The sequence below is a fragment of the Hymenobacter sp. B1770 genome (assembly GCF_049896385.1).
In the GTDB taxonomy this organism is placed as follows: Bacteria; Bacteroidota; Bacteroidia; order Cytophagales; family Hymenobacteraceae; genus Hymenobacter.
On record NZ_JAFCUF010000003.1, the window covers coordinates 114,939 to 172,609 of the forward strand.

Genomic DNA, 57,671 nt, shown 5'->3' on the forward strand with positions numbered 1-57,671 from the left:
ACATACCGATGTTCACAATAATCGACAGCACGAACGTCAGCGGGATGCTGTAGCGTACCCGGCGAATCCATACCAACTGCGGGGTAATTACGTTGCAGGTCATCATAGCGGCATACGACCACCAGTAAGGGCCTGTAGCACGGTTGATAAATGCATACTGTTCAAATTCAACCTGCGAATACCATGCGATGAAGAACTCCGTGATGTAAGCGACACCCACGATAGAGCCGGTTACCATCATGATTTTATTCATAAGGGCGATGTGCTCCAGAGTGATATAGTCTTCCAGACGGAACACCACCCGGGTTATCAGCATCAGCGTGAGTACCATGGCGAAGCCCGAGAAGATAGCACCGGCCACAAAGTAGGGCGGAAAGATGGTAGTGTGCCAGCCTGGTACAACCGAAGTTGCAAAGTCCATTGATACGATGGTGTGTACGGACAGTACCAGAGGCGTCGAAACACCAGCAAGAATCAAAGACACCGTTTCGTAGCGCGACCAAGCTTTGGCCGAACCTTTCCAGCCAAAGCTCAGCATCGAGTAGCTGAATTTGGCAATGGAACCTTTAGCACGGTCGCGGATGGTAGCAAAGTCTGGAATCAGACCGATGTACCAGAACACCAGTGACACTGTGAAGTAAGTCGAGATGGCGAATACGTCCCAGAGCAGCGGCGAATTGAAATTCACCCACAGCGAACCAAATGTGTTCTGGAAGGGGAATACCCAATAAGCCAACCACGGACGGCCCATGTGAAGCACAGGGAACATCGCGGCACAGATTACGGCGAAAATCGTCATAGCTTCTGCCGCCCGGTTGATGGACGACCGCCACTTCTGACGGAATAGCAGCAGTACCGCTGAAATCAGCGTACCTGCGTGACCAATACCCACCCACCACACGAAGTTGGTGATGTCCCAAGCCCAGTTTACGGTCTTGTTCAGGCCCCACTCTCCGATGCCATACCACACAGTGCGGTATACCGAATAGAAGAAGATGCCTAGGAAAAACAGAGCTACGCTCAAAGCAGCCATCCAACGGATGTTGGGCTTGGCTTCTACCTGGTAGCAGATGTCTTGCGTTACGTCGTGTAGCGTTTTACCCCCGGTTACGAGTGGCTCGCGTACGGCTGATACGTGCTGCATAATCTAATAAGTTAATGATTATTAAGCGTTTTCTTTAGCGAAGAACTCCGACTCTGCATTGCGAATCTTAGTCAAGTAAGTCACGTTTGGCTGCACGTTGATGGATTCCAGGGCGTGGAAAGCACGCTCACCGTCCTCACGGCGCATCAGCTGGCTGATGCGGCTATTGGGGTCACGCATGTCGCCGAAAACGATGGCTTCGGTGGGGCATGACTGGGCGCAGGCCGAAACAATCTCACCATCTATAGGGCGGCGCTTCTGCTTCTTGGCTTCGAGCTTGCCCAACTGAATGCGCTGGATACAGAACGTGCATTTCTCCATCACACCACGAGCACGAACTGTTACGTCCGGATTCAGGACCATGCGGCCCAGGTCGGTGAACATATGGCCGTTAACTGTTTCGAACTTCTCGTTGGAGTAGTAAGAGAACCAGTTGAAGCGGCGCACTTTGTACGGGCAGTTGTTAGCGCAGTAGCGGGTACCAATGCAACGGTTATACGTCATCTGGTTGAGACCTTCCGAGCTGTGCGTGGTTGCCAGTACAGGGCATACCGTTTCGCAGGGAGCATGGTTGCACTGCTGGCACATCATGGGCTGGAAAATGACCTGCGGGTTATCCGATGGGTCTTCCATTGCAGCGTAGGTGCCTACTTTACCTACCGTTTCAAACTCATTCTTGTGGTGGTCCGAGCTATAATAGCGGTCAATGCGCATCCAGTGCATTTCGCGGCGGTTAATAACCTCCTGCTTACCTACTACAGCAATGTTATTCTCAGTCTGGCAACCAATCACGCACGAGCCACAGCCGATGCACGAATTGAGGTCTACCATCATGCCCCAATGGTGGTTGTTGTACTGATAGTCTTGCCACAGAGAAACCTTGTTGGGCTTCTCCAAGCCGTCAGGCGTAGCAACCTTCTCGTACTCGGTTACTTCTTTGGGGTTTTTGATGTACTGAGCCAGGGTGTTCTCTTGAACAACCGGCTTGCGGTCCATTACAGTGTGGTGAGTCTGTGTTTGGGCAATAGTGGAAGTAGCATCCGTCTTTTTCAACGTTACCACGTTGCGGTACATCAGGCCATTTGCGGTCGCCATTGCCAGCGGAGCAGCGTTTGCTCCTACCTGGTCGCCGGCCTTGCCAGACTGCGTCCGGCCGTAGCCAAGGGCAATACTTACGGTACCGTTGGCTTGGCCAGGCTGAATCAGCACGGGCAACTCGACGGTGTAGCCGTTGGCAGTCACCTGAATTACATCACCTTGCTCCCACTCATTTTCAACTGCCATTTTGCGTGGCACTGCAACGTAATTGCCCCAAGTAGCTTTTGAAACCGGGTCAGGCAACTCTTGCAGGAACGGGTTGTTTGCTTCACAACCAGCAGCTCCCAAACCTACTTTTTCATACAAAGCCAATTCAACAGCATTGGCAGCGATTTTAGGAGCGCGACCAATCTGGTCGACTGCAGCAGCAGGGCTTAGTGCAGCACCCATTGCAGGGGCAGCGGCCAATGCCGTACCAGTAGCAACGCCATCATGTACGACCTTGTCCCATGCAGCATCGTTAGGAGTCAGGGCACGCCAAGTGGCACGCAGGTACTGATAATACGTGGTGTTGTTACCAGCCCAACGCAACAAGCTCTCCTGCCCCTGACGGGTTGAGAACAGCGGCGTGATTACAGGCTGAGCCAAGCTCAAGAAGCCACGCTTTGGTTCGTAGTCGTTCCACGATTCCAACCAGTGGCTATCAGGAGCAGCGTATTGGCAAAGGGCACCGGTTTCATCCAACCGGTCATTCATGGAAATAGTCAGGGGCACTTTGGCGATGCCCGACTTTACCTTAGCACCCAGCGGGTGGTTAAATACCGGGTTAGCATTGTAGAAAATGACTGCCCCAACGCTGCCGTTGTTCATGTCATTCACCAGAGCCGTCATGCGAGCGTCGTCGCCTTGGCGCACATAGCTCGGAGCATTTGGGTTGATGGTGGTGCCAACGCTGCCTAGAGCCGCGTTCATAGCTGTTACTAACGCCTGAACAGCTGGGTCGTTTGACCCGGATATCACCAAGCTGGCGCCACGATTGGCGGTCAGGTCCCGGGCAGCTTGTGTAAGCTTGTCGTTTTTGTAAGCAGAAGCACCCCCGGCACCATTTACAGCATTGTATAGAGCTAAGGCAACCTGCCCCAATTCCGAAGGCTTCACCGGCACTCGGATGTCAGCGTTACAGCCGCTGAGGGTCATGGCCGTTTCGAACTGGTAATGACGCGACATTGTGCGCTTATCCCGGTTCACTTTGCGGGTCATAGCGTACTGACGGCCGTACTCAACCGGCGATATCCAAGTACCAAGGAAGTCAGCATCAAGGCTAACGATGATATTGGCGCGGCTAAAATCATAACCGGGAACCGTTCCACCGTTGGCTTGCAGCAGAGCAGATGCCGATTGCGCATCATACATGACGTGCGTGGTATTCGGGTAGCGCGCGGCAAACTCAGCAATAGCCCGCTTGGTGGTAGGGCTGATGATGGTTGGCGAAACGATGGCAATGCGACCGGTTGTAGCAGCCAGCTTGCTGCGCACAGCTTGGTCAAACGTCGCTACTTCCGCTTTCTGGTAGCCATTGCCCGATTTAATGGCAAAATTTTGCAGACGACCACCGTCGTAGAGATTCAACACGGCAGCTTGTGCCCGGGCCGACAAACCACCATTGGTGATGGGCGACTCCGGATTACCTTCTAGCTTAATCGGCCGTCCCTCACGGGTCTTCACCAATACAGCGTTGTAATCGGCGCCAGTGAAGTAGGTCGAAGCGTAGAAGTTGGAGATGGCCGGGTCAATCTCCTCGGGTTTATTCAGGTAAGGGATGGCCTTGCGTACCGGAGATTCGCAAGAAGCCAAGGTGGCTGCGGCCACACCAAAACCCATTAGTTTGAGGAAGTCGCGACGAGGAGCCGCAGTAGCATCTTTGCTCGCGTGGCTTTCCTTGACCGGCATGAATTCGGCAAAAGCCGATTGCATGAACTCCGGTGCGCTTTCCAGTTCCTCAATTCCTTTCCAGTACTTCATTTGGGAGGGTAATCAGTAATCAGTATTGGGTAGTCAGTAGTCAATAGCAGTAGTCTTGATACTGACTACCCAGTACGGACTACTAAGAATCAGTTTATTAGTAGTGGCACTTCGAACACTCAGTGCCGCCGTTTGACGACACAGTGAAGGGAGCACCAGCATTTTTGGTGTCGTGCAGCTTCACGAGGTTATCGTAGTACTTGTTATCCTTGGCGTTCACCGGCATTTCGCGGTGGCAGTTGATGCACCAGCCCATAGTCAGGGCCGAGTATTGGTATACCACTTCCATGTTCTGGATGGGCCCGTGGCAGGTCTGGCACTGTAGGCCAGCGACCTGCGTATGCTGCGAGTGGTTAAAATAGGCAAGGTCGGGCAGGTTGTGAACCCGCACCCACTGAATGGGCTGCTTCCGCTCAATGGCCCGGTATATTTTCTTGATTTCGGGCGACTCCGTCTTAATCTGCGAGTGGCAGTTCATACAGATGTTGGCCGAAGGGATGTTAGCCGACTTGCTCTTATAAACCGAAGTGTGGCAGTAAGCGCAGTTAATCTGATGCTCGCCGGCGTGCAACTTGTGTGAAAAGGCAATGGGCTGGGTGGGCTGATAGCCCTGCGTCAAGCCTACGGCCATTACACTTTGCACACCAGCGTATACCAATACGATTGCAAAAACAGCTCCTACAATGCCGCGCAGCATAGGCGACCGGTACATTTTACCCCAGTCGAAGCGCTGCTCCAGAATTTCAACGTCACGGCCGTCGAGGTCTTTGCGACCACGCAGTACGTCCTTCATTAGGTTACCGATGATAACAAGCGTTACCACCAGAACAATCAGCACCACTACTAAGACAATGAGGAGAATATCAACGTATTTGCCAGCACCGCCAGCACCGCCAGCATCTGCTTGGCCATCAGTACCAGCTACGTTCCCAACAGTTGGGCCACCATCGCTTCCGCCGATTGTAGAAGCTTTGCCTTCCTCGGCATTGACCCATGCCAAAATCGAGTTAACCTCCTGGTCCGAGAGGGCAAAGGAGGGCATTTGCTGCTTGTTGTACTTGTTGTAGATGGCCACGGCGTACTCATCGCCACTTGCTACCACTTTGCTGGAGTTCTTAATCCAGGGAATCAGCCAGGAAACGGGGCGGCGCTTAGTGATGCCAGCCAAGGCGGGGCCAACAACCACTTCATTCACGGCGTGGCACTGCGCGCAGTTGTTTTTGAAAAGCGCGTCACCAGCGGCGATAGCAGCCGCATCGGCACCGCCACCACCATTGCCACCGCTGCCAGCAGCAGCCGGGGCAGTAGCAGAAGCTGCCGTAGCGCCATCGGTTGCGCCAGGAACTACTCCCTCCTTTTTTACATCGGCAGCACCTGTTTGTTGAGCGGCAGCCTGTTGAGAGCCGGCAAACGCAAGGAACAGTGCCAGCAGCAGATGAGGTAACGTACGAAGTCGAATGCTATTCATAAGAAAATAGACGGTAAAACGAAACGCTAGGGCATTTCAAGGCCACAAATGTAGGTCAGGAATCGTAGGCGGCAAAAAGTGAAATGCATTTTCTGGGCATACTTGGCTGAGTGCAACTGGCCCTTTATCCGCTCTTCTCCCGTGCCTACAATCATTTATCTCCTCAGTAGCCTAATTATAAGGATGGCTACTGCCCGCCTCTGTAATATAGGCATTAATTTGTACTTAATATGCTGAATTACAACTCCGGAACATTATATTTTGTTACGCCGCAGGCAAATAACTTGAGAAAATTTTTACTCTGTATTCTTCAGTAAAAAGTATCATGGTATAGTGTTGTAATATATAACTAAGGACAGTTAAGCGGAACTGTTGGCCTCCTCTTACTGATGTTGTACTAAAGTATGGCTAAGACATCCTTGGCAATCTACCGGAAAGTCAGTACCTTTGCGCCCCAATCAAATTTTTTCACCCCCAAATTTTCACCCCGTCGTAATGGAAGTAAGAAATTACGAGACGGTCTTCATCGTAACTCCCGTGTTGAACGAGAGCCAGGTGCAAGAGACGGTCGAGAAGTTCACCCAGGTGCTTAAGGAAAATAGCGCCGCCATTTTGTCCACTGAAGCCTGGGGCCTGCGCAAGCTGGCTTATCCGATTCAGAAGAAAACCACAGGCTACTACTACTGCCTGTCGTACACTGGAGAAGGCAACATTGTTGACGTGCTAGAGCTGGCTTTCCGCCGCGACGAGCGCATCATCCGGTTTTTGACCACCGTGCTCGATAAGCATGCTGTGGACTATAACAACCGTCGCCGCAACGGCGAGATGAACCTGCAAAAGGCTGCAAAAGAAACCGAAGCCGTAGCCCAATAACCCAGTAGTAACATGGCAACTCCCGCATTCAACCGGAACAACGACCGGTCGGCTATGAACAAGCCGCAGGACACCCGCAAGAAATACTGCCGCTTCAAGAAGAACGGCATTAAGTACGTGGACTACAAAGACCCGAACTTCCTGCTGAAGTTCGTGAACGAGCAGGGCCGCGTGCTGCCCCGGCGCCTCACCGGCACCAGCCTGAAGTTTCAGCGCAAAGTGACTCAGGCCATTGCTAAGGCCCGCCACTTGGCTTTGATGCCTTACGTAGCCGACGCTCTGAAATAAATTTTGAATGTTGAGTGCTGAATTTTAAGTGTTGGCGGGGCTTTGGCCACGGAAGCAATCAGAATTCAGGATTCAGAATTTCTCCAAGACATGGAAATCATCCTCAAAGACGACGTTAAGGGCCTCGGCTACAAGAACGATATCGTGACCGTAAAATCGGGCTACGGTCGCAACTTCTTGTTGCCACAGGGTTTGGCTATGCTGGCCGACAAAACCAACAAGAAAATTACGGCTGAGAACGTGCGCCAAGCGGCTCACAAAGCTGACAAAATCAAGGGCGACGCCCAAGCTATTGCTGACCAAATCGGTGACGCATTCTTGGAAATCCGCGCCAAAGTGGGCGAGAGTGGCAAAATCTTCGGCCGCGTTACCACCCTGCAATTGGCTGAAGCGCTGAAGGCAAAAGGTGTTGACGTAGACCGCAAGCGCTTGTCGTTCGACCAGGAGCCTTCGGCTGCTGGCGACTACACTGCTACTGCTAACCTGCACAAAGAAGTTAAACAGACGATTAACTTCCGCGTTGTAGCTGAGTAGTTAGTGCTCAACAACAATTGAAAAAGCCCTGCCTTCTGGCAGGGCTTTTTTATTACCCCTCAGCCTGAAATACAGGTTAAGGGCTATTTTTGCTTCGATGTTTAGAACCGAAATCCCCATTGCTCCGGCTACCGACCAGCTTACCCGCAACGCAAGAGTCCTAACCATGGGCTCGTGCTTTGCCGATAGCATTGGCTCGCGCCTAGCCACTAATAAGGTAGAAGCACTAGTAAACCCATTTGGGACAGTGTTTCAGCCGCTGGCACTGGCCCGGCTGCTGCGCGCGGCGGCGGGCGAGGAAGTGGACTGGCAACAGCACCTAGTGCAAGCGCGGGGGCGCTGGCAGAGCTACGACTTGCATGGCAGCATTGGCGCCGATTCGCCGGTGGACTTACTCCAGCGCATTCAGGAATTGGTGCGCCGCACGGGAGAATTCCTGCGGCAGGCCGATGTGGTGCTCCTCACGCTGGGCACAGCCTGGACTTATCGCCTTCGCGAGACTGGTGAGCTGGTGAACAACTGCCATAAGCAGCCCGCCGACTTGTTTGTAAAAGAGCTGCTGACGCCGGATGAAATCATCAATGGCCTTGCTGAAACGCATGCTTACCTGCGACGCATCAACCCAGGCTTGCGGTTTGTGCTTACAGTGAGCCCGGTGCGACATCTTAAGGACACCTTACCGTTAAATTCGGTGAGCAAGTCGGTGCTTCGGGTGGCTACTCATATAGTGAGCGACTTGCTGCCGGGCGTGGCCTACTTCCCAGCCTATGAGCTGCTGATGGATGACTTGCGGGACTACCGCTTCTACGCTTCGGATATGTTGCATCCGTCGGAAGTGGCGGAAGATTACATCTGGGACAAATTTGCCCGGACGTACTTCGATGCGGATTTCGGCCGCTTCCGCAAGGAGTGGGCAGCGGTGCGGCAGTCGCTGGGACACCGGCCCCTGCACGAGGGCGCGCCCGAGCATCGCCAGTTTTTGGTAAACACCATGGAGAAGCTGGAGCAGCTCAGCTTGCGCAAAGTAGGTGTGGAAGCCGAGTTGAACGAGGTACGTGCTAAAATCATGGCGTTGCCGGTACTAAAGGAACCCGAGCCGGAAGCTATTCCGGAGGATGACGAGGAGCGCATTGACATTGGTGATTACGCGGCAACTGTTGCGGCGGAAGAGGCTATGCCGCCATCGGCGCCGCTTGCTGCTGCTGCCGACGGGCGTCCTCCCCGCTTATCGCCGGAGGAGTTCCGGGCGCAGCGGGCCGCTCGCTCGGGCCGGCCGGAGCATAGCCGTCGCGATGGACGTGGCAAAGGCCAACAGCAGATTCCGGCAGAGAATGAGCAGTTCCAAGCAGCAGGAGCTTCGGCAGATGAGCAAGATGAAGTCACTATGTCGGCTACACCCGTGGTGCTTATTCCAACTGAGTTGGGGGCAGCTGAACTGCTACTGGAGCAAACAGCTTCCACCGCTTCGGGCCAGGGCATTATTGCTGGTGACCAAGAGCCGGTAAAAAAGAAGAAGCGGCGTTCGCGGGGTGGTGCTAAACGCACAGCCCGCAAAAATGCCCTGCGCATGGCCGCTGGAGAGATTAATTCTGAGAATGAGTCAGCTGATTTGCCTGAAGTAATGGACGATGCGGCCGAGGATGACGCGGCCATGCCAAATCAGGACAGCCAATCGGAAGGCAAGAAGTCTTCGGTCATCGCTAAATCTGTCCCAGTGAAGCGGGGAGAACGCCGCAACGAGTCGGGCCGGGTGCCGCGTGTAGCATTGTTTGCGCCGCCTGCTGAAACGCCGCCTGCCGAAGCGGTTTCCAATGTTGATATCCAAGCTCCGGCTTCGGAAATGGCCTCAGCATCCGTAGAAGTATCAGCAGGAAGCGCTGATGCAGCAGTGAATGAGCCGACAGGCATAACCCCGAACCAGCGCAACCAGCGCAACAGGGGCAGAAAAAACAATGCACCTGCCGGCCAACCCGAAGCTGCGCCCCCAGATGCTGCACTGCCCTCTGAGGTTCCTCGAAGCGTTGCGACCGGCAGCGCCGAACAGCGCGCCAGCAACGATGAACCCAATGCCAGGTCCGCCCGCGACCGCAACCGGAGCAGAAATCAACCCGAGTTGGTTTCTGAACCCATAGATACACCAGCGCAACCAGATGCTAACGCGGCAGAAGCCCCTTCTACACAGGCAGAGCCGGTTGCTGCCCCTACTCGACGCTCCAACCGAGCCAAGCGGGCCGTTAGTGGTGCCCGGGCTGAAAAGCCTGCCGTGGATACCCCCGTTATTCCGGTGCCGGATGCGCTCCAACTTCGTACCCAAGTGGCAGCGGGCCGCATGATGGGCTCTTCAGCTACTTTGATTGAGCCCACCGCCGAGCCTGCAGCCCCGGTAAAAGCCCCCTCTGCACGGAAAGCAGCAGCTCCGAAAAAGGCTGCTGCGCCAAAGAAAGCAGCTCCTAGGGCTAACGCGACGCCACCGCCAAAGCCTGAGGCAGCATCCGAGCCGACGCCAGAGCCTGCAGCACCTAAAGCACCTGCCAAGAAAGCGGCTCCCGCCAAAAAGACAACTTCTGCGGCAAAACCAAAGGCTACGGCCAAGCCCAAGGCAGCGGCTCCAAAACCGGCAGCACCTAAACCCAAAGCTCCCCGAAAACCGGCAAAGCCGGCTTAAGTGAAACTGCTCAACTATCTTCCAAACCCGGCCTCTGTTGCCGGGTTTGGTGTTTCGGCACCTCTCCTACACTCCCGCTATGGCCTTAGCTCCGCAATCGACCAACCGCCTCGCCCAGGAAACCAGCCCTTACCTGCAGCAGCACGCGCATAACCCAGTGGACTGGTACCCGTGGGGACCCGAAGCGCTGAACCGCGCTCAGGCCGAGCAAAAACCCATTCTGGTGAGCATTGGGTACGCGGCGTGCCATTGGTGCCACGTGATGGAGCGCGAATCGTTTGAAAATGAAGCTGTGGCCGCGGTGATGAATGCGCACTTCATCTGCATTAAAGTAGACCGGGAGGAGCGGCCCGATGTGGACCATATTTACATGGATGCCCTGCACGCCATGGGCCTGCAAGGCGGCTGGCCGCTCAATGCATTTCTGACGGCAGATGCCAAACCATTTTATGGAGGCACCTATTTCTCGAAGGGAAACTGGGTAAAGCTGCTTGAGAATATTGGCGAGGCCTATGCCGGTGAGCACCGCGCCGAGCTGGAGCAGTCGGCGGAGCGGTTTATGGAGGTGATAGGCACGAGTGAGTTGCAGAAGTATAAAGGACAAAGCAGCGCCTCTTCAAGGGCCACTACTGGCAACCAATCTATTGACATTATTGGCACAAGTCCTGTAGCTGCTGATGCGGCTGAGGTCTCGGACGAAGAATTTAAGCTACTGGCTTATAACCTGAGGGTAAAATTTGACCGGGCGCGGGGCGGCATGAACCGGGAGCCCAAATTCCCAATGCCAAGCATCTGGCGTTTTGCATTGCGGGCGTATGCCATCAGCGGCAGCCAGGTGCTGCTGCACCAAACCGTGTTAACGTTGCGCGGAATGGCCTGGGGCGGTATTTACGACCAGGCGCACGGCGGCTTCGCTCGCTATTCGGTGGATGCTGAATGGCTGGCCCCGCACTTTGAGAAAATGCTGTACGACAACGGGCAACTGATTAGCCTCTACAGCGAAGCCTTTCAGGTGACTCAGGAAGAGCTGTTTCGAGAAGTGGTGTACGACACCGTGGAATTCATCCGCTTGGAGCTGACCAATGCCGAGGGCGGCTTCTATTCCTCGCTCGATGCGGATAGTGAGGGCGAGGAAGGAAAGTTTTACGTCTTTACCAAGGACGAACTGCGTGAGATTATTGGGGAAGAGGAGCCGCTGTTTTCCGACTACTACAATTGCACGGCAGTGGGAAACTGGGAACACGGACGCAACATTCTACACCGCACCCAAACCGACGAGGCCTTTGCTGCTGCCCACGAACTGGCTCCGGGTGTGGTGCCGGAGCTGGTGGCGGGCTGGAAGCAGAAAATAATGGCCGCACGGGCCACCCGCGTCCGCCCCGGACTGGACAACAAAATCCTCACCGGCTGGAATGCCCTTCTGCTACAGGGCCTCACCGATGCCTACCGCGCCTACGCGGAGCCAGAATTTCTGGTGGTCGCGGAACGCAACGCCCGGTTCATTCAAACCAACCTGCGCGACGGCCAGCGCTTGTATCGCACCTGCAAAAAAGGGCGCCCCAGCATTAGCGGCTTTCTGGAAGACTACGCGCTGGTTATCCAGGCCTACATCAGCCTGTACGAGGTGAGCTTTGGGGAAACGTGGCTGCGGGAAGCCGAGCAATTGACGGAATACGTGCTCTGCAATTTCTTTGACCCTGCCGAGGCCCAGTTTTTCTACACCGATAGCAGCGCCGAGCCGCTTATTGCGCGCAAAAAGGAGTTGTTTGACAACGTAATACCCGCGTCAAACTCCGTGATGGCGCACAACCTGCGCCGCTTGGGCCGCCACCTCGAAAATGCCCGCTATGTGGACTTGGCCGCCGATATGCTGGCTCAGGTGCGACCCTTGGTGGTAAAGGAACCGCAGCACCTCACCAATTGGGCTTCGCTGTACGCGGCGCTGCTGCGGCCGGGCGCCGAAATTGCCATCATCGGTCCGGAGGCCGATACTTTCCGGGAAGAACTTAGCCGGCATTTTTTGTTTGATACAGTCATTGCTGGCACCGAAGAACGTTCGGAGTTGCCGCTGCTAAAGCATTTAAAGCCCGACGCTGCTGGGCGCACCGCGGTGCATATCTGCCGAAATAAGGCCTGTTTAGCGCCGGTATATAGCGTTGCTGAAGCGCTGGCCGCCTTGTAGCGCCTAGGCGTAGGCGGGCGCTACCGTCCTGTTATCTTTACTATCCGCCCCCTACCCTATTGCTATTTTGAGTCTCGCTCTTGATTTTATTTCTCCCTCATCGGCCCCGGCGGCCGACCGGGTTACGTTATTTGCCGACGTTATTCTCCCCCTGCCCTTGCCACGGCTCTACACCTATCGGGTGCCGTATGAGCTGAACGACAATGTGGTGATTGGGGGGCGGGTGATTGTTCAATTTGGAGCCAAAAAGACGCTTAGCTGCATTGTGGCGGCCGTGCACGAGAACGCACCCAAAGAATACCAGGCCAAATACATCCTCGAATTCATCGACGATGCACCCGTAGTGACCCAGCCGCAGCTGAAGCTGTTTCGCTGGATGGCCGACTATTACATGTGCACCATCGGCGAGGTGATAAACGCGGCGCTGCCTTCGGCCCTGAAGCTAAGCTCGGAGTCGCGCATACAGCTGCATCCGGCCTTTTCGCGGGAGGATAACGAGTACCCGCTTAGCCCGCAGGAAGAGCAGATTGTGGAGGCGCTGGGCACTACGGAAGAAGGCAAAGCCCTGACTTTTACCGAAGTTGGCGACTTACTGGGCATTACTTCTTTCCATAAGGTGATAAAATCCTTGATGCACAAGGACGTCATCTTTCTTTTTGAGCACACGGCCGACAAGTACTCGCCCAAAGTGGTGAAGAAGGTGCGGCTGGCGCACCATTTCGTTTCGGAGGCGTCGATTGAGCAGTTATTCGGCACTTTGTCCAGCAAGCCTAAGCAGTTGGATGTGCTGATGAAGTACATGCAGCGCGTGCCGGTGTACCAGAATGAGTATTCCAACCAGAACGGAATTGAGAAAGCAGCCCTGACCAGCAGCCCGCATCTGTCGGCATCGGCGGTGAATACGCTTATTAAAAACGGCGTTCTGGAGCAGTTCGATGTCATTGTCTCGCGCTTTCCCTTGGAGGACGAACCCACGGCCAAGCTGCATTTTACGCTCACGGAGGCTCAGACTACGGCGCGTGATGAAATCATGACGCACTTCGCCGAGAAGGACATTGCGCTGCTGCACGGCGTGACGGGCGCCGGCAAAACGGAGATTTACATCGACCTCATCCGCAAGGCGCTCGATGGCGGCGACCAAGTGCTGTACCTGTTGCCCGAAATTGCCCTCACGGCCCAAATTGTGGGCCGGCTGCTGCGCGTATTCGGCTCGCGGCTGGGCGTGTACCACTCCAAGTTTTCGGACAACGAGCGGGTGGAAGTATGGAATGGCGTGCTTTCGGGCCGGTTTCAGGTGGTGGTAGGGGTGCGCTCGGCGGTGTTCTTGCCGTTCGACAACCTCGCGCTGATTATCGTGGACGAGGAGCACGAATCGTCATACAAGCAGTACGAGCCGGCCCCGCGCTACAATGCCCGCGAAGTAGCCCTGATGATGGCCAATTTCCAGGGGGCCAAAACCCTGTTGGGCTCGGCAACGCCGGCCGTGGAAACTTACTACCAGGCCAAGCAGGGGCGCTACGGGCTGGTGTCGCTCACCAAGCGCTTTGGCGAAGCCGGCATGCCCGACATTGAGCTGGTAGATACGCGCAAGGCCCGCGAGAAAAAGACCATGCACAATCACTTCACAGCCGATTTGCTGGGGGAGATTGAACGCAAGCTGGGCGCGCAAGAGCAGGTTATCCTGTTCCAGAACCGGCGGGGCTACGCGCCCGTAGTGGCCTGCCAAGACTGCGGCTGGATTCCTAAGTGCACCAACTGCGCCGTGAGCCTAAGCTACCACAAGCACAGCCACGAGCTGCGCTGCCACTACTGCGGCTACCACGACTCCATGGTGACCAAATGCCCGGCCTGTGGCTCCCGGGCCGTGAAAACCCAGGGCTTCGGCACGGAGAAAATTGAGGATGACCTCAAAATCATGCTTCCCCAGGCCAACATTCAACGGATGGACCTGGACACAACGCGGGCCAAAAACAGCTACCAGCAAATTATTGCCGACTTCGAAAAGCAAAACACCAACGTGCTGGTAGGCACCCAGATGGTGACCAAAGGGCTGGACTTTGCCAACGTGAGCCTAGTAGGCATCATCAACGCCGACAGCATTATCCACTACCCCGACTTCCGGGCCCACGAGCGGGCCTACCAGATGTTTGTGCAGGTGAGCGGACGAGCCGGCCGCAAGGGCAAGAAGGGCAAGGTCATTATCCAGACTTCTGACCCGACGCAGGTGATTTTCGATAAAGTGATTCGCAACGACTATGCGGAGTTCTACAACTACGAAATCATGCAGCGGCACGAGCACGGCTACCCGCCCTTCATGCGTGTTATCAAAATGACGGTGAAGCATATGGAGCAGGGCTTGGGCGAGCAGGCTGCCATTCTGCTGACCCAGGAACTGGTTGACCGGCTGGGCCGGGCAGCAGTGCTGGGCCCCGAGGCTCCTTACATCTTCCGCATCCGCAACTTCTACCTGCAGGAAATCACTATTAAGCTTGACCGGGCACATACAGCCCTGAAATGGGCTAAGGAACAAATTTGCGCAGCCATGGATGTGGTGAAAGACCAGAAGGAGTTCAAGCAGGCACGTTTGGTAGCTGACGTTGACCCGATGTAGCTGCCGAAGGGTCGGAAACAAAAAAGGCCCGCTCGATGTACGAGCGGGCCTTTTTTGGTGCTAAATGCTTCCTACAAAGCATCAAGCAACCACAGTACAATAAATATCAAGCCGATAACTGCAATGATGGTACCGACAATACCGAACAAGCGGCTAACGCCCGAAAGCAGTGTAATCAGCAAGCCAACCAGCAGTAAGATGATACCGGTGCGGAGGTTACCACCGATTTTCTCAGCTTTGGCCGTTTCCATCGAACGCTTGAATTGGCTGATGCCGGCCACTTCGCTCGCGATACGGCCAACACGCGAGGCTGCAAATTTCTGTACCCGGGTTAGCTTGCGCGTGGCCTGGGGCAGCGTTGCAACGGTAGCAGCAGTAGCGGCTTCGTCGGCGCTGGCAGTTGCCGGGGCGGTGGAGGCAGCGGCAACTTTCTTTGCAGCTACAGCAGGAGCGGCCACGGCAACGGACTTAGCAGACTCACGGGGAGCAGCAACCGTTTCTTGAGCCACCGCTTCAACAGAAGCCGAAGCTTCTTGAACAACACTGCGCTGAGCCGGGGCGGGAACTGGCGTGGCAGCGCGGCTTACGCCGTGGTACGACCCGCTCTTGGGTAGCATGGCGTATTCGGCACGATTACAGCTACCTAACGATAAAGCGCAGGCAGCTATAGCAATTAGCTTGGCGAAGGGAGAAAAAGTGTTCTTCATGGGTAATGGGTATATGAGAATGAGTAACTCTTCGTTCTACGAACAAAAAGCAACATGGGTGCCTTCTGTGCACTTTTTGTTTACTTAAGGATGTGTCCATATCACTTTAAGGATGTTTATGAATCCGAAAAAGTTGGGCCAAACATTGGCTGAACGCTCTCTCCGCCATTGCTGTTGGAAGAGCCAAATGTGCTTACTTGCGAACTGTATGAGGTATTGTTTTTCATCTTGGCAACAGCTTTTACTGGTGCTGGCTCCGTGCACCAGCGCGGGCCTTCTGGCTTTTGGCTGCACTCAACTGCCGGCCGAAACTAGGCCTTCAGCCAGTGCTGAACGGCGCCTGCAAGCTCAGGTGGGAGCCGACACCAGCGGCTATGAGATAGCCCCTCCCCGTGACTTAAACGGAATTGGCAAGTACTACATGGGCCGCCAAATAGCCCACGTAATGGGCCACGAGGGCTCGAGCTGGCTCGAGCGCAGCGGCCGCCGGCAAGAAGAGGGCACCGACATTCTAATCAACGCGCTCAAACTGAAACCTACTGATGTGGTGGCAGATATAGGTGCAGGCACCGGGTTCTTCGCATTTCAGCTAGCTAAAAAAGTGCCGCAAGGCCAAGTTCTTGCGGTGGATATTCAGCCGGAAATGATTGCCTCGCTAAAGGCCAACCGGCGCAAATTCAACGTTATGAACGTGCGGCCGGTGCTGGGCAACACTACCAGCCCCGCCCTGCCCGCCGACAGCCTGGACTTGATTCTTATTGTGGATGCCTACCACGAGTTTGACCACCCGCGCGAAATGGGTCGTGCCATTCGGCGGGCGCTTCGTCCCGGCACGGGCCGCTTGGCGCTGGTAGAGTACCGTGCCGAAGACCCGAACGTGCCCATCAAGCGCATACATAAAATGACGGTGGAGCAGGCGCAAAAGGAGATGGCTGCCATAGGCCTGGAGCTGGCCGAAACTATAGAAACGCTGCCGCAGCAGCATTTACTTTTCTTTCGACGGCCGAACTGAAGTTATTTTGGTTAGGCACCGGGACGGTACGGGCTAAAGCTTGCGCTACTTTTCCGACCTTTGTGGGTATGAGTGCCCACCCCCGCCACCTTTCCATCCACGACTTTACTTACCCGCTACCCGCCGAGCGCATCGCCCCCGAACCCTTGCCGGACCGTGCCGCGAGCCGGCTTTTGGTGAGCAGAAACGGCAAGATTACAGACAAACATTTCCGGGACCTGCCCCAGGAACTGCCTCCGGGCGCGTTGCTAGTTTTTAACGATACCCGTGTGGTGCGGGCTCGGCTACTTGCCCGGCGGCCTACCGGCGGGCAGGTGGAGCTGTTTTGTCTGGAGCCCGTGGCCCCGCACCGCACCCTGGAACTGGCCTTGCAGCAAACGGGCCACTGCACGTGGCGCTGCTTGGTGGGCAATGGCCGCCGTTGGAAAGAAGGCCCCGTGACCTTGGAATTTGAGACAGCGGATGGGCAACTAGCCAGCTTATGGGCCGAGCGCCAGACCCAGGAAGCCGGCACTGCCCTCATCAATTTTCGCTGGGAGCCGGCAGCGCTGCCCTTTGCGGAGGTGCTCCGCGCGGGCGGGCACCTACCCCTCCCCCCCTACCTGGGCCGGCTCGATACGCCCACCGATGCCGTCCGCTACCAAACCGTGTATGCGGCGACCGAAGGCGCCGTGGCCGCGCCTACGGCCGGCCTGCACTTCACGCCTGAGCTCTTGGCCGAGCTGCAGCAGAAGGGGTTTTCGACAGGCCATGTGACGCTACACGTCGGGGCTGGCACTTTCCAGCCGGTGAAGGCCGAGCACATGGCTGACCACCCCATGCACACGGAGCCCATTTTGGTTTCGGCGGCATTACTACGTCAGCTCTTGGCCCATCGTCCGCGCCCGGTGCTGGCGGTAGGAACCACCAGCTTGCGCACACTTGAAAGCTTGTATTGGCTGGGCGTGGGGCTCCTTCAGCCGGCTGAGGCCACTGCCAAACCGGAAGCTGGCGAGTTGCGGGTAACGCAGTGGCAACCTTACGACATGGCCGAGCCCGCTGCCAGCATCAGCGCCGAAATGGCCCTCGAGGCGCTGCTTCAGCACCTTGCAGCCACGCAAACAGACACCTTGCAGGCCAGCACCCGCCTGCTTATTGCACCGGGCTACAAGTTTCGGCTGGTCGATGGCTTGATTACCAATTTTCATCAGCCCGAAAGCACCCTGCTGCTACTGGTGGCGGCACTAATGGGACCAGAGTGGCGCACTTTGTACGACCATGCTTTGGCAGAGGGCTATCGGTTCCTGAGCTACGGCGACAGTTCGCTGCTCCTGCCTGGCACGGTAATAGAGTAAGTACCATAAGCTCATACACCGGGTTCAAAACATCTGCCCCAGTGATGCGTACAAGCCCTACTTTCCTTTAATAAATACCCTCCTCATGAAAAAGTCACTTTTGTTGCTCGCTGGCCTGGCTCTCGCCACCACTGCTGCCAACGCTCAAGATATCACGCCTGCCAATCCGAAAACTGAAGTAGAGGTTCGCGATAATGGCACAGTAAAGACCACCACTAAAACCGGTAAAACTAATGTTGGCGCTGCCCTTGATAATACCAAGGATGCCGCTGGCAACGTGGCTGGCAAAACTGGCAGCGCCATAAAGCGCGGTGCAAAAAAAACCGGTAGCGTAGTGAAAAAAGGCGCTAAAAAAACGACGCGCGTCGTGAAGCGTGGCGCTTATAAAACCAGCAACGCTGCCAAGGAAGGCACAAGCAAGCTTGAAGAAAAAACTGAGTAGACAGTGCTCAAATGCCAGAACCAAAAAGGCCCCGACTTTCCAGTTGGGGCTTTTTGGTTCTGGCATTTAATCTCATTCTCTGCACCCTCTTAATGCATTTTGTTGGGTCAGGATAGACGACTCGAATTATTGGCCCGTAGAGAAGAAGCCAATAGCTCGTTCTTATGCCTGCTTCTCGTGAAGCTCGTGCCGCATTCTCTCCAACACGCCGCGCCCGAACAAACTAATGCCGGCATTGAACACGACCAGCGCTCCGGTGCCCGCGGCTACCCATTTTGAGGTGGGAACCTGCTGCTCCTTAAGATTACCAGCCCACTGTATCAGGCAGGCACCCGTACCGATAGTGAGCAAGCCCAGCGGAGCAAACAGCAGCCATTTGTTTTTGTGAGTCATTGGAAAAGTAAATGAAAAGTGAACGTATAAATCATCCGACAAAGCCACAAATAGCGCAGGACCTTATCAACAACCCGTACCTTTCGGCTTATTTGGTTACGCGCCGCTCCACGTCATGTTACGGCCTCCATGTTAGTTCTCCCTCATGACTCCTTACGAACAGCTCCTGCACCTGGCCTTCACTGCTCCCAACGATGTGAAGTATTACCTCACTCCCACTACTCTGCAGGCCTACGACCAATTGCGTATTGCCAAGCCTGCCGAACGGCCTTTCCGCTTCGAACAAGTGCGCCTCGGTGTGGCCATGAGCCTGCTTAAGTTGGTATCGGAGCTTGGCGACCACGACGAAAGCCGCCAAGTGCTCGATGTACTGCACCGTGCCCTGAGCGAAGCTCGCTCGCCGGAAGCCATTGACCGCATTGTGGGCCGCGAAGCCAAGCTATTCGACCGGCTTTATGAAAACCTGTACGTGAACGAACAAGGAGAAGAATTGCTTAACCTTTTCGGCCGTACCCTCGATGCCGACGCACCGGAGTTGCTCGAAGACATAGCTCAGGAAGCCGTTGACGTGGCCCGAACCCTTGATTTCAGCGACAACGAAGAATAACGAATATCAATGTTGTCGCGGTTGGCACGAAGGCATAGTAAGTGCCTACCCGAATAGATAGAGGGAATAGTTGGCCGTGGCGCCGACCAGAAGACACCGCCAAGTCTTTAGCAACAGGTTTTATATAAAAACAAAGGTCCCGGCATTAGCTGGGACCTTTGTTTTAAGACCTTGGAGAACAACTCGTACGGCGTTTATTGATATCCTTCGTTCTGGGTCAGATTCGGGTTGACGTTGATTTCACGTAGGGGTATTGGGAAAATCAGGCGGGGGGAGTTCCAGGGAAGCACCGTGCCCGAGGGGTCGGTTACTGACTCCTTATTGCGCTTAACATCGCTTAGGCGAAAACCTTCGAAGGCCAGCTCCAGCTTACGCTCCCGCAGAATAGCGGGGAGCGTGAGGGTCGTCAACGGAGCCAGCCCTACCCGGGCACGCACCCGGTTCACATCGGCCAAAGGAGTGGCGCCCACCGCTGTGCCGTTGCGGAAATTAGCCTCGGCGCGCGTGAGGTACATTTCAGCTACGCGCATCACCTTGATGTTGCCATAGAGCGCATCGTATTTGTTGCTATATCTATCACCGCTCAGCACCGAGAACAAATCGAGCCGCTCATCATTAGGCTCGTATTGGTTGATGTGCTTATCGTTAACCAAAATCTCAGCGCGGCGGTCAGAAGAGTAGAAGGTATTAAGCTCGTTTTGCCCGCTTTGGGCAGAAACCTGAATGGCAAAAATGTCCTCGCTGGAGTTTGGCAGCAAATCCGCTCCTGAGAAAAACTCGTCGACGTAGCTCGGATTGAGCACATAACGACCGATAGCGCGGGTGGCGGCCGCAGCGGTTTCGGCAAACCGCCCTTGCTGCAAGTATACCCGGGATAACATGCCTGAGGCCGCGTTGGTGTTGGCAAAAAAAGCGCCCGCCGAGGACGTGGTTCTCATTTTGGTTTCTGCCGTGGTTAAGTCGCTGATTACATGAGCGTAGACCTCAGCCACCGTGTTGCGCCGCACCTGGGCAGAAGCATCAAGTGCGAGGGTAGGCGTAAGCACCAGCGGCACGCCGGGGTTAGTCGTTGGAGAGCCATCGCTCCAATCCTTGGCGTACAACCGCACTAATTCGAAGTACATAGCACCTCGAATGAATTTGGCTTCTCCCTCAACCCGGTCCTTTTTAGCTTGGGTATCCAGTTTGTCCAGATTAGCCAGTACGTTGTTTGTGCGGTTAATAACGCTATAAGCGTTGGTCCAGATAACCTGCACAAACGAGTTGTCCCTCTGAATAGCCTTCCGAATTATTTGGTTGGGCTGAACAAAGGTGCCGATGAAGTCGACTTCGCCGTTGTCGGCCAGCAGGTCCGACATGAGTTGAATGTAGCCGCCGTAGGCTTCCACATTCTGCATGCCGGTGTAGGCCCCCACCAAGGCGGCTTCTACGTCGTTTGACGTCTGCAGCGCCTTTTCGGCATCAACGTTATTTATTGGCTCAATATCGAGCTTCTTATCGCAACTAGTGAGGGAGCCTGCCAGAAACAGGGCCGCTGCTAGTGCATACAAAGACTTTTTCATGGTTTGAAGATTTACGAGATAAAGAATTACCAAGGCCGCAGCGCGCTACCCTATAGGCCGATGTTGACCCCAAACGTGAGGGTGCGGGGCTGGGGAGCCGTGTAAAAATCAATTCCTTGGTTGATGTTGCTTTGCGTTGCGCTGCCGGCGAGGTAATCGGTATTCACCTCGGGGTCCCACCCTTGGTATTTGGTAAAGGTTATGAGGTTAAGCCCTTGCACATAAAAACGGGCCGATTGCAGGTAAGCCTTTTTCACCAAAGCCGAAGGCAGGTTGTAACCCAAGGTTAGGGTACGTAGCCGGCCATAGGACCCATCCCGCACAAAGCGCGAGGAGTTGCCGGTGCCGTTGCCACTGAGGTAGCTAGCCTTGGGCACATCCGTGTTGTCGCCGGGCTTTTGCCACCGACGCAACTGGTCCCGGGTCTGGTTATCGGGACCGTTGTTGAAAGCCGCCGAGTAGTACTGCCCGCCGCCGTCGTAAATCTTGTTTCCGAAAACGCCAATAAGCGTGGCACTCAAGTCGATGCCTTTAAAGGTAAAGGTGTTGGTGATGCCGCCCGTCCACTTGGCATTGGGGTCGCCCACTGGCACGAGCTGCGCCAGGTTGATGTCGTCGGTAGTGCCAGTGCTGTGGTCGATGCTGCCAGTACCGGTGTTGTCGTCATTGGCCCTGTTGAGGTGATACAGCGCATTGCCATTGTTGGGGTCAACACCAGCGTATTCGGCGCCAAAGAAGGTTCCGATTGGGAAGCCCTCCTGCGCACGGTTGAGGAAGCTGCCCAAGATGGGCTGGCCCTGCAGAAAAGTAACTTTGTTGTAGTTGCGCGCGGCGTTGAAAGACGTATTCCAGGTGAAATCGCCGACGAAATTTTGCGTGTTCAAGGCAAACTCAATGCCTTTGTTTTCTAGGTTGCCCACGTTTTGGAACTGACTGGTGAAGCCCGAGGTGCCCGGTACCGGTGCGTTCAATGCCAGGTCGGTTGTGCGCTTCAAGTACACGTCTACTTCCCCGCTAATGCGGCCACCGAAAAAGCCAAGCTCCAATCCGGCGTCGGCCTGGGTCGTGGACTCCCATTTCAGGTTGGGGTTGCCGATTTGCAACGGTCTCTGGCCGGGAATACCCACGTAGCCAGAGGTGCCGGTAAAGAGGCTACGAGGGGCAAAATCCGGAAAACCTTGGTTGCCGGTACGCCCAATGCTGACGCGGGGCTTCAGGAATGTCAGCACCTGCTGGTCTTTTAAAAAGCTTTCTTCGGTAACCACCCATCCGAGGGAGGCCGCAGGGAAAAATCCGTAGCGGTTGTTACTACCAAAACGCGAGGAGCCATCAATGCGGCTGCTCAGGCCCAGCAAATAACGCCCTCCAAAGGAATAGTTGAGGCGGGCAAAGTAAGACAGCAAGGAATTGCCGGTGCCGGATGAATTGCCGGACGTGAACGTGGCGGCGTTGACGATGGTGCGGAAAGCATCGCTGGCAAACTGCGTTCCGGTTACGCTGCGGTAGTTGGACTGCCGCTCTTCGTAAGCCGTGCCCAGCGTGGCTTCAATAGAGTGTTGCTCGGCAAGTACTTTGCTGTAGGTGAAGAAGTTGTTAGTAATATAACGGCCGCTGGTGGTGTGGGCGCTGAAGCCAAAGCCGTTGGTCGGCCCTGAGTTGCGCGACGTTACCCGCCCCAGGTACTGGTCTTCGTCCTGATTAAGCAGGTCGAGCCCTAGCTCCGAGCGAAAGGAGAGACCGGGCAAAATGTCAAGCTGCGCAAACACATTGCCCAGCGCACGGTAGTTGATGGCCACGTACGTAGCCCCGTTCGGTTCCAGCCCCAGCAGGGGGTTATAATAGAAGGGAAAGTTGGAGTTAGGGTTGCCCGTAGCCAAGTCCAGCGCTCCGCTAGTTAGGCCGGTGCGCGGGTCAGTTGCGGGGGTGATGGGCGCTAAGGCAACCGCCTGCATGGGATTGCTGAAAGCATTGTCGTTGGGGAGGCGGTCGTTGCGGGTACGTGAGAGCGAAACGTTAACGCCTAGCACCAAACGGTCGGTGGCCCGGTGGTCAACGTTCAAGCGGGAGGCGATGCGCTGGAGCTGATTGCCGCGCAGAATGCCTTCCTGGTTGTTGTATTGCCCAGAGAGAAAGAATTTTGTTTTATCGGTACCGCCACTGGCATTCAGGTCGTACTGGCTGAACTTACCAGTGCGGAAAATCTGGTCCTGCCAGTCGGTATCAACAGCGTAGTTGGCGTCGACGTCCACACCGCCCGCATAATTTCGGAGGCGGGTGGCATTGGCAGCGTCCGAGCGGCCTGAGTTTTTCAACGCTTCCGTTAGCAGCTCCACATATTCCCTGCCATTTAGGAATTCGCGGCGCCGCGTGGCTTCGCTGGTGCCCCGCTGGTAGCCCAGGTTGAAGCGGGTAGCACCGGCTTTGCCGCGCTTGGTGGTAATGAGGACCACGCCATTCGAAGCCCGGGAGCCATAGATTGCCGAAGCAGCCGCATCTTTCAAAATGGTAATGCTCTCAATGTCGTTCGGGTTGATGTCGGCAAGCGGATTGGTTGGGGCGCTGGTCGAAGAGAAGTTATCGGTTTGAACCGGAATGTTATCGATAACATACAGTGGCTGAGTATCTCCACTCACGGAGGAAGTACCGCGCACCCTTACCTTAATGGCTTGGCCGAGTTTGCCGCTTGAGTTTTCAATAACTACCCCTGCAGCTTTGCCCTGAATGGCCTGCTCAAAGGTTTGCACAGGAGCATTGGCAATATCCTTAGTCGATAGGCTCGAAACTGAACCAGTTAGGTCAGCCCGCGACTGGGTACCGTAGCCCACTACCACGGCTTCGGAGAGCGCAGTGGCAGCGGCAACCAGCGTTATATTGATGGTCGACTGGCCGCCCACCGCTACTGTTTGGGCAGTGTAGCCCACCGAACTGATGACCAAAGAGGCATTGGGCTGAACCGTCAGGGTAAAAGCGCCATCCGCATTAGTGCTGGTGCCGTTGGTGGTGCCGCGCTCGAGCACCGTTGCGCCAGGCAGGCCTCCGCCATCGGAGCTTAGAATGCGGCCGTTTACGACTTGCTGAGCCCAGGCAGGAGCCGCGAAAAGGCATAATGCAAGCAGCGAAAACAGCTTGAGGGGAGTAAATAATTTGTGCTTCATGGAAATAGTGAATGGTGAGAAGTTTAAAATGACACGCGCTCTACGCAGAGTTGCTTCACTGCGACTAATAACATCAAGATAACACAAAGGACTTGTCTTTTCATGATGTAGAAGCGAAAGTAATTACATCACTTGTTTTATCTTTTTCTCACATACACGGCTGCCATAATTATTATATAAGTCTATTTAATATAAATCAGAAGTTGCATCCTCTGATAACCCGACCTTATTGCTAATACTTATCAATCTATCGGAGCTTGCTATAGATGCCTACCTTTACCATTGCTAACCACTGCCGCTCCGAGCCGGCTTCTTTGTTTTCCGTCTTAATGCCAACGATACATCACCTCACCACGGCCGAAGCAATTGCCACCGCGGCTGCCCACTTTGCCACCCTGCCGCGCATTGGTATAGACCTGGAATTTGACGACATGCGTTACCGCTACGGCCGTCATTTGGCGCTGATTCAAATATTCGACGGTCAGGAAGCCTACATCATCGACCCCTTGCCACTGCCTGACATGGCGGCGAACCTCGAACCGCTGTTTGCAGTCCTGCGCGACCCCGCTGTGGCCAAGGTGTTTCATTCGTGCAAATCAGACATCCTGCTCCTCGACGAAGTGTTCGGCGTTCACTGCCGCAACATCGTCGACACCAGTGTACAGTTCACCTTATTGGCTGCCGAAGACAACAACATATCATTGGGCCGTCTTATTCAGACCGAACTAGGGTTTGAGGTTGACAAGGGTGAACAAAAGTCTAACTGGCTGAAGCGCCCCCTCACCAATGCGCAAATGGAGTACGCTGCTAATGATGTGCTGTACCTGTTTGAGCTCACTGACCGCCTCAGCCTGCGCTTGGCCGAATTGGGCCGCAGCGAGTGGGCCGCTCAGGAAAACCTGGCCCTGGAAGCCGTGCGCTACGGCCGCGACGACCCGCGGCCGTGGTCGCGCAATGCGGCCAAATACAAGATATCACCCCAGGAAATGCCCGTTTTCCGGGAGCTGTACATGCTGCGCGACACCGTGGCCCGCCAGCTCGACCGCCCCCCCTACCACGTGCTCAGCAACGACCGACTGGCCGAGCTGGCCCGCCAACCCATCGAAACCCCCAACCAGCTGCGCACGGCCAACGGCTTGCATCCCGAGCTGAAACGCTCGCCGTATGCCGAGCAACTGCTGGCCATTGGCACTACCGACCTGGCGCCTGAAGGGCCGCTGCCGCCTGAGCAACGCAAGTTTCCGTTCCGTCGCCGGCTCAATGGTGCTGCCGCAAGCCGCGCCGAAGCCCGCGAAACGCTGCTCAACGCGCTCAAACAGCACCTCGTCACCGACCATGGCGCCACCATGGCCAACATGGTGCTCAGTAATCGGCTGATTGCTGACATTATCGAACAAGGTGCGACTGCGGCCCTGCGGCCCTGGCAACAAGAGTTGCTCCGCGAATCGGCGGCGCGCCACGGGGAGGATTATGACCTGATAGCCGAGCCGTTTGCATGAACCGCAGATTGGTCGAATTGCTCGGATTAGTCGAATTCTGAAGCCAATTATTTAGCTTAGAAAAGGCCGCCCATTTGGGCAGCCTTTTCTTTTTTGAAAACATAGTTTCAGGACTATGTTAAAAAAATCGGGTTCAAATGCCGAGCAATTCTAGCGAACTGCAGTTCAAACTAGAATTGGGACTCTTCGGTGCTGCCCACCAGAGCCGAAGTACTGGTTTGGTTGCTGGTTACCACGTTTTGCACGGCATCGAAGTAGCCAGTGCCTACGAAGGACTGGTGCTTCACGGCCTGATAACCGTCTTTGGTAAGGGCAAATTCCCGCTCCTGCAGCTCAGAGTATCCCGCCATGCCGCGCTGGCGGTAGGCTTGCGCCAACCCAAACGTGCCGGTGTTGAGGGAGTGGAAGCCGGCCAGGGTGATAAACTGAAATTTATAGCCCAATGCGGCTAGCTCTTCGCGGAATGTTTCCATCTGCGCCACGCCCAGTTTGGAGGCCCAGTTAAATAACGGCGAGCAGTTGTAAGGCAGCAATTTGTCCGGGTACTGCGCATGAATGGCTTCGGCAAACTGCCGGGCCTGCTCCAGGTCGGGGTGCGCGAGCACTACTGCCGCCGCTGGGTAAGCCTGCGCCTCATGGACGAGGCCCGTGCCCGATACCGCCGCGGTTCCCGTCACGGTAGCCGGCGCCCAGAAGTCGCACTACTTTGGCACCGATGATAAATACGTATGCTTCACGCTGGCCCGCGCCGGCACGCCCGCCCAGCCGGCCCTGAGCGTAACCGTTGGCCTGCGCTGCGACGACAACCTCCGCACGCAGGTCCGCTTTCTGGCCGACCCGGCCCTGCCTTTTCGCATTGTAAACGAAACCTGCGAGCGCTGCCCCATCGCTGACTGCGAATCGCGAGCGGCGGCCCCTACCGAAGTTGTACGTCAAGCCGAGCGGGAGGCTTTCGAAGCTGCGGTAACTGCCTTGGTGCACGGCGAGCACTAAGGCGGGGCGAACTTTCGTTGTCCAAGCAGTGTGCTAGAGGGTATCATAAGGCTGAAATGCCATGAGGCCGGTCCTTCCGGTCGCGGCTTCATTTTTGTTGCAGAGAAGGACCAATGCCCAAATTACCTCTTGCAGTTACTTTAACTTATGCGTTTAACTCTTATCTGGGGACTTACCTTGTTGCTGTTCCTGATTGCGGGCAGCTATGCAGCGTGGCGGGTGTTTTATCGACCCAATGTCACGGCCCTGCCCGAAGGCCCAGCCTACCTCTACATTCGCACCGGCACGGGGTTCACTGCGGTGCTGGACTCTTTAACAAAACACCAGCTGCTGCAGGAGCCTACTACCTTTGCTTGGGTGGCTGAACAGCAGAACTATCCCGCGCAGGTGAAAGCGGGCCGCTACCGGTTGGAACCCCACCTGAGTAACCTGGACCTCGTCAGACTGCTGGCTGCCGGGTACCAGGATACGGTGCAATTCGAACTCAAGCCCTTTCACTACCTCGACCGCCTCCCGCGCCAGGTATGCCGCCAACTCGAAACCGATTCATTTAAGCTGGAACTGCTGCTGGGCGACAACACCAGCCTGCGCAGCCGCTATCGGCTCGACACCTGCACTATTCGCACGCTTTTTATTCCCGGGCGCTACAAGCTGCTCTGGAACACGGGTGCCGCTGCCTTTCTGGACACCATGGCGGCCAGCCACCACCGTTTCTGGACCGCCAAGCGCCTCGCCCAGGCCGATTCGCTAAAGCTTACGCCGGTGCAAGTGAGCGTGCTGGCCAGCATTGTGCAGCGCGAAACGGCTCAGCCTACCGACAAGCCATTGATAGCGGCCGTGTACCTCAACCGCCTGCGCAATGGCCAGCCCCTGCAGGCCGACCCCACCCTGCTGTGGCCCCTGCACGGCCTGGGCACCCGCAAGCGCGTGCTCAACGTGGACAAAAAAGTGGATTCGCCTTATAACACCTACCGGCACAAGGGCCTGCCGCCGGGCCCCATCACTACGCCCCTGCCCAGTTCCCTCAATGCGGTGCTACGCCCGGCTCACAACAAGAATTTGTTTTTCTGCGCCCGGCCCGATGGCAGTGGCTTTTCGGACTTTGCCGAGACCTACGCCGAGCATAAGCTAAACGCCCGGCGCTACCACCGCCGGCTCGATAGCCTGGGCATAAAGCGCTAGTCTGACATAGTAGGCCACCACTGTCAACAGCCCGCAATTCGGGGCTTGGGTGCTGGCCGAGTTTTAGAACAATGCCCTTACATCGAAGACTCCGTTGCCCTGCGGCCTCCCCAACCCATTACTGACGAAGACTACTAGCTGGCGACCACACTGCCGCGCGTGGGCCAGCCAACGGCCGTCAGCGTAGGCGGCACTAAGCTGATGCCGCCCTACGGCCGCGATGTTCGCAATCCGCTGCGTGATGCCGACGTGCTCGATATAGATGAGCTTAGCCGCACCACAAGCGTGCTAAACAGCTACAACACCGAGCTGGACCGCCTGGCCAGCATTGAATAAGATGCCCGTCATCACGGCGTCCTCGAAGCGAAGCACGCTTGATTGAATGGCTTGCTTTTCAACCATGTAGCCGACGTTATTTCAGTGGCCGGCGTGGTGTATTCGTCGTAGCCGGTTCGGGGCAACTACTTTTCTGTGGATTATTACTCCCTCACGCCCCGCGGCAATAGCCTATTAGCCAATACTTTCATTGCAGCTTTCAACAAAGCCTACCGGGCTAATGTGCCGGCCCTCGATGTGAACAGCCTGCCCACTGCGGCCAGATAATTAGGGAGCGTGATAAGGGCGGGCCCTACCGCAACCGATACAGCCGGAGTGGCAGGCTATCGGCGGCGGCTTCCCGCTGGGCAGCCAGCGTCTCGGTGAAGCCTTTGCCCGTGTACTCCGAATGCTCCAGAAATAGCAGCGGTTGGTGCAGCTGCGGCGCAGGCCAGGCTGCTATGGGAGTTGTATGGCGCAAGGAATCGAACTGGTGCACGCCCGCTACCCGCCAGTAGCCATCAAGCAACACGTACTCGTAGCCTTGCTGGCGCAGGCCAGCGAGTTGCCGCTCTCTATTGACCACGGTCAGGGTCTGATTACCATCAAGGTAAGGTGCTAGCCCCATGCCAACGGTGCTGGCCACTTTTGTTGCGCCGTGGGCCTGTAGCCAGGCAGCCACTCGGGGGTATGGCGTAGGCAGGGACGAGTATAACTCTTGTTGAATTCGGAATACATTCAGTCCCACAGCAACCAGTACTATGCCTAACAGCGCCCAACTGGGCAGCACCCGCCGGCCGCTGAGCACAGCCAGAGCCGCCAGCGGTAAGTACGCGAATACAATCTCACGCGGTGCTTTTACAACTATCGACATGCCTGCCAAAAGGCAGCCCGCCCACACCAGCAGGTAAGGAAGAACCGGCAATGCCTGCCCTCTCCGGAACATTTCGCTACGCCAGCCGCGCCACACCAGCCAAGCGGAAACCGCCAATCCGACGAGTAGCAATGGCGACTCATAGCCAGCCAAGTAGCGGACGTAATACAGCAAGTCGATGTGAACCGTGCCTTGATGGCCGGACTGGTTTGGTCCGGCTACTATCACTTGGCGGATATAGAAACCCAGCCAACGATACCACGGCAGGCCCACAATTACTGAGAATACCCCGAATATTAAGTAAGGCGCTGCCAGAATGACCAGCACCCGGGCCCACAGAGTCCGTTGTCGCCACAGGCCATCGGCCTGCCATGCTTCCAACACAATCAGAATGGGGATTGTAAACAGGAATTTGAAGTTGAAGCACATGGCTACTGCCAGCCAGCCCACGACGCGCAAAACGGCAGCGGCACCAGGCTTGTGCAGCCGTGCGAAATGGCTACGCAGCAGCATGGAAAACAGCAGCACGCTGATTGCGTTGGGATTCAAATCCCGCCCCGAAAACGTGAGCAACAAAGAAGTACCGCCCAGCAAGGTGAGGCCCGCAGCTTCGGGGCCAGTCAGCTTAGCGTATTTAGCAACCCAGGCGCAGAAAAAACCAACTCCTGTAATTCCCAACAGGGCATTGAGGGTTTGGAATACCAGAAAATTCCGCGTGAAGACCGCCACGCCGGCGTAAAAAAGCAGAAACGCGGGGCTGCCAAGGGCAAATAGCCGCGAGAAGTTTCCCTGCGCCATTTCCTGAGCCACCTGCCAGTTGCGTACTGAGTCGTAGTCGGGCAACCCGGCTTCGGGCAGTCGCCACAGCCGGATTATGGCCACTCCCAGCAACGCCGCCAGCAGCCAAAGAGTACGCCCTGCTGTTTGGTGGCTTTTATTTGTACTGGTGGCTGAAAACATGGACAGAGGTGGCAGTAGCCGCTGCGAAGGTCGATAAAGTTCATCAAACCTCGGCTGTTCCGCTATTTTTGATGGTTGCACCGGGTGCCTTGGCCATTTGCTCAGGCGAAATGGCGAGCCAAGCGACCCAAACCGCCTGCTTACCACCGGCCCCCTCTTCCCCTACAAATCCCTTTTTTATGCGTCTCGTCATTCAGCGCGTCAGCGAAGCTCAGGTCACCGTCGAAGGCCAAGTTTCCGGGCGCATTGGCCCGGGCTTATTGGCCCTGGCTGGGTTCGCACCTACCGACAACACTGCCTCACTTACCTGGATGTGCCGCAAGCTGGTGCAACTGCGCATTTTTGGCGATGAGAACGGCCAGATGAACCGTAGCGTCGTCGATACCGACGGAGAAATTCTGGTAGTTAGTCAGTTTACTCTCCTGGCCGATGCGCGCAAAGGCAACCGGCCCAGCTACATTGGAGCAGCCCCGCTTCCCATTGCTGAGCCGCTCTACCAGCAATTCGTGGCCATGGTCGCCAAGGAATTAGGCAAGCCCGTTCCCACTGGCATTTTTGGCGCCGACATGAAGGTCAGCCTGCTCAATGATGGTCCGGTGACCATCGTGCTTGATACTCCCGCCTAAAGTTGGCTTTGACCTCAGCTACTAATCCCGCACTCATGACTCTCGAAGAAGCCCAAAAAACCGTCGACACTTGGATAACCACCACGGGCGTCCGCTATTTCAATGAGCTCACCAACATGGCCATTCTCACCGAAGAAGTGGGCGAAGTAGCCCGGCTCATTTCCCGGCAATACGGTGAGCAGTCGTTTAAAGAATCTGACAAAGGCCGCGAACTAGGCGATGAACTGGCCGACGTACTATTCGTCGTTATCTGCCTGGCCAACCAAACCGGTGTCGATTTGACGGAAGCCCTGACGCGGAACTTGGCCAAGAAAACCCAGCGCGACAGCCAGCGGCATCATGACAACGAGAAGCTGAAGTAGGTCGCAGGATTTGGCAAGCACTGTTTGTCCTAAAAAGAGCTGTGTGCGTCCGCGCAAGTCAGCACGATATAGAGACGCATACTTGCGTCTCGTCGTTGAACTATGTCTGAAAGATAGCCTTGTTACGTTTCCCAAACAGCGCTGCCGACGAGACGCAAATATGCGTCTCTACATCGTGCTGACGCCAAAAAAACCAACTAAAACAGCATCTTAATTCAAAACCAGTCGGTCGTTTTTCCAGATGGGCAACACGTCGGCGTAAGCATCTATCCGCAGGCAGAACTCAAAGTCTTGGCTGGCTTCTAAGGAATTAAGGCGGCGCACGTGCGCCGATTGCAGCAGATACCCCGATAAGTCAGCTTTGCCCTGCTGCCACAGGTGTAGCGCGGCCAAAGTAGCGTCGGAGTTGCGCACATCGAACTCATCGGCTAATAATTCAGCCAGGACCCCGCCAAACACAGTGTCCTCCAGGCAGAACCGGCCCTTCCAGCCGGCACAAACGACTAACACATCGCGGCCCTGCTGGCGGGCAAACGCTGCTACGGCGCTTAGGTTCAAAAAAGACCCAACGACCACATTTTCTGCCGATAGAGAGCGGCGCAGGGCAGCAGTGCCATTGGTAGTGCTGATGGTGAGGGCGCGGCCTCGCACCGGGTAAGCAGCATCTAGAAAACCAAAGGGCGAGTTGCCCAGGTCAAACCCAGCAGCGGGAACGCCATCGCGCTCGGCAGCAGTCAGGCACCCATTCTGCTGGCCATACGCAGTGCACTCTTCCAGCGACGCTACGGGAAAGACGTGCGTCACTCCTTCCCCTAAAGCGGTTACGATGGTGCTGGAAGCCCGCAAAATGTCAACAATGACTGCCACCTGACCGGTAAGGTCATATAGCGGCAGCAACTCGGGAGAATAGCAAATATCTAGTTTGGGCACGGAATAGGGTAAGGAGTAAAAAGTTGGGAGTTATGAGTTGATAACTGGAGATACGAGGCCCTTTTTTATCAACTCATAACTCCTAATTCTTAACTCTACTCCGCGCCCTTGGTCAGCGGCAATTTACTCACCGTGGCGGGCAGGTTTTTGCCCCGGATTTGCACAAAAATCTGGGTACCGGGAGTCGCAAACTCCGACTTCACATAGCCCATGCCAATGCCTTTGCTCAGCGAAGGGGACTGGGTGCCGCTGGTTACGTCGCCAATTTTCTGGCCCTCGCCGTCCACCAACTCGTAGTGGCCGCGCGGGATGCCGGGACCGTCCATGATGAAGGCCACCAGCTTTTTGTTGACACCGGTTTCCTTCTGTTTCTTCAGGTTTTCGGCGTTGGTGAAGTCCTTGGTGAATTTGGTAATCCAGCCCAGGCCGGCTTCAAGGGGCGAAGTGGTGTCGTCGATGTCATTGCCGTAGAGGGCAAACCCCATTTCAAGGCGCAGCGTGTCGCGGGCACCAAGGCCGATGGGCTTGATGCCGTGGGCTTGGCCGGCTATCATGATTTTATCCCAAATCTCCGCAGCGTGCTCGTTGGGAATGTACAGCTCAAAGCCGCCCGCGCCGGTGTAGCCGGTGGCCGAAATGATAACATCGGGCGCACCGGCGAATGTGCCTTGAACAAAGGAGTAGTATGGGATGCTGGAGAGGTCCACATCGGTCAGCGTTTGCAGGGCGGCGCTGGCTTTGGGGCCTTGCACGGCAAACAGGCTGGTGCGGTCCGAGATATCCTCCATTTCCACGCCCTGATTGTTAAACTGCTGAATCCAGCTCCAGTCTTTTTCGATATTGGAAGCATTCACCACCAATAAGTAATCCTCATCGGCCAGCTTGTACACAAGAAGGTCATCCACGATGCCGCCGTCGCGGTTGGGCAGACACGAATACTGGGCTTTGCCCGGGGTGAGCTTGCTGGCGTCGTTGCTGGTCACGCGCTGAATCAGGTCGAGGGCCTGGGGACCACGCAGGCGGAACTCGCCCATGTGCGACACATCAAAAATGCCTACTGCCCGGCGCACCGTGTGGTGCTCGTCCAAGTCAGAAGAGTAGCGCACCGGCATGTTGTAGCCAGCGAAGGGCACCATTTTAGCGCCCAGCTTTTGGTGCGTGTCGTTGAGGGTAACGGTTTTCAGAGAAACGGTCATGTGAGGGACTGAGTGGCGGAATAACTGAGTGGGAATGCACTTGGTGCTGCAAAGGTGGGGCAAAAAAGAAAAGCCGCTTCGGAGCGAAGCGGCTTTTCCACTAAAATGTCATGCAGAGGGCAGCGAAGCATCTTGCTCAACGAAGCAGTAAAGATGCTCCACTGCCCTCTGCATGACGTTCAATTGAGCTACACCCGCACCATCCAGTTGTGCACATCGGCTCCTTCGCCGGTGCGGATGGCGTCGAGGGCCGCGCCCACGCGCTTAGAGAAGGCGTTGGGGCTCACTTTGGGCAGGTCGTAGTCGTGGCCCTGGTAGCCGATGGTGGCAATGGGCGCGATGGTAGCGGCCGTGCCCGCGCCGAAAGCTTCTTCGAGTTTGCCCGCTTCCAGTGCTTCCACAATTTCGCGGCTGCTCACTTTGCGCTCTTCTACCGGAATGCCCATGTCGCGGGCCAGCTGCAGCACGCTGCGGCGCGTCACTCCGTCGAGAATAGACGTGCTCAGTGAAGGCGTAACCACGCGGCCATCAATGACAAAAATGGCGTTCATCGTGCCCGATTCCTCCACGTACTGGTGCTCGGTGGCATCGGTCCAGATGAGCTGGTTGTAGCCTTCCTTCTGGGCCAGCTTGGTGGGGTACATAGCGCCGCCGTAGTTGCCGGCCGCCTTGGCATAGCCCGCGCCGCCCTCGGCCGAGCGCACGTACTTCTGCTCGAAGCGCACGCGCAGGGGCTTGTTGTAGTACAAGCCCACGGGGCTAGTGAAAATCATGAAGCGGTAAGACTCCGAAGGCCGCACGCCAATGAAGCCATCGGTAGCGAACATAAAGGGCCGGATGTAGAGCGAACTGCCGCCACCGGTAGGAACCCAAGCCGAATCGATGCGAATCAACTCGCTCAGACCCTGCATAAATAACTCTTCGGAGATATTGGGCATGCACATGCGGTCGGCCGAGGCATTGAGCCGCGCCCAATTGTCGAGCGGACGGAACAGAGCCACGCCGCCATCGTTCTGGTGGTAGGCCTTCATGCCCTCAAAAATTGACTGGCCATAGTGCAATGCCGAATTGGCGGGGCTCACGGCCATGTCGCCGTAGGGCACAATTTGAGCTTCCTGCCACTCGCCATTGTGGTAGTCCACGGCAAACATGTGGTCCGAATACACCTTGCCGAACTCCAGGTTGGCTGGGTCGAGTTCGGTGAGGCGCGAAGCCGTGGTGCGTTGCGTGCGAATGGGGAGAATGTCAATCATAGAATGAAATTTGCTGGATACTAGTGGGCGGGATTTTCCGAGTACGGAGGATGGAGGCAGGGTGGCTGTAATTAAAAAGGCAAAGAAATAATAACCGCGGTATTTACATGGTTTAACCCTTTTTCAGGTTTCAACCATATCAACCTATCAACTGAAATTTAACTAAAGTCGTGCCTTCCACGTCACTTCTTCAACGCCCAGCTCGTGGGCCATGTACCGACTAATCACAAACAGGTAGTCCGACAAGCGGTTCAAATAAACCACCACCAGCTCGGCCACAAACGACTCTTCGCTAAGCAGAATGACCATGCGCTCGGCGCGGCGGCATACGCAGCGGGCCACGTGCGCGTGGCTCACGGCGGGGTGCCCACCCGGCAGAATGAAGGCCCGTAGCTCCGGCAATTCGGCATTCATGCGGTCCATCTCGTCCTCCAGCAGCGTCACGTCGGCTTCGTGCAGGTCGGGCAGCTTCATTTTTGATTTATCTGGGTCGGCCGCCAGCGCCGAGCCCATAGTGAATAACCGGTCCTGAATTTCCTTGAGCAGCGGCCGGCGGGTGGCATTCACGTCCTGGTCGCGCACCAAGCCGATGTGAGAGTTCAGTTCATCAACCGTACCATAGCACTCGATGCGCAGGCTGCTTTTGGGCACCCGGGTGCCGCCAATGAGGGAAGTGAGGCCTTTGTCGCCGGTTTTGGTGTAAATTTTCATAGGCTGGAAAAAGAACAGCACACTCCCCTCCTTTTCAAAAAGGGGAGTGTGCTGTTCAATGGCTAGTTAGTGCGTGCGTCGTAACATCCTTGTTTACCTCGTCTGACTCCACCAACCCATCGCGCAGGCGCACAATGCGGTGCGCGTACCGGGCAATATCTTCTTCGTGCGTCACCATGATGATGGTGTTGCCTTTAGAGTACAGCGCCTCGAAAAGGTCCATGATTTCGTGGCTGGTCTTGGAGTCGAGGGCCCCGGTGGGTTCGTCGGCCAGCAGCACGCTCGGATTGTTGACGAGGGCACGGGCAATGGCCACGCGCTGGCGCTGGCCACCGCTGAGCTCGTTGGGCCGGTGGGAAGCCCGGTCGGCAAGGCCCACGGAGCGCAAAGACTCAAGGGCTCGCTCGTTGCGTTCCTTCTTATTCAAGCCGGCGTAGATGAGCGGCAGCGCTACATTGTCGAGGGCGCTGGCGCGGGGCAGCAGGTTAAAGCTTTGGAAGACGAAGCCAATCTCCTTGTTCCGCACCTCGGCCAGCTGGTTGTCGCTCATGCGGCTTACATCCTGGCCGTTGAGAATATACTGGCCTTTGGAAGGGGTATCGAGGCACCCTATAATGTTCATCAGCGTGGACTTACCTGACCCCGACGGCCCCATGAAGGCCACGTATTCGCCACGCGGAATCTGAATGCTTACCGAGCGCAGAGCGTGGATGACTTCCGCTCCCATCACGTAGTTTTTTGCGATGTCCGTCGTCTCAATTACGTTTGAATTCATGGCACTTTGAGGCTTATTGCAGAGGTGAGGGAGCCGGAGCCCCAGAGAAAGACGCTGCCGCCGCTGCACGGGCTGCTTGGCGAGCAGCGTATTCGGCAGCTAAAGCAGCATAAGCAGCAGGTGGAAGCTGCTGGCGCAGCTCGGCCAGCGCGTCGGCGGCATAGTCGCTCAGGCCAGCGTCGGCCGCGGCTAGTGCATAGCTCCTCAACAGCGGGAGGGAGCGAGGGTTTTCGTCGAGCCCAGCACGCAAGGCCTCGTAAGCCGCCAGGTAGTTGCGGCGACGGGTGTAGAAACTCGCTGCGGCCAGCACCGCGCCCTCATTAAAAGGTGCCTCCCGCACAATACGTCGATAGTTCTTGATTGCCTCCGCTGGCTTGCCCTGCTGCTCGGCTCGTTGCGCTTGCGCCAGCCAATTGCTACCAACCCGGCCAGCCGTATTCTCTGCCGGAACAATGCTGCCAGCAGATAGATGCTGCTGCACTTGTCGCCCCTGCTGCCGCTGCACCGAATCAGAAGACGCCGCTAGGCGTGCGGCCACTACTAGGGCCGAATCGGCACGGCCGCTCAGTGCCAGCGCATACACGCGGGCTTGCAAGGCAGATGTGGCGCCGTGCGTAGCCGCAAACGCCAACTGATTGGCGGCAGTGGCGTATTGGCCCTGCTGTAGCTGCCACAGCCCCAGCAACTGTTGGTAGTAAGCGGAGCTGGCGCTGGTGCCAGCGGCCAACGGCGCCAGCAGCTGTCGGGCCGACTGTTCCTCCCCTCTTGCGTGGCGCGCCAGCGCCTGCAGAAATAGCAGTTGCTCGTAGTAGTTCGCATTGGCCGGTTCGTTGGCAAGCGTCGATAAGCGCACCAACAGCGCAGGCGTGAGTTGGTCTTTGCGCTTGGCCACGTTGAACAGCACCAAATGATAGAGCTGAGCAAAGCTGGCATCATCCAGCATGCTGATGCTGGCGGGTAGTCCGGCGGGCTCCTGACCTGAGGCTGGGGCCTGCAACTGCAGCAGCGTGTAGTTACTGGCCAAGCCCGGCTCATCGGCTGGCACCTTCATGGCATCGCCCAGCTTGCGCGCCTCTTCCAGTAGGTTCTGGCTCAATAAAAAGCCGAGCTGGTTGGTGCGGCTAGAGTAGCTGCCGGGTGCCAACTGCTCGGCTTTATCCAGATAATAGGCAACCGAATCGGTAAGGGAAGTTCTGGTGAAAAGCTGTGCTAAATCGCCAGCCAGGGCGGCGCTTCTGGGTTCGGCTTTCAGGCCACGCCGCAGCACTTCCAAGCCCTCAAACAAGTCAGCCGGGTCGTGGAACAGCGCGGCGAGGCGGAGCGAAATTTTCTCGTTTGGGCCGCGCAGAAGGGCCCGCCGCAGCGCGTTGATTTCGTTTCGGCGCTGCTGGCGGAAGCGGTACAGGGCTGCCCGCCCCATTTGGGCGTGCAGGTCGCCGCGGTAAAGCACATCGCCCGTTTCGGCGTAGTACCGCTCGGCCAAGAGGGCCAAGCTGAGGTTGCTGGGGTCGGCTTCGCTTTGCTGCCGGGTCAGGTCGCCGAGGTGGTTGTATTCGCCGGCCGCAACCTGGTCGGTCAGGGGGCGGTTATTGCGCACCTGCACCATAATGAGCCCTCCTACCGCCAGAATATAGATTGGATAAAAAGGCAGGCGACGGGGTTCAAAGACCACCTTGTACACCCGGAGCCGCTTACGAATAAGCGGCCCGAAATTCAGGAGCACATAAATCAGAAAAGCTCCGCCCAAGAACAGCAGCGCCTGAGAGGTAAAGTCGCGCGCTGCCCGTAGCAAAGGCGTATTGTCCGTCGCAAACGCGTAGCCCAAAGCGCCAGCTGCGCCCATGAGCAGCAGCGGATACAGTTGGGCCGCCCGAGTGTACGGAAACCAATCGGCGTAGGAAGGCGCCCGCAAGCGCAGGCCCAGGCCGGCGGCCACCACGGCGGGCAACAACAGCACCAGCGGGTCAAGCTGCACGCTCGGGAAAAGCTCGAGCCTGCCCTTGTTCCAAACCAACCAGGAAAGCGCGCCCAGATACAGCCCACTGGCCAGCACAAACGGCACGAGGCCAAACCGGCTGCCCGGCTGCTCGGCCTGGGTATTAAACCAGAGCAGGGCCCGGATATTTTCAAACCCAACCCAAAGCACCAGCAGCGCCACCATCACGGCGCCTCCCATTGTAGCGTAGGCCGCCAGCTGCAACGCCGTTTCGGCTGGCGACAAGTCGCTTTTTACAAATAGCAGCACACTTAGCCCTGTCGTTAGGGCCCCGAAAATCAGCCACCGCCAGCCCAGGCGCAGTCCCTCAGCAAATGCGTGGAGCCCAAAGGCCCCGCCCACCAGCAACCCCAGCGCCAGGTACAGAAAGTACCGTTGCCCGACCTCGAATACGCCCACCACATCCAGGTTGAGCGACATCAGCAAAAAGATGACCGGCACCATGCCGGCTACAAAACCCGCCCGGGGCAAGGTGCTGGCCACCGCCAGCCAGCCGGCCAACGCAAATGCCAGCAGCAGCAAAAACAAGCTGGCAGCCACCGGCTGCGTAAAGGGCCCGGCCACGTCGTGTGTCAGGCTCACCACAAAGCCGCTCACGTGCACCGGCAGGCTAATGGCGCCCAGCACCACTTGCTCCACCGTGAGGGGCACGCCCTCCAGGTGGGGCACTACCGTTAGGGGTAGCGTGGCAGTACTGCCCGTAAAGTAGTAAAACACCGCCAGCCCAACGGCCAGCGCAGCCAATACAGCTAGCCAGGTGGGCAGCCCAAACCGCTGAGAAGTTGGTTGCGCCACCCTTATTCCAGCACTTTGGGCACCCGGAAATAATCCGAGTCTTTGCGCGGGGCGTTGCGCAGGCCATCTTGGTGGCTCACGGTGTTGCGGGCCTCGTCGTCGCGCAACACGTTTATCTCCTGCGAGAGGTGCACCAGCGGCTCTACCCCGGTCGTGTCTAGGCCTTCGAGCTGGGCTACAAAGTCGAGGATGTTGTTGAGGTCGCCGAGCATCTGCTTCTCGCGGGTTTCGTCAAATTCGAGGCGGGCCAAGTGGGCCAGGCCGCGAAGGGTGCCAAGGTCGGTACTCAAGGAAGTAATGCGTTAAAAGGTACTACGAATTAAGAATTGACAGACTGTGGCTGCTCCTGCGAAACAGCCGGCGCCCGCCAGGTACTTGGGCCTGGTTTCACTGCCCCTTCGGGCAGAAAGTCGCCGGCCAGCTGGGCAGCTACGCGCTGCTTCAGGGCAGGAATGTCGGCCAGGGTAAGCCCGTCTGTAGAAATGGGCGGATGAAAAACGATTTTCAGGCGGTGGTAGCGCACGCGCAGGTCTTTCTGGACATCGGGCATGAACATGTGGTTCAACGGCATGCCTACAGGCACCAGTGGCACCCCCATCTCAATGGCCAATTGAAACGCACCATCCAGTAGGGGCAGCAGCTCTTTGCCAGGTGTGGGAGAGATACGCCCCTCAGCAAAAATGGCAATGCTCTTGCCTGCCGCCAGCCCGCGCCGGGCCGCTACCATGGCGCGCCCCCGGCTCACGGCGCTGGTGCGGTCTACGGTGATGTAGACGTTGCCAAAAATGGGCCCCCACACCGGCACTTTCGCCAGCGAGGCTTTGCCCATCATGTTCAGAAACCCAGGAATGTACTTGAACAGCATCATGATATCGACATACGAGCCGTGGTTGGCCACGTACACGCAAGGCTGCGAAACAGGCTCTTTACTTTCGCGCACAACCTCAATGGGCACCGCCCACATGGTAATTGAAAACCACGACCAAAAGCGGTTCAGGGCGTGCACCACGCCATGGCCATCGGGCCGGCGGCTGAAGTACCACTGAAGCGGAAACGTGAGCACAAACGGCACCAGAAACCAGAACGTAGCCCAGGTGGTGTAGAGACGCTGGCCGATGTAACGAAGCAGGTGGCGCATATCGGCAAAGTTAGCGGATGAAGTTAGGAGGTGAGGCTGGGGAAAACAACGCGCCAGCCAGAGCCGCCCTAAACGGTTCTCGCCGCTAATACTTTTTCAGCCTTCAATAGGCCCGCCACGCTGATGCCGTCGGTGATGCGGTCGTCCATTGCCATGCGCACGGCTTCGGCCAGCGGGAGCTTCCACAGGCGCAGGTCCTCGGTTTCTTCGGGCTCTAGGTCGCTTTGGGTTAGGTCTTCGGCCAGGTACACAAAGCCTTCTTCATCGGTTACGGAGTTGGAGGTGTGCAGGCGGGCAATGCGCGTCCAACGGGCGGCAAGCAGGCCGGTTTCTTCCTTCAGCTCGCGCTGCGCCGACTCCAGCACGTCGCGCTCAATTAAGCCGCCGCCCATTGGTATCTCCCAGCTGTATTCATTCAGCGGATACCGGTATTGGCCCACCAGCCAAGTGTTGCCTTCCGCATCGACTGGGATGATGCCTAGCGCCTTGTTTTTCATGCTCACCACGCCGTAAATACCGCGGCCCCCGCCCGGGTTCACCACTTGGTCTTCGCGCACCGAAATCCAGGGATTTTGATATTTAACCTCGGTGCTCAGAGTTTGCCAAGGGTTGTGGTTTTTGTCAACTTCGGGCGCAGTAGTGTGTGGCATATCTATTAAATAAAGCAGAACTTGGTTGTAAAATTACACTTTTTGCCGCAACAGCTCAGCGGTTGCAAAACATGTTATCGTTCCATTCACCGTGCTTAATCAGCCATTGGGCGCCTATTGTTGACGTTTAGTCCGAAAATTATTGCATGTCGCCCGGCCCTTGGCGTACCTTTGAGTCATAAGTACCCCCGCACGGGCTGGAAATGTGGAAAGGAAGGACCTCTCGTGCGGCGGCGCTCTGGCTGAAAAGGTGGGGTAGACACCTTCAAGCCAGACCCGCCACTTTAAGGCCATCGCACTTGTGCGATGGCCTTTTTTTGTACCCAAACCGTGGCAAAAAGTGAGCCCTGCAGTTTAACTAACTGTTTATAAAAGGCCTGCTCTTGAGCTTTCAACCTTGGCTAGCGCGGCTCCGTACCACTGAGCAACGGCCGCCCACATTCCGGCCGTTACTCTTCAAATGGCTCAGTCCAAGTCGAAACCCAACCAAAACGCCACGCAAGACGAACACGACCCGCTCTTTAACCTGAAACATGCCCAAGCTGAGGCTGACTTGGCCGCCAAAACCGGCGGTCTGGGCCCTGTGACCAACGAATACGTGAGCACGGACGAAGACAGCGAAATCGATGAAGGCCCCCGCGACAGCCAAGGCTTCCGCCGTGGCGAAAGCGAAGACAATGTCATCGGTAGCAACGCCGGCGACCGGAAGTAAGCGAGATTTTATTGCCTTCAACGCCCGTTTGGCCGCCTCTATTGCGGCCAGACGGGCGTTGCTTTTAGTGGTTAGTTTGGAGTGCTAAGACATTATTTTTGCGAGCTTATGTTCCTTCTCTCCTCCCTTACTGGCCACGTGCTCGAAGCTGGCCTCGATGAAGCTGGCCGAGGTTGCCTAGCGGGCCCCGTATTTGCCGCGGCCGTTATTCTGCCCATCGATTTCAATCACCGCTTTCTAAACGACTCCAAGCAACTCACGGCCAAGCGGCGCGAAGCGCTGCGCCCTATAATATGTGCCGAGGCGGTGGCGTGGGCCGTTGGCCAAGCCACGGTAGCCGAAATTAGCACCCTTAACATTGCACAAGCCAGCTATTTGGCTATGCACCGAGCTGTGCAGGCCTTGGCAATAGCCCCGGCTCATTTACTGGTCGACGGCAACCGATTTAGGCCCATGCCAGGCTATGAGCACACCTGCGTGATTGGAGGCGATGGCCTTTACCGCAACATTGCCGCAGCTTCTATTCTGGCCAAAACCTTTCGGGATGAGCACATGCATGCTTTGGCAGCAGAATTCCCCGAGTATGGCTGGGAGCAGAACGCAGGCTACCCCACACAAAGCCATCGCGCCGCCATCCGGACGCACGGGCCTTGCGCCCACCACCGCATGGGGTTTAGGCTGCTATCATAAACGCATAATCAATAAAATCGGAGCACATGCACGCCGCGCCGACTTATAATTTATTGCTTCAGCTTGAGCAAGTCCAGGAAAAGGCTGAACCCATCCACGCTAGTGCCGCCTTCGCCAAACTTGTCGAAGCTTAGCGGCTTAATGATATAACCACTCACCGCCAAGTGCTTGGCCTTCAGCCGTTCCGACTCTAGGTCAGAAGTCGTCATGATAAACACGTTCAGGCTCACAAACTCGGGGTCGGAACGAAGCACCTCAAGCAGCTCCAAACCGTTCATACGTGGCATGTTAATGTCGAGCATTACGACATCGGGCCTGGCGATTTTGGGCTCATCACCCTCGCCGCGCAACATTTTGAGGGCGTCGCGGCCATTTCGCGCGTGCACAAGGGGCACGTCAATGTTTTGGCGGCGCAGCTCCCGCTGCACGTTCATGACGTCCATCTGGTCGTCTTCCACGAGCAGGATGCTGGGCGTGGGATGGTCGGAGGACATAGGCGTAATAAGTTTTCAGAAGCGGAATATGCCCGCAAAAACCAGCACAAATCTGGGATTAGGTAATGCTTGGTACGGCAGAATGGGGTACGGCGTCTATAGTCTTTGTCGAAATTCTAGCTTTAGGAGGCTGTTTGGGCCACGTGAACACGAACTTAGCACCCTGTCCTTCCGCCGATTTGACCCCAATACGACCGCCTTGGCGCTCCACAATTTTTTTCACTATGGCCAAGCCTACGCCGGTGCTTTCCAGGGTGTCGCGCTCGGTCAGGGTTTGAAAAATGACAAAAATTCGGTCGTGATATTCCGGGTCGATTCCGGGCCCGTCGTCGGCCACCGAAAAAAGATAAAAATCGCCCGCATCTTCGCAACTAATGTGCACTGTTCCCGACTCGGGATGGTCGTGATACTTCAGGGCATTGCTGATGAGGTTGGTGAATACCTGCTGCAGCTGTACCACGTTGGTAGTAAGGGTAGGCAGAAAAAACGGCAGCTCGACGCGAAAGCCGGGTGGCGGGTTAAGGCTATCTATCACTTCGCGCAGTAGCGTACGCACAAACACGGTTTCATCGGCCTGGGCCGTGCGTCCCACGCGGGCAAGGTCCAAGATTCCGGTAATGAGTTTTTCCATGCGGTGCACCCGCTGACGCATCATGCTCAGGAACTCCCGGATGGATTCGGGCAGTTGCTCCTGGCCCATGTCTTCCTCTATCCAGCGAGAGGCGCTTTCAATCCCACGCAGTGGGGCCTTAAGGTCGTGCGATACCACGTAGGCAAACTGGTCGAGTTCCTGGTTGCGGCTTTCCAATTGTCTGATGTTGGCCCCCACGGTGCGAGCCATTACGTTCAGGGCTGAAATGAGCTCGCTTACCTCGTCCTGGGCAGTATCCACAATTTGGGTGTTGTAATCGCCATCGGCCATGCGTCGTGCCAGGTCCAGCATGCTGCGCAAACGCCTGGAAAACAACCGCACGATGTAGATAGCCCACAATAGCCCCAACACCAGCGCTGCTACCGCCAAGGCGACCGACAGCCACTGCGCCCGCTCAATACTGTCCTCCAGCTGCTTGCGCAACAGCTGCCGCTTTTGCGCCTCGTTACGCTCAAAGGCTTCCAGTCGCAGCCGGATGTTATCCATTACCTGCTGGCCAGATAGTCCCTCGGCTATGCGACGGTGCGGCATGCCTTCCAAACCGCTTTGTCGGGGGTTGCGGCGGCGGGCTTCCCGCTTTTCGGATACCAACAAGTGGCTATACCCGGCCCATTGCTGAAACAGGCGCTGCGTTTTCTCTATTAGCGCTACTTGGTCGGGCGAATCGGTAACAAGATTTCTAATCTGCGTAAACCGGCCTACCAGCTGCCGCTCGCCATCATAATAAGGCGCTAAGGTCTGCTCATTGCCAATAAGCAGAAAGCCCCGAAAGCCCGTTTCCATGTCGACGATGTTACGGAGCAAGGTTGAGGCATTGTTGGAAATCCGCTGCGAATCCTCCACTTTGGCTGAGTTGCGCAATACCTGCCGGGCCAACTGGGAGTAGAACAATACCACAACCGCGAACAGGGCCAGCAACAACACAAATCCGGCAAAAAGCTTTGTAGTAAGTGTGATTTTCATGCAATTGCACTCTAGTGCATTAATTAGGCTCCCGTACGCATCCTAGCTTCCATGGTTTGGAGCAGAGCCGTCATCTTGTCAGCAATGGTCTGGAGCTGCGGAAACCCAGCAAGTGCCTCTTCCAGTTGGCCTGCCTTATACATATCCATCAAACGGTTGGCTACTTGATGGATGAGCCTAAGCGCTCGGTCAAATTCGCAGGCCTCGGGTAGATGCGCATAAACGCCCCCATTGCGCAACCGATTCGCAACCCAAATGCCCAAGCTGCATTGCTCTGGGTCGCGGGTGGGGCCTTCTGCTCCGCTACTCCCATATAAAAGCGTGCGCAGCTTGCCTTTAAAATGAACATGCCTAATGCGCGCCGAGTCAAAATCCTGCTTTAGCTCTTCCTGGGTCATACTAATTTTAATCACTGCCTTATGAGGCAGGGGCTCTCCGCAGCTTTTTAATTGTTTGGCTACAGCCTTCTACGGCGAGCAGCATAAAGGGAAGGTGCCTTGCCATAATTTGATATCGCTGAGCAGTAGCAACCCAATGAGAAGGCGGCTCCCGCGCTAGAATTCGGTACTTTCGTGCCCAGGTAGCTCCACCTCAGGCACGGCAATACGCCGATACTGACGTGTTGGCTGCCCTCTCATCTTTTCCCCCACCCATGACCCAAGACCAGATTAAGGACTTGAAGGGCCGCGTTGAGGCCCTGAGGAGGTATCTTTGACTACGATACCCGCAAAGCTCAAATAGCCGCCGCTGAGGCGCAAACCACTGCTCCCGGCTTCTGGGACGATTCAAAAGCGGCCGAGACTACGCTTCGCGAAATCAAGGCCATTAAAACCTGGACCGACGACTTCGAAGCTGTACAACAGGCCCTGGCTGATACGGAGGTGCTGTTCGACTTCCACAGGGAGGGCGAGGTGCCCGAGTATGAAATGCAGGCCGATTACGAAGCCACTCTCAAGAAAGTGGAAGGCTTGGAATTCAAGCGCATGCTTTCCGATGAGGAGGACCAGCTCTCGGCCATCATCGATATCAACCCCGGGGCTGGCGGCACCGAAAGCCAGGACTGGGCCGAGATGCTCATGCGCATGTACATCATGTGGGCCGAAAGCCACGGCTTTGGCGTGCGCCAAATCAGCTACCAACCCGGCGAAGGGGCGGGCATCAAGTCAGCGTCGCTGGAAATCGATGGCGACTTCGCTTACGGTTACCTAAAAAGCGAAATCGGGGTGCACCGGCTGGTGCGCATGTCGCCGTTCGACAGCAGTGGACGGCGCCACACGTCGTTTGCATCCGTGTTTGCCTACCCGGTGATTGATGACACCATCAACATCGAAATAAACCCGGCCGACATCTCCTGGGATACGTTCCGGGCCGGTGGCGCCGGTGGCCAGAACGTGAACAAGGTAGAAACTGCCGTGCGGCTCACCCACGCTCCTTCCGGCATCATCATCGCGGTGCAGATTGAGCGCAGCCAGCTCATGAACAAGGAGCACGCCCTGCGCATGCTCAAGTCGCGCCTCTACCAGATAGAGATGGACAAGCGCCACGCCGAGCGCGACAAAGTAGAAGCCACTAAGAAACGAATCGACTTCGGCTCCCAGATTCGCAACTATGTGCTGCATCCCTACAAGCTCATCAAGGACCTCCGCACCGGCATTGAGCGCACCGACGTACAGAACGTACTCGACGGCGACCTGGACGAGTACATCAAGGGATTTCTAATGCAGAGCTAAGCCCGTTGACCCAATAAAAAAGCCCCGCACAGTTTGTGCGGGGCTTTTTTATTGGGTCAACGGGCCTTACTTGTTGGCTTCGTCCCACTGCTTCTCGGCAGCAGGCCGCTCCAAGCGGTCAAACAGGCGGTACGGGGCCGTTGCGTAGGCCAGGGTCTGGTTCGGGGCCGGCGTGGGGTTCAGGCGGTTCAGGCGACGCAGGTCTATCCAGCGGTGGCCTTCGTAAAACAGCGAGTACCGGCGCTGACGCAGGATTTCATTGATGTAGGCCGCGGGGCTGGCCAGCGAGGCAAGGGCGGGCAGCCCCCCGGCACGGGTCCGAATGGCGTTGATATCGGCCAAGGCACCCATCAAGTCGCCGGTGCCCACGCGGGCTTCTGCAGCAATCAGAATCAACTCCTCGTTACGGATAATGTCGAGCGGGGCACTCTGCGAGGTGAACACGCGGGCCTCGTAGGCACCCGTGATGCCGCCCAGCGAGCGGGGGGCGGTGCGCAGCGCCACTTTGCTCAGGCGCAGGTCGCCCGCTTCAGCTTCCGTCACGAAATTATCCGGCACGGACACCAGCGTCGAAGGTTCGCCGTTGGGCACCTGGAAGTAGGGGTTGCCTACGTCGCTGGCCGTGGTGGGGCTGAACGTGATTTTCGGCCCCAGCGTGAGGCTAGCCGTGCGGTCGTAGAACGAGGCGCTCAGGGCGGTGAGGGCACCCGCGTGGTCGCCTTGGTACAGGGCCACGCGGGCCGCCAAAGCGCGGTTGAAGCGGCGGAAAGTAGCGGGCGTGTTGAAGCCCGCGTAGCCGCTCGACAGGGGGAAGGCAAAAGTGGCGCCGGCAGAAGCCAAATCAGCAGCGCCCTGGTCGAGCAGCTGGCGGATGTTGGCAAAGCCTTCGGCCTGGCTGACGAACTTGCCGGGCTTCTCGATGTTGTCCAAATCGATGCGGATGCCGTTTTCGCCCTGCAGATTGAGCAGGTGCAGCTTGCTAAGCGCCTCGTAGGTGCGGGTGAAGCCGGCAATGCCCAGCTTCTGCTCAGCGTTTATCACGGGGCTGCCTTCGGCCGAAAGCCGGAAGATGCGGGCGGCGCGGCCCACGCGGGCGAAGTCGGTGTACTGCCCGTTATAAAAGGCGGCGTCGTCGAGGGCGTTGACGGTGGCGGAGCCCCGGCGGCCCTGCAGCTCATCGTACCAACGACCTTCGGTCAAAGGCAGTACGGTTACTTCGCGGCCCAGGGTGCCCACTATCTGGTTGTAGGAGCTGTTGTTAGCGTGACCGAGGCGCAGCGAAGCCTCTACGCCCACCGCCAAGGCGTTGAGCTGAGCTTGGGTGGCGTTGGTGAGGACGCTTTCGATGCTGGCGTTGTTGGGGTCGGTTACGGGCTCAATTTTCATGAGGTCGCAGCCGGTGGTTCCCAGCAGCGCGGCCAGAGCACCTGCCAGGACCATGGGCCGGAATTTTAACATAGTATGCATAAGGGGAATCTCTAGAGCAGGTGAGAATTAAAAGTCGAGGCCAAGGTGAAAGAACATGCGGCGGGTGTTGGGGTAACCGGCCACGTCGACTTGAGCGAAGTTGGTAGTGGCGCCGAAGTTCGATACCTCTGGGTCGTAGCCTACGTAATCAGTCCAAGTCAGCAAATTGTTCCCCGACACGCCCACGCGAATGTTGCGCACGTAGTCTTTGAACAGGCTGGTTCGCAGGCTGGCCGGCAGCGAGTAGTAGATGCTGGCCTCGCGCAGGCGCACATAGCCGCTGTTCTGAATGTATTCGCGGGCCGAGGCGCTCTGGCGCTGCAGGCCGTTTACTTGGCCGTTGCCGTCGCTGTCCTGGCTCCAGTCCTCGGTGGTGCCGCCTGAGTCCTTAAGCAGCCGGCTCAGGTTGCTGGTGTAGGAGTCTTTGCGCCAAGCCAACAGAAACGAGATATCGAAGCTCTTGAACACAGTGAAGTTGTTCAGGAACGACATCTGGAATCTCGGCTGGGCGTCTTCGTATCGGGTCAGGAAGCTCGGGTTGTTGGGGTTGTCAGTGGCACTGATGGGCGAGCCGTACCAGCGCGAGGGCGACTGCCCCAGGCTGAACACGTTGCGGCCATACGAGGAGCCAAAGCCCAGGCCCGTGTTGAAGGCAGGCACATTTATCTTCGTCACCTCCGAGCGGTTAAACCAGTACTGCGTGGTCGAGGTCCAGGTGAAGTTGGTGGCGCGTACGGGCGTTACGCCCAGCGAAAGCTCCAAGCCACGGTTGCGCAGGTCGCCCACGGCAAATCCCTGCAGCTGCGTAACGCCCGTGCCAGGCGCCAGCCCGAAGTTGCCCACCAAGTCAATTACCTTCTTGTTATACACAGTGGCCTCCAAGGTCACGCGGCTGTCGAGGAAAGCCAGGTCTACGCCAGCTTCCAACTCGGTGGCCCGCTCGGGGCCAGTCCCCGGGTTGCCCACCAGGGTTGAGGGCAGGAAGCCCACCCGCCCGCCGGTACTGGTGTTTACCAGCGGTGAAAACGTGCTGCCAAAAACTGCCGGGTTGCCGGTTTCGCCGTAGGCGGCCCGCAACTTCAACAGGTTCATCGAGGGCAGGTCGAAAAAGCCGAACTTGGCCACGTTCACAGCCAGCGAGGCTTTCGGGAAGGCGTAGTACTTATTGGGGTCGCCGTTGCGGCTCGACTTGTCGAAGCGCACGCCGGCGGTGGCAATTACCATGTCGCGGAAGTTTACTTCCTGCTGGGCCACCTGGCCGATGTCCTGCTCCGAGCCAAATTCTACTTGCTGCGTCACCAGTGAGCTGCGGTTGGGCGAGAGGGGCGTACCGGGAGCCAAGTTCTGGCCCTGGCTGTAGCTCAGGTCGCGGCGCAAGCTCAGGCGCACGGTGCCCACCTGCGAGGTGAGGCTGATGCCTTCGCCCAGGGTCCAGTCGTAGATAAGGAAAGCCTGCATGTTGGAGTTGAAAAAATCATTTTTCGCCACGCGCACTGCACCGGGGTTGGGCAGGTTGCGCTGCGACTGCAGGTCGGCGGGCAAAGCCAGCAGGGCGTTGCTGTGCGAAAAGTCGATGCCACCCTGCACAGCCAGGCGCAGCGACGAGCGTTCGCCTTCCAGAATGCGCAGGGTGGCGTTGCCGGCCTGCACGGTACGGTTGGTTTTTTCCTCGTTTACCGAGCGCTCCACAATGGCCAGCGGGTTGTCGCCGCCGTAGGGGTTATCGGGGAAAATGCCGGCCGCGTTGGGCCGGAGCTGGGCGTAGCTGGGCACATAAGCCAGGGTATAGCCCAGGCTCACACCGCGGTTGTCGTTGCCGGTGAAGCCGCGGCGGTTTTCCGAGTTGATATAGCTCGACGTAACGCCGATATCGAGGCGCTTGCCAATCTTCTGGTCCACGTTCGCGCGGATGGAGTGACGCTGGAAGCCGGTGCGATTTACAATGCCTTCTTCATTGGTGGTGGTGCCGGCCACGTAGAACTTGGTCTGCTCCGAGCCGCCCGATACGCTGAGCGAAGTGTTGCGCAAGAAAGCGGTATTGCCGAATATCTCCTTTTCGTAATCGATGATGTTGCCGCCGGCCTGGGCCGCTGCCAGCGCCGCCTTTTCGTTGTTGCGGCGGGTGGTCACGTTGGCCATCTGGGCCGGGGTGGCGTTGTTCGGAAAGGCGTAGAACCGGTCGATTTTCTCGGGCGTCCAGTCTTCTTTGCCCAGCAGGCGCCAGGCGCGGGCCACGCCCAGGTCCTGGCTAAAGCTTACGCGGGTCTGACCGGCCACGCCGCGCTTGGTGCGGATGATAATAACGCCGGCGTTGGCGCGCTGCCCGTAGATGGCGGCTGCACTCGAGCCCTTCAGCACCTCAATGCTCTCGATGTCGTTCGGGTTCAGGTCGGAAATGCGGTTAAGGGGGTTGTCCTGGGTGCTGCGGCCCTGGATGGTAGAGGCTGCGGCCGAAAACGCGGCGGCGCCGGCGCCGTTGCCGGTTTCCGAATTCACGGCGTACACGCCGTCGATGATGTACAGGGGCTGAGAGTTGCCGCCAAGCGTGGAAATACCGCGCAGCTGAATGGCCACGCCGCCGCCGGGTGCGCCGGAGGTCTGGGCAATGTTGGCGCCTACTACTTTGCCGTTTAGGGCAGCGTCTACTGTCACGGGGCGTGTGCTACCCACCAGCTCCTGTGCAGAGATGGTTGTAACGGCATTGGCCAGGTTAGAACGTTTGATGGTGGTGGCTAGGCCAGTTACCACTACTTCGTCCAAGTTGCGGGTTTCAACGGCCATGGTAACATCAACCGTTGAAGCATTCGTAATGTCGCGCTCTACCTGCTTGAAGCCAATAGAAGTAAACTGCAATGCGGTGGTGCCAGCGGGAACACCAATGGAAAAAGAGCCGTCAGCATTGGTTGCAGTACCAATTTTAGTGCCTTTGGCTAGCACGGTCACCCCAGGCAGTCCCTGGCCACTCGACCCGTCTAAGACGCGGCCAGTGATGGTTCTGTCCTGTGCAACTGCCTGCTGCAACAGACAGGTCATAAGGAATATGACCACACATAAAATTTTCTTCATTGGGTTGGTGAGTGAGAGAAAAGTGAAAAAAGAGTGACAAATGAAAAAGCAATAATACAGTAATTTTAAAATGCATTGCTTTTTATACTACATAACTGAAGATTATGCAGACATATTTTCAATTTTCATTAATGTTAGCACAAAAACTAATCCCTCAACAACGCAATACTCCATATAATATAATTTTCAAATATATTACTGGGGTTCCCGGAAAAGCAAACAAGAATAGGTCAAGGGAAATGAGGCCTGTAAACTAAAAGGGGGTCGTAGTACTAATTCCTCATAAGGCTCCGCTAGCTAAAATAGCTGCAAACAACAAGTAAGTCAACTAAGGCATGCTTTAGCATAGGATTACCTAGAGCCAACGACTGACTCTTAGGAGCAGAATTGCCCCTGGCCACAGACCTGCGCCTCTGGCTCCATCAAGCTTACCTGTACCCTCCTTTTAACGCTTTTCTCAACTGGTGCTTACCAGGAAAAATACTTAAATCAACTTATGTAAATCACTCTTTCAAGTGCTTTACCTCGACAGCCTAGACCTCAACCATCAAATTAATGACAGGATTAATGCATAAGCCTAATTGCATTTAACCCACTCTGGCAGTGATATTAACTTAGCCTTTAATTAGTGAAGAGAGGAGGCAACGGCATATTTATGCTATACTTGCCGGTAACTTTAATTATTTAAAAGCTTCTTTTCACTTTCTTTTCTCTTCACTCACCAAACTTTTTACCGCATGAAAAAATCATTATTGATGGTTTTTGCGCTCTTTGTGGCTCTGTTGCAGCAGGCCCAAGCGCAAGACCGCACCATTTCGGGTAAGGTGACCGACCGGTCTACTAACCAAGGCATACCGGGGGTTACGGTGCTTGCTAAGGGGACTACGGTAGGCACAGGTACCAATGCCGATGGCAGCTTCTCGCTGTCAGTCCCCAGTACTGCAACCACACTGGTATTCAGCTTTGTTGGTTATGCTAGTCAGGAGCAGCCTATTGGAGCTTCCAACACCATTGACGTTGCTCTGGTAACCGATACCAAGCAATTGAACGAAGTGGTGGTAACCGCCCTGGGCGTGGAGCGGACCCGCAACTCGCTAGCCTACTCGGCCACGCAAATTGAAGGGAGCGACATTACGGTGGCCCGTAACCCCAACGCGGTGAACTCGCTGTCGGGCAAAGTTGCCGGTCTGAACATTCAGCAGAACAACACCATGGGTGGCTCGACTAACGTCGTAATCCGTGGCACTAAGTCGATTGGTGGCAACAACCAAGCCCTTTTCGTAGTGGACGGTGTTCCCATCAGCAACTCGACTTCCAACTCTGCCGACCAGGCCACTGGCCGCGGTGGTTATGACTACGGTAACGCCGCAGCCGACATCAACCCTGACGACATTGCTACTACTACCGTGCTGAAAGGCGCGGCTGCCACAGCGCTCTACGGCGAGCGGGCTGCCAACGGGGTTATCCTCATCACCACCAAAAAAGGCCGCAGCGGCCGGGTAGGTGTTAACCTCAACTCGGGTGTCACCTTTGGTCGCATCGACAAAAGCACTTTCGTAAAGTACCAGAAAGAGTACGGCGCTGGCTACGGTCTGTACTACGGCCCTAAAGAGGATGCTTACTTCAGCCAGTTAGCCGATGGCACGCTGGTGGTTCCAACATCGGAAGATGCTTCCTATGGTGCTCGGTTTGACCCAAATTTGCGGGTGCGTCAGTGGGCTTCGTTTGTTCCTGGCATGCCCACCTTCGGCCAAACCACTCCCTGGGTTGCGGCTGAAAACGACCCCAGCAGCTTCTTTAAAACTGCTGTTTCGACGCTGAACAGCGTTACTGTTGACGGCGGCAGCGATGTAGCTACTTTCAAGCTCGGCTATGCCCACAACGACGAGCGGGGCGTATTGCCCAACAGCCGCATCACCAAGAACATTGTCAACCTGTCGGGCTCGTTCAATGTGACGCCAAAGCTGACCACCAGCGCTACCGTTAACTACTCGCGCGTAGATGGCCTGGGCCGCTTTGGCACTGGCTATAATGAAGAGAACTTAATGGGCAACTTCCGTCAGTGGTGGCAAACCAACGTTGACATTAAGGAGTTGGAGCAAGCTTATAACCTCAATCAGCAGAACAACACCTGGAACTTTGCTGATGCAGCGGCTGGCAACCTCTCGCCTATCTACTGGAACAACCCCTACTTTACCCGTTTCCAGAACTTCTCAAACGACAACCGTAACCGCACGTTCGGCAACGTTTCGGCGACCTACAAATTCTCTAACTGGTTCAACATCCTGGGTCGCGTTTCGGCCGACACCTACGATGAGCGGCAGGAAGAGCGTGCCAACACCGGCAGCGTGGGTCTTTCGGCCTACCGGCGCACAAACCGCGAATCGCGCGAATACAACTACGACCTGATTGGTAACTTCAGCGCCAACATCAACGAGAGCTTCTCGTTCCGCGGCCTGATTGGCACCAACATCAACCGCATCAACACCACTTCCATTTTTGCCAGCACCAACGGTGGCCTCGTGGTTCCTTCCCTGTACTCGTTGAGCAATTCGAAGGACCCAGTATCTCCTCCTTTCGAGCAGGACATCAGCATCGGGCGTGACGGCATATTTGCCAGCACCACCTTCGGTTTCCGCGAGCGGGTATTCCTCGACCTGACCGTTCGTCGTGACAAGTCGACCACCCTGCCTACCGGCAACAACACCTACGTTTACCCCTCGGCCGCCCTCGGCTACGTGTTCTCGGAAGACCTTAATGCAACCCTTCCTTGGCTTTCCTACGGCAAAGCCCGCGTTAACTATGCCCAGGTAGGCTCGGGTGCTCAGCCCCAGTCGGTGTTTGACATCTACACCAAGCCTACGGCTTTCGGCTCGGTTCCCCTGTTTGCTCTGCCAACGCGCAAAAACAACCCCGACCTGAAGCCCGAGCTGACTCGCAGCGCAGAAGCTGGTATTGAGGCAGCTTTTCTGAACAGCCGTTTCGGCTTCGACTTTACGGTTTACCAGCAGAACACCACTAACCAGATTATTCCGGTTGACATTTCAACCGCCAGCGGCTACCGCACCCGCGTCATCAACGCCGGTGAGGTCCGTAACCGTGGTATCGAAATTTCGGTTTTTGCTACGCCGGTTCAGACCAGCGACTTCACCTACCGCATCAATGCCAACTGGACGCACAACGATAACCGCGTGCTGTCGCTCATCGAAGGCACTGACGTCATCCAGTTGGGCACTTATCAGGGCGGTATCTCGTCGAATGCCATTGTAGGCCGTCCTTTCGGCATCCTGCGCGGCTCCGACTTTGTTTACCTCAACGGTCAGCGAGTGGTAGGCTCCAATGGTTACTACCTGCAGAACCCTGCCCAAGACATTGCCAACCCCAACGCCCGGTGGCGTGGTGGTGTGACGAACACCTTCACCTACAAGAATATTTCGCTAAGCGCCCTGCTCGATATCAAATCGGGTGGTCAGGTTTTCTCGCTCGACCGCTACTACGGCTTGGCTACGGGCATGTATGAGGAGACTGCTGGCCTCAACGACTTGGGCAACCCTTCACGTTTGCCCATCGCTGAAGGTGGTGGAGTGATTGTGCCCGGCGTAATGGCCGACGGTACGCCCAACACGACCCGTGTAGGCAATCAGTTTTTCGGGGTGTACGGCTATCGCCGGAACCCTGCGGCTGGTTTCGTATATGATGCCAGCTTCGTGAAGCTTCGCGAAGTTGCTCTGACGTTCGGCTTGCCCAAGGCCATGCTTACAAAAGTTACACTAATTAGAGGGGCTGACTTCTCCATTGTGGGCCGGAACTTGTGGATTATCCACAAGAACACCCCTGGCCTAGACCCTGAAGATGGACTCGGCGCTGGCAACCTTGCCCAAGGTTACCAGTCTGGTTCTTATCCTTCGGTTCGTACGCTTGGTGCCAACCTGCGTCTCAGCTTCTAATACAATTAAGCATATGAAAAAGACCCTTATTTTTTGCTCTGCGCTGCTTATGCTCTCGGGTACGTCGTGCGTCGACAGCCTGAAGGAGTACAACGTAGACCCCAAGAGTGCAACACTAGTGCCCGGCAGCACGCTGATTTCCGGCGCTGAGCGTAGCCTGGTTCGGCTGGTTACCAGCACAAGCGTGAACAACAACCCGTTCCGCTTGTATGTGCAGTACTGGGCAGAAACCACCTACTTCGACGAGGACATTTACGACATCGAAACCCGTACCATCAACCGCAACTTCTGGGACCAGATGTACACCGGGGTACTGGTTAACTTAAAGGAGGCTACCCGCCTCATCGATGCCGATGTCCTTCTGGATGCCAAAGTGAAGGCCAACCAAAAGGCGGCCGCCGAAATCCTGACGGTGTATACCTACGCAACGTTGGTTAACACCTTTGGCAACGTGCCTTACACGGAAGCATTAGATACCTCCAAGCCTCAGCCCAAGTATGATGACGCAGCGACCATTTACACGGATTTGTTCCGTCGTCTGGATGCTGCTATCGCCGCGCTTGACCCAAGTGCGCAAGGTCTTCGCGATGCCGACCTAATCTACAATGGCGACGTGGCCAAATGGATTAAGTTTGCCAACTCGCTCAAGCTACGTATGGCCATAACCATTGCCGATGTGGACGCCGCCCGGTCGAAGACGCTAGCAGAGCAGACCGTGGGTAAAACTTTTACCTCCAATGCAGACAACGCCTCCGTGACCTTTACCGGTGCTTCGCCGAACACCAACCCGCTGTATGAGCAGCTGGTGCAGAGTGGTCGCAATGACTTTGTTGGTGCAGCAACCTTCGTTAATCGCCTGAACACGTTGAACGACCCCCGTATCTCGTACTTCTTCAAGTTTGTAGGCGAAGGCACTAGCGCTCCCCAGCCTGGTGTATTCAAGGGCGGTACTACCGGCGTTGGCAACTCCTACAGCATCAACTCTGCTCCCGGCTCAGCCCTGGAAGACCCCACCCTGCCCGGCGTACTCCTTTCGTACTCCGAGGTTGAGTTCCTGCTGGCCGAGGGCAAAGAGCGCGGCTACGCGGCCATCCCCGGCACGGCTGAATCGCACTACAACGCCGCCGTAACGGCATCCATTCTCTCCTTTAACGGTACGGCCGCCGAGGCGGCTGCTTACCTGGCTCAGCCTTCGGTAGCGTACGCTACTGCCGGCGCCACTTACAAGGAGAAAATTGGTGTTCAGAAGTGGATTGCTTTGTACGACCAGCCAGTTGAAGCCTGGAAGGAAGTACGTCGTCTGGATTCGCCCCGGATTATAGCTCCGGCTGGTGCGCTGTCGGTGTACCCAGTGCGTTTCCCCTACCCCACGACTGAAAAGAGCCTCAACAAAGCCAACAATTCTGCCGCAGCAGGAGCTATTGGTGGAGATGACGTAGGTACTAAGATTTTCTGGGATAAGTTCTAAAGAACATATTCAACCAGAAGAAAAGGGGCTGCCAATTGTGGCAGCCCCTTTTTTGTGTTGTACACTAAGGTCGTGCTGCACACAGGCACTGCTGGGCTGGCGGGGTCCTTAAACCAGGGTGCTTATTGTAATTTTAGCTCTTGGCTAACTCCTTGTTATTCTTGCCTTTTTAATGGGCTGGATGTATTGGAAATCTTCGGCAAAATCAGTGATTTAAACTGTGGATAAAACTACCGCTTTACATTGTCTGCTTCTGTTTTTGGTGGGCCAGGGCTGGGCCCAAAGCCGACCCGTATCGGGCCGCGTGCTTGACAAGGCCACCAACGAAGGTCTGCCCGGGGTAAGTGTTATCGTGCATGGCACTACCGTGGGCACTGCCACCGACCTCGAGGGCCGCTTTGCGCTCAATATCTCGGGCCCCGAAGCTACCCTGCAGTTTAAGCTGTTTTGCTTGTCCAAATTCCCTTAAAGTGCCCTTTAATAGCACAGTTCCGCTGTTTAAAGCATTGAATTACTGAAGTAATTTGTCCTACTAAAGGCTATTAATAATTATATAATTAATTAGTCCTCTGGCAGTAAGCTGCTCTAATAATAGGCATTTAAGGTACCGCAGGCATTTTTATGCTATACTTGCCAATATTAACAGCGATTTATCCTTTTCTTTTTCACCCCTTTTCTCTTCACTCACCAAACTTTTTACCGCATGAAAAAATCATTATTGATGGTTTTTGCGCTCTTTGTGGCTCTGTTGCAGCAGGCCCAAGCGCAAGACCGCACCATTTCGGGTAAGGTGACCGACCGGTCTACCAGCCAGGGTCTCCCGGGAGTAACGGTACTAGCTAAAGGTACCACTGTCGGCACCAGCACGAATGCTGATGGCGGCTTCTCCCTGTCCGTTCCTGCTAGTGCTACCACGCTGGTATTCAGCTTTGTGGGATATGCTACACAAGAGCAGGCAATTGGCAGCGCTAGCACCATTGACGTTACTTTGGCAACGGATGCCAAGCAACTGAGCGAAGTAGTAGTGACAGCACTAGGCCTCACGGCCAACCGCGATGAGCTGGGTACGGCCCAAGCCACGGTACAAGGTGTGGCACTAGTACGCTCGGGTGAAACCAACGTCATCACGGCTTTGTCGGGCAAAACGCCAGGTGTACTTATCACCCGTACTTCGGGTGACCCAGGCGCCAGCGCAAACATTCAGATTCGGGGCGCCAGCACCATCACTGGCAACCTGCAGCCACTGATTGTGGTGGATGGTATTCCCGTGTTCAACTCGTCGGTAGGCGATGAAGGCATCCTGGTGAGCAATGGCGGTGCCGGCTCTAACCAGGTAAACGGTGTTGTGCAGCAGTCGCGTCTGGGCGACATCAACCCTGATGACATTGCGAGCATGGAAGTTCTGAAAGGAGCTGCTGCCAGCGCAGTATGGGGCACCCGCGCTGCCAACGGTGTAATCGTAATTACCACCAAAAAGGGCCGTGGTAACGCTAATGGCAAGCTCAACCTGAGCTATCGCACTAGCTACGGCATCGACCAGATTAACCGAGTGCCGGGCTTGCAGCGCACGTTTGGTCAGGGCACCAATGGCATCTACAACGGTACCACCGGCAACTCCTGGGGTGACAAGATAGCCGACCGCACGGGCGGCCCCGACAACGAAATCACTAACCCCTCAGCTCCGGGTTATAACGGTTTCATCACGTTTCCTGATGGCACGCGCCGCTACGCTGTGGCCAACGGCACGGCGTCCAACCCCCACGGCGGCAAAAACAGCCGCGAAACCTACGACCAGGCCCGTGCTCCTTTTACTACCGGCTCTACCTGGGATAACATCGCTACCCTTAGCGGTGGCGATAACGGGGGCAATTTCTACGTGAGCTTGGGCAATACCTACCAGAAGGGCATTGCTCGCTTCAACTCCGATTACGACCGCACTACGGCCCGTGTGAACGTTGACCGCCAGTTGAGCGACAAACTTCGCGCTTCCGTTAACACCTCTTACATCCGCACCCGTTCGAAGCGCGCCCAGCAGGGCTCCAACGTCAGCGGCATCTATTTGGGAGGTTTGCGCACCTCGCCTGACTTTGACAACAGCCGTTTTGTGGGCGACTACACTGACCGCAACGGCAACGTGTTTCTGGACCGTCAGGTGGGCTACCGCAACAAGATTGGCACTGTTTCAGGAGA

Annotated in this window: 46 protein-coding genes and 1 pseudogene (2 of these 47 cut by a window edge); 24 read left to right on the forward strand and 23 right to left on the reverse strand. The window is 56.4% G+C overall.

Annotated features, from left to right (window positions below; genetic code table 11):
- From nrfD to ACP7AJ_RS07390, 3 genes are all read right to left on the reverse strand, one after another.
- Positions 1-1,144 carry the 5' portion of an NrfD/PsrC family molybdoenzyme membrane anchor subunit gene (gene nrfD, locus ACP7AJ_RS07380; protein WP_234795171.1) on the reverse strand. The gene continues 317 nt to the left of window position 1, outside the view, so only the first 1,144 of its 1,461 coding nucleotides appear in the window; the start codon lies at positions 1,142-1,144; the stop codon falls past the left edge of the window.
- Between the two features lie 21 nt (positions 1,145-1,165).
- The gene (locus tag ACP7AJ_RS07385; protein ID WP_426059551.1) at positions 1,166-4,204 is read right to left on the reverse strand and encodes a TAT-variant-translocated molybdopterin oxidoreductase; all 3,039 of its coding nucleotides are present in this window, start codon (positions 4,202-4,204) and stop codon (positions 1,166-1,168) included.
- 97 nt (positions 4,205-4,301) lie between these two features.
- Entirely contained in the window at positions 4,302-5,672 is a 1,371-nt protein-coding gene (locus tag ACP7AJ_RS07390) for a cytochrome c3 family protein (RefSeq protein ID WP_426059552.1), read from the reverse strand.
- 495 nt (positions 5,673-6,167) lie between these two features.
- Between ACP7AJ_RS07390 and rpsF the strand changes: the two genes are divergently transcribed.
- The 6 genes from rpsF to priA all read left to right on the forward strand — a co-directional run bounded on the left by rpsF (position 6,168) and on the right by priA (position 14,825).
- Complete coding sequence (gene rpsF, locus ACP7AJ_RS07395; protein ID WP_092677480.1) at positions 6,168-6,545, forward strand: 30S ribosomal protein S6; 378 nt, start codon at positions 6,168-6,170, stop codon at positions 6,543-6,545.
- A gap of 54 nt (positions 6,546-6,599) precedes the next feature.
- Positions 6,600-6,833 (forward strand): 30S ribosomal protein S18, encoded by a 234-nt coding sequence (rpsR, locus tag ACP7AJ_RS07400; RefSeq protein ID WP_035561439.1) that lies wholly within the window; start codon positions 6,600-6,602, stop codon positions 6,831-6,833.
- A 90-nt stretch (positions 6,834-6,923) separates the two neighbouring features.
- A complete protein-coding gene (gene rplI, locus ACP7AJ_RS07405; RefSeq protein ID WP_092677482.1) occupies positions 6,924-7,367 on the forward strand; it encodes a 50S ribosomal protein L9 in 444 nt (147 codons plus the stop codon).
- Positions 7,368-7,464: 97 nt separating this feature from the next.
- On the forward strand, positions 7,465-10,032 hold the full coding sequence (locus ACP7AJ_RS07410) for a GSCFA domain-containing protein (RefSeq protein ID WP_426059553.1): 2,568 nt from the start codon (positions 7,465-7,467) through the stop codon (positions 10,030-10,032).
- 79 nt (positions 10,033-10,111) lie between these two features.
- Complete coding sequence (locus ACP7AJ_RS07415) at positions 10,112-12,214, forward strand: thioredoxin domain-containing protein (RefSeq protein ID WP_426059554.1); 2,103 nt, start codon at positions 10,112-10,114, stop codon at positions 12,212-12,214.
- Between the two features lie 67 nt (positions 12,215-12,281).
- Entirely contained in the window at positions 12,282-14,825 is a 2,544-nt protein-coding gene (gene priA, locus ACP7AJ_RS07420; protein ID WP_426059555.1) for a replication restart helicase PriA, read from the forward strand.
- Between the two features lie 71 nt (positions 14,826-14,896).
- Here the strand turns inward: priA and ACP7AJ_RS07425 are convergent, their stop codons facing one another.
- Positions 14,897-15,442, reverse strand: a complete 546-nt coding sequence (locus tag ACP7AJ_RS07425) for a hypothetical protein (RefSeq protein ID WP_426059556.1) — start codon at positions 15,440-15,442, stop codon at positions 14,897-14,899.
- A gap of 298 nt (positions 15,443-15,740) precedes the next feature.
- Here ACP7AJ_RS07425 and ACP7AJ_RS07430 point away from each other — a divergent pair, with 298 nt between their 5' ends.
- The 3 genes from ACP7AJ_RS07430 (at position 15,741) to ACP7AJ_RS07440 (ending at position 18,320) form a co-directional block, all read left to right on the forward strand.
- Entirely contained in the window at positions 15,741-16,544 is an 804-nt protein-coding gene (locus ACP7AJ_RS07430) for a class I SAM-dependent methyltransferase (RefSeq protein WP_426059557.1), read from the forward strand.
- A gap of 68 nt (positions 16,545-16,612) precedes the next feature.
- On the forward strand, positions 16,613-17,878 hold the full coding sequence (locus tag ACP7AJ_RS07435) for an S-adenosylmethionine:tRNA ribosyltransferase-isomerase (protein ID WP_426059558.1): 1,266 nt from the start codon (positions 16,613-16,615) through the stop codon (positions 17,876-17,878).
- 85 nt (positions 17,879-17,963) lie between these two features.
- Positions 17,964-18,320: a hypothetical protein gene (locus ACP7AJ_RS07440; RefSeq protein ID WP_426059559.1), complete on the forward strand. Its 357-nt coding sequence runs from the start codon at positions 17,964-17,966 to the stop codon at positions 18,318-18,320.
- 162 nt (positions 18,321-18,482) lie between these two features.
- Here the strand turns inward: ACP7AJ_RS07440 and ACP7AJ_RS07445 are convergent, their stop codons facing one another.
- Entirely contained in the window at positions 18,483-18,713 is a 231-nt protein-coding gene (locus ACP7AJ_RS07445; protein WP_426059560.1) for a hypothetical protein, read from the reverse strand.
- Between the two features lie 145 nt (positions 18,714-18,858).
- On the opposite strand from ACP7AJ_RS07445, the gene ACP7AJ_RS07450 reads away from it, so the two are divergent.
- Positions 18,859-19,320, forward strand: a complete 462-nt coding sequence (locus ACP7AJ_RS07450; protein ID WP_426059561.1) for a hypothetical protein — start codon at positions 18,859-18,861, stop codon at positions 19,318-19,320.
- 194 nt (positions 19,321-19,514) lie between these two features.
- Here the strand turns inward: ACP7AJ_RS07450 and ACP7AJ_RS07455 are convergent, their stop codons facing one another.
- Positions 19,515-20,882: a RagB/SusD family nutrient uptake outer membrane protein gene (locus tag ACP7AJ_RS07455; RefSeq protein ID WP_426059562.1), complete on the reverse strand. Its 1,368-nt coding sequence runs from the start codon at positions 20,880-20,882 to the stop codon at positions 19,515-19,517.
- 50 nt (positions 20,883-20,932) lie between these two features.
- On the reverse strand, positions 20,933-24,037 hold the full coding sequence (locus tag ACP7AJ_RS07460) for a SusC/RagA family TonB-linked outer membrane protein (protein WP_426059563.1): 3,105 nt from the start codon (positions 24,035-24,037) through the stop codon (positions 20,933-20,935).
- A gap of 329 nt (positions 24,038-24,366) precedes the next feature.
- Here ACP7AJ_RS07460 and ACP7AJ_RS07465 point away from each other — a divergent pair, with 329 nt between their 5' ends.
- Positions 24,367-25,536: a ribonuclease D gene (locus tag ACP7AJ_RS07465; protein ID WP_426059564.1), complete on the forward strand. Its 1,170-nt coding sequence runs from the start codon at positions 24,367-24,369 to the stop codon at positions 25,534-25,536.
- Positions 25,537-25,706: 170 nt separating this feature from the next.
- On the opposite strand, the pseudogene ACP7AJ_RS07470 reads toward ACP7AJ_RS07465, so the two are convergent.
- A pseudogene (locus tag ACP7AJ_RS07470) lies at positions 25,707-26,135 on the reverse strand (isocitrate lyase); the annotation flags it as partial.
- A gap of 49 nt (positions 26,136-26,184) precedes the next feature.
- Here ACP7AJ_RS07470 and ACP7AJ_RS07475 point away from each other — a divergent pair.
- The 4 genes from ACP7AJ_RS07475 (at position 26,185) to ACP7AJ_RS07490 (ending at position 28,314) form a co-directional block, all read left to right on the forward strand.
- Positions 26,185-26,529, forward strand: coding sequence for a hypothetical protein (locus ACP7AJ_RS07475; RefSeq protein WP_426059565.1), 345 nt, complete (start codon positions 26,185-26,187; stop codon positions 26,527-26,529).
- 147 nt (positions 26,530-26,676) lie between these two features.
- Positions 26,677-27,711, forward strand: coding sequence for an endolytic transglycosylase MltG (gene mltG / locus ACP7AJ_RS07480; protein ID WP_426059566.1), 1,035 nt, complete (start codon positions 26,677-26,679; stop codon positions 27,709-27,711).
- A gap of 159 nt (positions 27,712-27,870) precedes the next feature.
- The gene (locus ACP7AJ_RS07485) at positions 27,871-28,047 is read left to right on the forward strand and encodes a hypothetical protein (protein WP_426059567.1); all 177 of its coding nucleotides are present in this window, start codon (positions 27,871-27,873) and stop codon (positions 28,045-28,047) included.
- Between the two features lie 135 nt (positions 28,048-28,182).
- Complete coding sequence (locus ACP7AJ_RS07490; protein ID WP_426059568.1) at positions 28,183-28,314, forward strand: hypothetical protein; 132 nt, start codon at positions 28,183-28,185, stop codon at positions 28,312-28,314.
- 25 nt (positions 28,315-28,339) lie between these two features.
- Here ACP7AJ_RS07490 and ACP7AJ_RS07495 read toward each other — a convergent pair whose 3' ends face one another.
- Positions 28,340-29,860, reverse strand: a complete 1,521-nt coding sequence (locus ACP7AJ_RS07495) for a hypothetical protein (protein ID WP_426059569.1) — start codon at positions 29,858-29,860, stop codon at positions 28,340-28,342.
- Between the two features lie 179 nt (positions 29,861-30,039).
- Between ACP7AJ_RS07495 and dtd the strand changes: the two genes are divergently transcribed.
- Positions 30,040-30,486, forward strand: a complete 447-nt coding sequence (gene dtd, locus ACP7AJ_RS07500; RefSeq protein WP_426059570.1) for a D-aminoacyl-tRNA deacylase — start codon at positions 30,040-30,042, stop codon at positions 30,484-30,486.
- Positions 30,487-30,521: 35 nt separating this feature from the next.
- Complete coding sequence (locus tag ACP7AJ_RS07505) at positions 30,522-30,848, forward strand: nucleotide pyrophosphohydrolase (protein ID WP_092677522.1); 327 nt, start codon at positions 30,522-30,524, stop codon at positions 30,846-30,848.
- A gap of 210 nt (positions 30,849-31,058) precedes the next feature.
- Here ACP7AJ_RS07505 and ACP7AJ_RS07510 read toward each other — a convergent pair whose 3' ends face one another.
- From ACP7AJ_RS07510 to ACP7AJ_RS07550, 9 genes are all read right to left on the reverse strand, one after another.
- Positions 31,059-31,778 carry a 2-phosphosulfolactate phosphatase gene (locus ACP7AJ_RS07510; protein ID WP_426059571.1) on the reverse strand — a complete coding sequence of 240 codons (720 nt, stop codon included), beginning with the start codon at positions 31,776-31,778 and terminating at the stop codon, positions 31,059-31,061.
- A gap of 95 nt (positions 31,779-31,873) precedes the next feature.
- Positions 31,874-32,974 carry a glycine cleavage system aminomethyltransferase GcvT gene (gcvT, locus tag ACP7AJ_RS07515; RefSeq protein WP_426059572.1) on the reverse strand — a complete coding sequence of 367 codons (1,101 nt, stop codon included), beginning with the start codon at positions 32,972-32,974 and terminating at the stop codon, positions 31,874-31,876.
- A 188-nt stretch (positions 32,975-33,162) separates the two neighbouring features.
- The gene (locus ACP7AJ_RS07520) at positions 33,163-34,227 is read right to left on the reverse strand and encodes a branched-chain amino acid aminotransferase (RefSeq protein WP_426059573.1); all 1,065 of its coding nucleotides are present in this window, start codon (positions 34,225-34,227) and stop codon (positions 33,163-33,165) included.
- A 162-nt stretch (positions 34,228-34,389) separates the two neighbouring features.
- On the reverse strand, positions 34,390-34,938 hold the full coding sequence (locus ACP7AJ_RS07525; RefSeq protein ID WP_426059574.1) for a cob(I)yrinic acid a,c-diamide adenosyltransferase: 549 nt from the start codon (positions 34,936-34,938) through the stop codon (positions 34,390-34,392).
- A gap of 55 nt (positions 34,939-34,993) precedes the next feature.
- Positions 34,994-35,713, reverse strand: coding sequence for an ABC transporter ATP-binding protein (locus ACP7AJ_RS07530; RefSeq protein WP_426059575.1), 720 nt, complete (start codon positions 35,711-35,713; stop codon positions 34,994-34,996).
- Positions 35,714-35,726: 13 nt separating this feature from the next.
- On the reverse strand, positions 35,727-38,453 hold the full coding sequence (locus ACP7AJ_RS07535; protein WP_426059576.1) for a tetratricopeptide repeat protein: 2,727 nt from the start codon (positions 38,451-38,453) through the stop codon (positions 35,727-35,729).
- Between the two features lie 53 nt (positions 38,454-38,506).
- Complete coding sequence (gene gatC / locus ACP7AJ_RS07540) at positions 38,507-38,794, reverse strand: Asp-tRNA(Asn)/Glu-tRNA(Gln) amidotransferase subunit GatC (protein WP_092677536.1); 288 nt, start codon at positions 38,792-38,794, stop codon at positions 38,507-38,509.
- Between the two features lie 29 nt (positions 38,795-38,823).
- On the reverse strand, positions 38,824-39,642 hold the full coding sequence (locus ACP7AJ_RS07545) for a lysophospholipid acyltransferase family protein (protein WP_426059577.1): 819 nt from the start codon (positions 39,640-39,642) through the stop codon (positions 38,824-38,826).
- A 68-nt stretch (positions 39,643-39,710) separates the two neighbouring features.
- Complete coding sequence (locus ACP7AJ_RS07550) at positions 39,711-40,292, reverse strand: NUDIX domain-containing protein (RefSeq protein WP_426059578.1); 582 nt, start codon at positions 40,290-40,292, stop codon at positions 39,711-39,713.
- A gap of 460 nt (positions 40,293-40,752) precedes the next feature.
- On the opposite strand from ACP7AJ_RS07550, the gene ACP7AJ_RS07555 reads away from it, so the two are divergent.
- Both ACP7AJ_RS07555 and ACP7AJ_RS07560 read left to right on the forward strand, forming a co-directional pair.
- Entirely contained in the window at positions 40,753-41,004 is a 252-nt protein-coding gene (locus tag ACP7AJ_RS07555) for a hypothetical protein (protein ID WP_426059579.1), read from the forward strand.
- 108 nt (positions 41,005-41,112) lie between these two features.
- On the forward strand, positions 41,113-41,694 hold the full coding sequence (locus ACP7AJ_RS07560) for a ribonuclease HII (RefSeq protein ID WP_426059580.1): 582 nt from the start codon (positions 41,113-41,115) through the stop codon (positions 41,692-41,694).
- Positions 41,695-41,744: 50 nt separating this feature from the next.
- Here the strand turns inward: ACP7AJ_RS07560 and ACP7AJ_RS07565 are convergent, their stop codons facing one another.
- From ACP7AJ_RS07565 to ACP7AJ_RS07575, 3 genes are read right to left on the reverse strand one after another with little or no spacing between them, the layout of a single operon-like run.
- Entirely contained in the window at positions 41,745-42,188 is a 444-nt protein-coding gene (locus tag ACP7AJ_RS07565; RefSeq protein WP_426059581.1) for a response regulator, read from the reverse strand.
- A 58-nt stretch (positions 42,189-42,246) separates the two neighbouring features.
- On the reverse strand, positions 42,247-43,803 hold the full coding sequence (locus ACP7AJ_RS07570; protein WP_426059582.1) for a sensor histidine kinase: 1,557 nt from the start codon (positions 43,801-43,803) through the stop codon (positions 42,247-42,249).
- 23 nt (positions 43,804-43,826) lie between these two features.
- On the reverse strand, positions 43,827-44,216 hold the full coding sequence (locus ACP7AJ_RS07575; RefSeq protein ID WP_426059583.1) for a CZB domain-containing protein: 390 nt from the start codon (positions 44,214-44,216) through the stop codon (positions 43,827-43,829).
- A 239-nt stretch (positions 44,217-44,455) separates the two neighbouring features.
- Between ACP7AJ_RS07575 and prfB the strand changes: the two genes are divergently transcribed.
- Positions 44,456-45,533, forward strand: a protein-coding gene (gene prfB / locus ACP7AJ_RS07580; protein WP_426059585.1) for a peptide chain release factor 2 whose coding sequence is annotated in 2 segments (ribosomal slippage) — positions 44,456-44,515 and positions 44,517-45,533 — 1,077 coding nt in all. Because the reading frame shifts where the segments join, the coding sequence is not laid out codon by codon here.
- Positions 45,534-45,599: 66 nt separating this feature from the next.
- Here prfB and ACP7AJ_RS07585 read toward each other — a convergent pair.
- Both ACP7AJ_RS07585 and ACP7AJ_RS07590 read right to left on the reverse strand, forming a co-directional pair.
- Entirely contained in the window at positions 45,600-46,991 is a 1,392-nt protein-coding gene (locus ACP7AJ_RS07585; RefSeq protein WP_426059586.1) for a RagB/SusD family nutrient uptake outer membrane protein, read from the reverse strand.
- 36 nt (positions 46,992-47,027) lie between these two features.
- Entirely contained in the window at positions 47,028-50,033 is a 3,006-nt protein-coding gene (locus ACP7AJ_RS07590; protein WP_426059587.1) for a SusC/RagA family TonB-linked outer membrane protein, read from the reverse strand.
- A gap of 770 nt (positions 50,034-50,803) precedes the next feature.
- On the opposite strand from ACP7AJ_RS07590, the gene ACP7AJ_RS07595 reads away from it, so the two are divergent.
- The 4 genes from ACP7AJ_RS07595 to ACP7AJ_RS07610 all read left to right on the forward strand — a co-directional run.
- Entirely contained in the window at positions 50,804-54,013 is a 3,210-nt protein-coding gene (locus ACP7AJ_RS07595) for a SusC/RagA family TonB-linked outer membrane protein (RefSeq protein ID WP_426059588.1), read from the forward strand.
- A 13-nt stretch (positions 54,014-54,026) separates the two neighbouring features.
- Positions 54,027-55,481 carry a SusD/RagB family nutrient-binding outer membrane lipoprotein gene (locus ACP7AJ_RS07600; protein WP_426059589.1) on the forward strand — a complete coding sequence of 485 codons (1,455 nt, stop codon included), beginning with the start codon at positions 54,027-54,029 and terminating at the stop codon, positions 55,479-55,481.
- Positions 55,482-55,701: 220 nt separating this feature from the next.
- The gene (locus ACP7AJ_RS07605) at positions 55,702-55,950 is read left to right on the forward strand and encodes a carboxypeptidase-like regulatory domain-containing protein (protein ID WP_426059590.1); all 249 of its coding nucleotides are present in this window, start codon (positions 55,702-55,704) and stop codon (positions 55,948-55,950) included.
- 234 nt (positions 55,951-56,184) lie between these two features.
- Positions 56,185-57,671: the 5' portion of a SusC/RagA family TonB-linked outer membrane protein gene (locus ACP7AJ_RS07610; protein WP_426059591.1), read on the forward strand. The gene runs 1,891 nt beyond the window's last position; the window shows 1,487 of its 3,378 coding nt (coding positions 1-1,487); it begins with the start codon at positions 56,185-56,187; its stop codon lies beyond the right edge, outside the window.

Bases quoted from the DNA above. Each gene is read 5' to 3' on its own strand.
- ACP7AJ_RS07520 (WP_426059573.1), bottom strand. From the start codon at position 34,227: ATGATTGACATTCTCCCCATTCGCACGCAACGCACCACGGCTTCGCGC.
- ACP7AJ_RS07570 (WP_426059582.1), bottom strand. From the start codon at position 43,803: ATGAAAATCACACTTACTACAAAGCTTTTTGCCGGATTTGTGTTGTTG.
- ACP7AJ_RS07430 (WP_426059557.1), top strand. From the start codon at position 15,741: ATGAGGTATTGTTTTTCATCTTGGCAACAGCTTTTACTGGTGCTGGCT.
- ACP7AJ_RS07410 (WP_426059553.1), top strand. From the start codon at position 7,465: ATGTTTAGAACCGAAATCCCCATTGCTCCGGCTACCGACCAGCTTACC.
- ACP7AJ_RS07465 (WP_426059564.1), top strand. From the start codon at position 24,367: ATGCCAACGATACATCACCTCACCACGGCCGAAGCAATTGCCACCGCG.
- ACP7AJ_RS07560 (WP_426059580.1), top strand. From the start codon at position 41,113: ATGTTCCTTCTCTCCTCCCTTACTGGCCACGTGCTCGAAGCTGGCCTC.
- rpsR (WP_035561439.1), top strand. From the start codon at position 6,600: ATGAACAAGCCGCAGGACACCCGCAAGAAATACTGCCGCTTCAAGAAG.
- ACP7AJ_RS07550 (WP_426059578.1), bottom strand. From the start codon at position 40,292: ATGCCACACACTACTGCGCCCGAAGTTGACAAAAACCACAACCCTTGG.
- ACP7AJ_RS07505 (WP_092677522.1), top strand. From the start codon at position 30,522: ATGACTCTCGAAGAAGCCCAAAAAACCGTCGACACTTGGATAACCACC.
- ACP7AJ_RS07450 (WP_426059561.1), top strand. From the start codon at position 18,859: ATGACTCCTTACGAACAGCTCCTGCACCTGGCCTTCACTGCTCCCAAC.
- mltG (WP_426059566.1), top strand. From the start codon at position 26,677: ATGCGTTTAACTCTTATCTGGGGACTTACCTTGTTGCTGTTCCTGATT.
- ACP7AJ_RS07585 (WP_426059586.1), bottom strand. From the start codon at position 46,991: ATGTTAAAATTCCGGCCCATGGTCCTGGCAGGTGCTCTGGCCGCGCTG.
- ACP7AJ_RS07555 (WP_426059579.1), top strand. From the start codon at position 40,753: ATGGCTCAGTCCAAGTCGAAACCCAACCAAAACGCCACGCAAGACGAA.
- rplI (WP_092677482.1), top strand. From the start codon at position 6,924: ATGGAAATCATCCTCAAAGACGACGTTAAGGGCCTCGGCTACAAGAAC.
- ACP7AJ_RS07455 (WP_426059562.1), bottom strand. From the start codon at position 20,882: ATGAAAAAGTCTTTGTATGCACTAGCAGCGGCCCTGTTTCTGGCAGGC.
- ACP7AJ_RS07390 (WP_426059552.1), bottom strand. From the start codon at position 5,672: ATGAATAGCATTCGACTTCGTACGTTACCTCATCTGCTGCTGGCACTG.
- ACP7AJ_RS07565 (WP_426059581.1), bottom strand. From the start codon at position 42,188: ATGTCCTCCGACCATCCCACGCCCAGCATCCTGCTCGTGGAAGACGAC.
- ACP7AJ_RS07595 (WP_426059588.1), top strand. From the start codon at position 50,804: ATGAAAAAATCATTATTGATGGTTTTTGCGCTCTTTGTGGCTCTGTTG.
- ACP7AJ_RS07530 (WP_426059575.1), bottom strand. From the start codon at position 35,713: ATGAATTCAAACGTAATTGAGACGACGGACATCGCAAAAAACTACGTG.
- dtd (WP_426059570.1), top strand. From the start codon at position 30,040: ATGCGTCTCGTCATTCAGCGCGTCAGCGAAGCTCAGGTCACCGTCGAA.
- ACP7AJ_RS07425 (WP_426059556.1), bottom strand. From the start codon at position 15,442: ATGCTACCCAAGAGCGGGTCGTACCACGGCGTAAGCCGCGCTGCCACG.
- ACP7AJ_RS07460 (WP_426059563.1), bottom strand. From the start codon at position 24,037: ATGAAGCACAAATTATTTACTCCCCTCAAGCTGTTTTCGCTGCTTGCA.
- ACP7AJ_RS07600 (WP_426059589.1), top strand. From the start codon at position 54,027: ATGAAAAAGACCCTTATTTTTTGCTCTGCGCTGCTTATGCTCTCGGGT.
- ACP7AJ_RS07440 (WP_426059559.1), top strand. From the start codon at position 17,964: ATGAAAAAGTCACTTTTGTTGCTCGCTGGCCTGGCTCTCGCCACCACT.
- ACP7AJ_RS07525 (WP_426059574.1), bottom strand. From the start codon at position 34,938: ATGAAAATTTACACCAAAACCGGCGACAAAGGCCTCACTTCCCTCATT.
- ACP7AJ_RS07435 (WP_426059558.1), top strand. From the start codon at position 16,613: ATGAGTGCCCACCCCCGCCACCTTTCCATCCACGACTTTACTTACCCG.
- ACP7AJ_RS07545 (WP_426059577.1), bottom strand. From the start codon at position 39,642: ATGCGCCACCTGCTTCGTTACATCGGCCAGCGTCTCTACACCACCTGG.
- ACP7AJ_RS07385 (WP_426059551.1), bottom strand. From the start codon at position 4,204: ATGAAGTACTGGAAAGGAATTGAGGAACTGGAAAGCGCACCGGAGTTC.
- ACP7AJ_RS07495 (WP_426059569.1), bottom strand. From the start codon at position 29,860: ATGTTTTCAGCCACCAGTACAAATAAAAGCCACCAAACAGCAGGGCGT.
- ACP7AJ_RS07445 (WP_426059560.1), bottom strand. From the start codon at position 18,713: ATGACTCACAAAAACAAATGGCTGCTGTTTGCTCCGCTGGGCTTGCTC.
- ACP7AJ_RS07590 (WP_426059587.1), bottom strand. From the start codon at position 50,033: ATGACCTGTCTGTTGCAGCAGGCAGTTGCACAGGACAGAACCATCACT.
- gcvT (WP_426059572.1), bottom strand. From the start codon at position 32,974: ATGACCGTTTCTCTGAAAACCGTTACCCTCAACGACACGCACCAAAAG.
- rpsF (WP_092677480.1), top strand. From the start codon at position 6,168: ATGGAAGTAAGAAATTACGAGACGGTCTTCATCGTAACTCCCGTGTTG.
- ACP7AJ_RS07415 (WP_426059554.1), top strand. From the start codon at position 10,112: ATGGCCTTAGCTCCGCAATCGACCAACCGCCTCGCCCAGGAAACCAGC.